Here is a 55,290-nt window from a genome sequence, read left to right on the forward strand (position 1 = left end):
CCAGCATCTCGCCCGCCAGCGTCATTGTGACCTCGTGCAGGCGCGGCTCGCGCACGCCGCTTCCCGTGAGATAGGCCACGGTTTCCACGACTTCGAGGGCATTACCGACCTCGCGGCCCAGCACCCTGTCCATGTCGGTGATCAGCGCCACGGTCGGCAGCCCGGCACGGTTGGCGACATCGACCAGGCTTCGGGCAAGATCGCGCGCCATCTCCTCGGTGTCGCAGAAGGCGCCGGAGCCGCACTTCACGTCCATCACCAGCCCGTCCAGCCCCTCGGCGACCTTCTTGCTGAGGATCGAGCTCACCAGCAGCGGGATCGATTCGACGCTGCCGGTGACGTCGCGGGTCGCATAGAGACGCCGGTCGGCCGGCGCCAGATCGTCGGTCTGGCCGATCACCGCGCAGCCGACCTCGCGCACGACCCGACGGAACGTGGTGATGTCGGGCTGCACGTTGTAGCCGGAGATGGCGGAAAGCTTGTCGAGCGTGCCGCCGGTATGGCCGAGACCGCGACCCGAAATCATGGGAACGAAGCCGCCGCAGGCGGCCACGATGGGCGCCAGCATCAGGCTCACCTTGTCGCCGACGCCGCCGCTCGAATGCTTGTCCAGCACCGGGCCGGGCAGGTCGAGGTCGCGCCAGTCGAGCATGATGCCCGAGCGCGCGAGGCCGAGCGTCAGCGCGACACGCTCCGGCACGGTCATGCCACGGAAGAACACGGTCATGGCAAAGGCCGCGACCTGGCCCTCACTCAAACCGCCGTCGTGGATGCCGCGCACGACGAAGGCGATCTCCTCTGGCGTTAGTTCGTGCCCGTCGCGCTTCCGGCGGATGATCTCCTGCGGCAGCATGTCAGGCGCAGCGTTCGAGGAAGGTGCGCAGAACGCGCCGCACCTTGTCGCCTGCCGCGGCCGCCACCGAGAGGGTCTGCTCATGGGCCAGCGTGCCCGGCACGAGGCCCGCGGCGTAGTTCGTCACCAGCGACAGGGCTGCGACCTTGAGGCCGGCATAGCGCGCCAGGATGGTCTCGGGAGCCGTCGACATGCCCACGGCATCGGCGCCCAGCACACGCGCGGCGCGGATCTCGGCCGGCGTCTCGAAGCTCGGCCCGCTGAAGAAGATGTAGACGCCCTCATGGCACATCACGTTCGCGGCCTTGGCCGCTTCCAGCAGCTTGGACCGCAATGTCGGATCGTAGGCATCGACCATGTCGACGAAACGGCGATCGCCCGTTGTCACGCCGAACAGCGGATTGATGCCGGCGAAATTTATGTGATCGCTGATCGCCATCACCGAGCCCGGCGGCATGTCAAGGCGCAGGCTGCCGGCCGCATTGGTCTGCACCAGGGTCTCGCAGCCCAGGCCGGCCATTGCCTCGATGGCGCCCTTCATCTCGTCGGCCCGGCCGCGCTCGTAGTAATGCGCTCGGCCCTGCAGCACCGCGACAGGCGTCTTGCCGACATGACCCAGCACCAGACGACCCGCATGGCCGCCGACGGTCGGCTGCGGGAAGCCTGGCAGATCGGCGTAGGGAATCGTGGCGATCGCCGTGACTTCCTCGACGAAGCCACCGAGGCCCGAGCCCAGGATCAACGCGACCTTCGGCCGGTACCCCGGCGCTGCGCGCCCGAGAACGTCGCTCACGGTCAGGCGAAATGCTGGGGGCCGAAGGACATCGGCAGGAGCTGCCCCAGGGTCACCGTGCGATGCAGCCCATCGGGACCGCAGAGATGGACCTGGACGTCGTCTCCGGCAAACTCGCGCAGCTTCTGCCGGCAGCCGCCGCAGGGCGTGATGACTTCCGGGCCGGGCCCGACCACGACGCATTCGAGGATGCGCTTGTGACCCGCCGCGACCAGGGCGGCGATGGCACCTGCTTCGGCACAGAGCCCCTGCGGATAGGCCGCGTTCTCGACGTTGCAGCCGCCATGGATCGAGCCGTCCTCGGCGCGCAGCGCGGCACCGACATGGAATTTCGAATAGGGCGCATGGGCGCGCAGCATCATGCGCTGCGCCATATGGAGAAGGTCGTTCATCTCAATGCTCCTTCTCGTAAGGCACGCCGGCCGCCTTCGGCGCGACGGTGCGGCCGATGAAGCCGGCCAGCAGGAATAGTGTCAGAAGATAGGGCAAAGCCTGGATCAGTTGCACCGGGACTTCGCCGATACCGGGCAGCTTCACGCCCTGCAGGCGGATGGCGATCGCATCGAGCAGGCCGAAGGCGAGGCAGGCCGCGAAGGCCGGCACCGGCCGCCAGCGCCCGAAGATGATGGCCGCCAGGGCGATGAAGCCCTGCCCTGCGGTCATGTCGCGGCTGAAGCCGGCATTCTGCGCGATCGACAGGTAGGCACCCGCCAGGCCGGCGAACAGGCCGCAGATCAGCACCGCGCGGTAACGCAGCCACGACACGGAAATGCCGGCGGCATCGACCGCCAGCGGCACCTCGCCCACGGCGCGCAGCCGGAGGCCGAAGCGCGTGCGCTCGATCACCCACCAGGCGAAGGGCACGGAGAGAAGCGCGACATAGACCAGGATGTTGTCGCCAGCGACCGGGAAGAAGATCGGGTTGAGACGCTCCATCCCGGCCAGCGGTGGCGTCTGGCCCCCGCGCCCGAACCACGCTGTGCCCAGCACCACGGTGAGGCCCATCGCCAGGATGTTGATCGCGATGCCGCTCACGACCTGGTTGCCGCGATGGGTGATGCAGGCGAAGCCGTGCAGCAGCGCAAACATCTCGGCGGCCAGGATCGCGGCGCCGACGCCGGCCCAGGCGGAGCCGGTGAGCGATGCCGTGGCCGCCGCGAAGAACGCCGCCATCAGCATCTTGCCTTCGAGCCCGACATCGATGATGCCGCTCTTCTCGGAGAACAGCCCGCCCATGGCGCAGAGCACCAGCGGCGTCGCCACCCTCAGGGTGGCGGCGAGCGTCGCGACGACGAGGGTGAGCGTCTCCTCCATCTCAGCCTTTTCGCGCGAACAGCGCCTGCAGCCACGGCCGCGGCAGGTGGACGAGCGCGCCCGAGAACAGGATCACCAGCCCCTGGATCACCACCACCATCTCGCGGGTGATCGTGGGAATCTCGAAATTCAGTTCGGCTCCGCCCTGCTGCAGCGCGCCGAACAGCAGCGCCGCCAGAACGATGCCCAGCGGATGGCCCCGTCCCATCAGCGCCACGGCGATGCCGGTGAAGCCGTAGCCGGCGGCGAAATCGAGCACGAGCCGGTGATGCACGCCCAGCAGTTCGTTGACCGCGACGCCGCCGGCCAGCGCGCCGGACAGGCACATGGCCAGCATGGTCGTGCGCTTCAGGTTGGTGCCTGCGTAAAGGGCCGCTTCCGGATTCTGCCCCATGGTACGCAGCCCGTAGCCCCATGGCGTATGCCACAGGAAGATCCAGATGCCGGCGCACGCCAGAAGCGCCAGCAGCAGCGACAGGTTGAGCGCCGACGGCGCGACCGCGATGCCGATCCACTGCAGCGCGGCCTGCATCGACGGCACCGAAGCGGAGGCGGCGAAGCCGCGGCTCTGCGGCGTCATCGAGCCCGGCGCGATCAGCACGTTCACCATCAGGTAGACCATCAGGGCCGAGGCCACGAAGTTGAACATGATGGTGGTGATGACGATGTGGCTGCCGCGCCAGGCCTGCATCCAGGCGGGAATGGCGGCCCACGCCGCACCGAAGGCCGCCGAGGCCAGGATGGCAAGCGGGACCATGAGCGGCCCCGGCAGATAGCGGTCGAGCGCCAGCACGGCGAGGCCGCAGCCCAGCCCGCCGATATAGGCCTGCCCTTCACCGCCGATGTTGAACAGGCCGGCATGGAAGGCGACCGCGACGGCGAGGCCGGTGAAGATGAAATTGGTGGCGTAGTAGAGCGTGTAGCCGATCGACTCGGAGGAGCCCACGGCGCCCAGGACCAGCAGCTTCAGCGCATGGAAGGGATCGACACCGATGATCGCCACGATCAACCCGACGAGGAAAAACGCCATCGCGATGTTGGCGAGCGGCAGCAGGCCGACCTCGACCCAGCCCGGCAGCGGACGGCGCGATGCACTCATGCCGCTCGCGCACCCGCCATCATCAGGCCCAGGGCACGCTCGTCCGCCTCGCCGGCCGCCACCTCGCCCACGATGCGGCCGCCGAACATCACCAGGATGCGGTCGGCCAGCGACAGGATCTCCTCCAGCTCGACCGATACGACCAGCACGGCGCAGCCGGCATCGCGGCTCCTGATCAGCTCGCGACGGATGAATTCGATGGCGCCGATATCGACGCCGCGCGTCGGCTGCCCCACCAGCAGCACCTTGGGATTGCGCGCCATCTCGCGCGCCAGGATCAGCTTCTGCTGGTTGCCGCCCGAGAAGTTCGCCGAGCGCAGGCCCGGCGTGCGCGGCCGCACGTCGAAGCGCTCCATGAGATCGGCGCAGTACTTGCCGACCGCGGGCCCGTCCATGAGGTAGTTGTGGCAGAACGGCTCGCGATCCTGATAGCCGAGGATCGAAGTCTCCGACGCGAGGAAGTCCGGCACCAGCCCCTGCCGCAGCCGGTCTTCCGGCACATGGGCGACACCCAGAGCGCGCATTTCGGCCGGATCGGCCGGGTGGGCGGCGTCAACCTTGCGCCGGCACACTTCCATCTCGCCGCCGGTTGGCGGCCGGATACCCGAAAGGACCTGCAGCAATTCGGTCTGGCCGTTGCCGGAAACGCCGGCGATGCCCACGATCTCCCCCGCCCTCACCTCGAGCGAGATGTCGTCGAGCAGGCGGATGCCGCGGCCATCGACCAGCGACAGGTGTCGCGCCGCCAGCATCGTCTCGCCCTGCCGTGACGGTCCCTTGTCGAGATCGAAGCGCACCTTGCGGCCGACCATCAATGCGGCGAGTTCATCCGCCCGCGTCTCCGCCGTCCGCCGCTCCGCCACCACCTCGCCGCGGCGCATGACGATCACCTTGTCCGTGACGGCCAGGATCTCACGCAGCTTGTGCGTGATCAGCACGACCGTGACACCGCGGTCGCGCAACAGGCGGAGGATCTGCAGCAGCCGATCGGTCTCCTGCGGCGTGAGCACGGCACTGGGCTCGTCCAGGATGAGGATGCGTGCGCCGCGGAGAAGCACCTTGAGGATCTCGACGCGCTGCTGTTCGCCCACCGACAGGTCGCCAACGCGCGCATCGGGATCGACGGCCAGGCCATATTCACCGGCGAGCCGGCCCAGCTCGGCCCGCGCCGCCGCGAGTCCGCCAGCCAGCAGCGCCCCGCCTTCGGCGCCCAGGATCAGGTTTTCCAGAACGGTGAAGCTGTCGATCAGCATAAAATGCTGGTGGACCATGCCGATGCCGTGGTCGATGGCGTCGCGCGGACTCGCCATCTCGACCGGCTTTCCATCGATCAGGATCTCGCCCGCATCGGCGCGATGGAGTCCGTAGAGGATGCTCATCAGGGTCGACTTGCCGGCGCCGTTCTCACCGACGATGCCGGTGATGCTGCCGCGTTCCACCCGCAGCGAGGCGCCGCGCACCGCGTGCACGCTGCCGAACGACTTTTCGATTCCCCGAAGCTCGATGGCAGCGTCGGCCGTCAGCTCTTGCACGAATTGTTGCTCATATAGTCGTGGACGACGATCTGGCCCGAGATGATGCCAGCCTTCGCGGCCTCGACCGCGGCCTTCATCTGCGGCGTGATGAGCTTCTCGTTGTCCTTGTCGAGCGCCCAGTCGACGCCGCCTTCCTTGAGGCCCAGCACCTGCACGCCGCCCTTCCACTCCTTGTTCCTCGCGGCCTTGAAGCTGTCGTAGGCCGCGAGATCGACGCGCTTCAGCATCGAGGTCAGCATGTTGCCGGGATGCAGATGATTCTGGTTGGAGTCGACGCCGATACCGAGCTTGCCGCGGTCCTTGGCCGCCTGGAGGATACCCAGCCCGGTGCTGCCCGCGGCGGCATAGACGACGTCGACCCCACGGTCGAACTGGCCCTTGGCCAGCTCGGCGCCGCGGCCCGGATCGTTCCAGGCAGCCGGGGTCGTCCCGGTCATGTTGGTGATCAGCTCCGCATTGGGACTGGCGTACTTGATGCCCTGCTCGAAGCCGCACTGGAAGCGGCGCACCAGCGGAATGTCCATGCCGCCCACGAACCCGATCTTGCCGGTCTTCGAGGCCATCGCCGCCAGCACGCCAACAAGGAAGGAGCCTTCCTGTTCCTTGAACACGACCGACTGGACATTGGGCAGGTCCACCACGCTGTCGATCACGGTGAAGTGGATGTTGGGGAATTCCCGGGCGACCTTGTCGAGAGCGACCGCCTGCGCGAAGCCGACCGCGATGATCGGATCCTGGCCGCGCTGGGCGAAGCGCCGCAGCGCCTGCTCGAACTGGGTCTCGTTGCTGGGCTCGAACTCCGCGACGGCGATGTTCGTCTCCTTCTTGAACCGCTCGGCGCCCTGCCAGACTCCCTCGTTGAACGATTTGTCGAACTTGCCGCCGGTGCTGAAGACCACGGCGGGCTTGATGGCGACGGTCTGTGCGTGCGCGATGGCAGCGAGGCCCAGGGCCGCCAGCACGGAGATCAGGGAGCCAACCCAGCGTTTCATTACCATTCCCATGTTGTTGATGAGAGTTTGGACCGGGCCGCGCCCCCGGTCTAGGCGCAGAGGCGGCCACCGGAGACGGGCACGGGACTTGCTATAATAGCGGCAAACGGGAGGGAAAATGGCCGAATACGATCTCGTCATCCGCAACACGACGATTGCCACGGCTTCCGATGTGGTGAAGGGCGATATCGGGATCGTCGGCGGACGCGTGGTGGCACTGGGCGAACGGCTCGACCGGGGCCGCCGCGAAATCGACGCCAGCGGCCTGATCGCCGTGCCCGGCGGCATCGACGCCCATGTCCACTTCGACCAGGACACGGCCGACGGCTCGGTCTTCTGCGACGATTTCGAGAGCGGCAGCCGCGCCGCCGCGGCCGGCGGAACCACGACCATCATTCCCTTCGCCTACCAGAACAAGGGCCAGCCCCTGCGCGACGCGGTGAACAAGTATCATGCGCGTGCCGAAGGCAAGTCGCTGATCGACTATGCGTTCCATGTGATTCTGTCGGACGCCAGCGAGAAGATCATGGGCCAGGATTTCACCGCCCTGGTCGCCGACGGCTACACCTCGTTCAAGGTCTACATGACCTACGATGACGTGAAGCTGACCGATCGCGAGATGCTCGATGCGCTGGCCGCCGCCCGCCGCGAGCAGGCGATGCTCATGATCCATGCGGAAAACTCCGACTGCATCACCTGGCTGACCGAGCGGCTGGAGTTGAAGGGCATGACGGCCGCCAAGTTCCATGCGACGTCGCGACCCTTCGTCGTCGAGCGCGAGGCCACCCATCGCGCCATCTCGCTGGCCGAACTGCTCGACGTGCCGATGCTGCTGGTCCACGTCTCGGCGAAGGAGGCGATGCACGAGATCCAGCGCGCCCAGGCGCGCGGTCTGCGCGTTTATGGCGAGACCTGCCCGCAATACCTTTTCCTCAGCGAAGAGGATTTCGAGAAGCCCGGCGAGGAGGGCGCAAAGTGCGTCTGCTCGCCGCCGCCGCGCGGCACCGACAACCAGGAGCATATCTGGACAGGCCTGTCGGCCAACACCTTCCAGGTCCTCTCCTCCGACCATGCCGCCTTCAGGTTCGACGACGTGCGCGGCAAGAAGCTGCCCGGTGCCGCCCAGAGCTTCCGCAAGATCCCCAACGGCGTGCCGGGCGTCGAGACGCGACTGCCGCTGCTGTTCTCCGAAGGCGTCAACAAGGGCCGCATCACCCTGCAGCAGTTCGTGGCGCTCTCCTCGACCAACGCCGCGAAGATCTACGGCTTGCATCCGCGCAAGGGCACGATCGCCGTCGGCTCGGATGCCGATATTGTGCTGTGGGATCCCGAACGCCGCGTGAGCCTCACCAACTCGATCCTCCACCACAATTGCGACTACACGCCCTACGAGGGGCGCGAGCTCACCGGCTATCCGGTGATGACCCTGTCGCGCGGCGAGGTGGTGATGGAGGAAGGCCGCATGAGCGGCTCGGCCGGCCGCGGACTCTTCCAGAAGTGCGACCGCCCCGAAGCCGCCCGCCCGCGCGGCCGGCCCCTGATCGACCCGTCGATCTTCAATTAGAGAAGGATGACTTTAAGTTCGACCCAAACCCACTTCGTCGTCTCGACCGGAGCGCGCAGCGCGGAGCGGAGAGACCTCTTCTCCACCAAAAGCCGTCAAATCGGGGAGAGAAGGTCTCTCCACTCCGCCTCGCTACGCTCGGCTTCGGTCGAGACGACGGGGTGCTTTTGAGCTGGTGGTTCTTTTACGGACGCGACTCCAGATCATCCACTTGAGGACTCCGCTGTATAGCCTTCGAGGAACTCGACCACTTCGGCCATCGGCAGGACATCGGCGTATTTGGCCATCATGTCGTAGAGGTTGGCGAAGTGCGGGCTCTCGTGCTTGTCGGCGACGCACTCCTCGGGAACGATGGTACGGAAGCCGCGCGAAAGACCGTCGACCACGGTGGCGCGCACACAGCCCGACGTCGAACCGCCGGTGACGATCAGCGTATCGACCTGGTGAAAGGTGAGCAGCGAGCCCAGGTTCGTCTCGAAGAAGGCCGAAGCCATGCGCTTGTTCATGACGATGTCATGGTCGCGCTCGACGTCGCAGCGGTCGTCGAGCTGCGCCCGCCGGTCGCCGGCCTTGATGCTTCGCAGCCTCTCGGACATGTCGGCGCGCGTTCCCCACACGCCGCAATCCTCGCCCGAGTCGAGATAGGCGACGAAGGTCCAGATCACCGGGCAGCGGTGGGAGCGTAGCAACCGCGCCAGCCTGTTCACATGCTCGATCTGCCGGGGATCGGTCTCGTAGGCCGTCGCGAACTCGGACGGCCGCGTGTAGGCGTTCTGGAGATCGATGTTCACCAGGGCTGGCTTGCGCCCGAAGCCGAAACGCGGCCGCCGCGGATCGGCTTTGAGCGCCTCGTAGAGCTGACGTGCCGTCTTGGGCGAGGTTTCCATGCGAGGTGCTTGAGGCCGGAGTTTGTCACTCCAGCCTATCGGGAGCGCGGCGTCGCGGCGACTCCCGGAACATGGTTGAGGACCGAATGGACGAGGCCGCCATCGACCAACAGGGATTGCCCGGTGATGTAGCTGGCTTGCGGTCCCAGCAGGAAGGCGATGGCATCGGCGATATCGCCCGGCTTGGCGACCCGGCCGAGCGGCACCATTTTGGCGCGGCCGCGCGCCAGGATGGGCTTGCTGTAGATCGCGTCCGTCATCGAGGTATGGACGAAGCCCGGGCAGACAGCATTGGCGCGGATGCCGTCGGGCGCCCATTCCTGGGCCATCATCTCGGTCAGCATGATCAGCGCGGCCTTGGTCGGGCTGTAGGCGCCGGTCGGAAGCTGCGGCACGACGCCCGCCATCGACGCCAGCATCACGATGGCGCCCTTTGAGCGTTTGAGATGCGGATGGGCGGCCTTGGCCAGCAGCCAGTTGGCGCGCAGGTTGATGTCGAACACGCGGTTCCAGGTCGCGAGGTCGAGGTCGACCAGCTTCGCGGGCGCGGTAATGCCGGCATTGCCCACCAGGGCATCGATGCCGCCCATCGCCTTGACCGCCGCCGCGATCACCCTGGCAGGCGCCGTGGGCTTGGCCATGTCGGCCCTGAGCGTGCGCACCTTGCAGCCCGAGGTGCGCAGGTTGGTAGCCAGCGTCTCGAGCTCGTCGAGATAGGCCACGTCGCACAGCGTCATCGCCTCCGCGCCCTCGGCCGCCAGTTTCAAGGCGGTCGCGCGACCGATACCACGGCTCGCGCCGGTAATGACGACCCGCATTGTTTCCTCCCCTTTATGGCCCGTCTTATGGGGAGGATGGTGGCACGGTTCCCGGCTTGGGGTCGATGGGGAGGAGTCGATCGAAACCGACCATTTTCTCGTAAAGCGCGGCGGCCTGAAGGAGCGCCGCCTCGCCGCGCGGCTTGCCGACGAGCTGCAGGCCCACCGGCCGGCCGAAACTGTCGAAGCCGCAGGGAACGGCAATCGCCGGGCTGCCGGTCACGGTGATGGCGGAGTTGAGCGTCGAGCCCGACATGTAGTTTTCGAGCTTCTTGCCGGCGATGGTGGCCGGCGCCCGCAGGTTGACGTCAAAGGCGGCGGTCGGCGCGCCCGGCGTCACCAGCAGGTCGTAGGTCTGGAAGAAGGCGAACATGCGCCGATAGAGCGCCGCGCGCTCCCGCTCGGCCCAGGCGAGCTGGCTGGTGGTCTGCTTCAGGCCGAGTTCGGTGTTCCAGATGATGTCGGGCTTGAACTTGTCACGATGCTGCTGGATCTGCAGTTCGCGGTCGACGAGGAATTGCTGGCTGCGAAACGCCATGAAGACTTCGTCGACCGGCCCGAAGTCGGGCGAGACCTCTTCGACGATGCAGCCCAGCTCCTCGAAGCGTTGCGCCATCTTCGTACAGATCTCGCGGATCTCGCGGTCGACCTCAAATCGGCCGCCGAAATCAATCGTGAAGGCCACACGCTTCGGCAGAACGGGATTGGCCACCGCCGCGCTGAACGACACGGCCGGGGCGTCGAAGGTCATGGCGTCCTGCGGACAGAAACCTGCCATCGTGTCGAGGAACAGCGCCAGGTCGGCGACGTTGCGCGCCATCGGGCCCTGCACCGACTGCGGCGAATAGAGATTGTTCGAGGTACCGCGCGTCACCCTGCCGGCCGACGGGCGGAGACCGACGGTCGAGCAGTAGGTGCCGGGCCGCCGCAGCGAGCCGCCATGGTCGGAGCCGTGCGCCAGCCAGACCTCGCCGGTCGCCACCGAGACCGAGCCGCCGCCCGTGGAGCCGCCGCAGGTGAGCGAGGTGTTCCAGGGGTTGCGCGTGCGGCCGAAGACCTCGTTGAAGGTGCTGCCGCCGGCGCCGAATTCCGGCGTATTCGACTTGCCGACCACGATGCCGCCCTTGCGCTCGATACGCTCGACCAGCGGATTGGATTTCTCTGGGACATGGTCGGCGAAGATCGGCGAACCATAGGTGGTGCGCACGCCCGCCACGTCGGTCAGGTCCTTGATCGACACCGGAAGACCGGCCAGCCAGCCCGCTTCGCCCTCGGCTTCGTTGGCCTTGCCTTCCATGATCCGCTTGGCGTGGTCGCGCGCGCGGTCGAGGCACAGCGTCGGCATGGCGTTCACGGCGGGCTCGACCTGGGCCATGCGCGCCGCCGAAGCGTCCACCAGGTCGAGGGGCGAAATCTCCTTCTTCTTGAGGCGCGAAACGGCCTCGACTGCGGTAAGACGCCAAAGTTCGTTGCTCATGCAGTGCCTCCAGCAACCAGTCTGCCAGCCTTAGCCCGCGCCTGTCTGCCTTCCCTGTCGCGCAAAGCTGGTTTGGCTGCCCTGACGGCTCCGCATGCGCATCGGCCCAATATTCGCCAACGAGGAAACGCACGATGACAACCAACCCCACAGAAGCCGCCGGACCGCTCAAGGGCCTGCGCATCGTCGACATTTCGACGGTCGTGGCCGGCCCGTTCGCGGCGGGCCTGCTGGGCGATTACGGTGCCGAGATCGTCAAGGTCGAGATGCCGGGCGTGGGCGATTCGCTGCGTGCACTGGCGCCGCACAAGGACGGCGTGCCGCTGTGGTGGAAGGTCACCAACCGCAACAAGAAAGGCGTCACCCTCGACCTGCGCATTCCCGAGGGCCGCGAGCTGTTCGCGAAGCTGGTCACCGACGCCGACGTGCTGGTCGAGAACTTCCGCCCCGGCACGCTCGACGGTTGGGGCATCACGCGCGCCTGGCTGCAAGGCCTCAATCCGCGCCTCACCATCCTGCGGGTCACCGGCTTCGGCCAGGACGGGCCCTATGCCGGGCGGCCGGGTTTCGCGCGCATTTTCGAGGCCATGAGCGGCTTCACGCAGATCTGCGGCGAGGAGGACGGGCGGCCGCTGCATCTCGGCTATCCGATCTCCGACGCCGTCGCCGGCCTGTTCGGGGCGCTGGGCATCCTGGCCGCCCTGCACGATCTCGCACGCCATCCCGAGCGCCGCGGCCAGGAGATCGATTGTTCGGCGACCGAAGCGATGATGCGCACGCTGGAGTTCCTGGCCATCGAGTACGACCAGCTCGGCGCCGTACGCACGCGGTCGGGCAATCGCAGCCAGTATGCCGCGCCGGGCAACGTCTATCGCACCGCCGACGACAAGTGGGCATCGATCGCGGCCTCGACGCAGAGCATCTTCGTGCGGCTCTGCGCGGCGCTCGACCTCAAGCACCTGCTGGAGGATTCGCGATTCGCCCTCAATCCGGCGCGGGTGAAGCATTACCGCGAGCTCGACGAGATCGTCGGCGCGGCCATCGGCAGGCTGACCCTGGCCGAGCTGCGCGAGACCTTCACCCGGCACGAGGTCGGCTTCTCGCCGATCTACGACATCGCCGACGTCTTCGCCGATCCGCAGTTCCAGGCCCGCCAGGCGATCGTCAGCGTACCCGACGCGGAGCTGGGTGCAGTGCGCATGCAGGGCGTGGTGCCGCGCTTCTCCGAAACGCCGGGCGCCGTCCGCCATGCCGGTCCGGCGATCGGTCAGCACAACGAAGAAGTCTATGGCGGCCTGGGCCTGTCCGGAGCGGAGATCGCGGCGCTGAGGGCGCGCAGGGTCATCTAGCGGGCCGCCGAAAAGCCCGATTTTCGCGAATAAACGAGATAAACGAAATAAACGAATCAGACGAAAGGAAAAACCGGCTCCAATTGCAGGTATCATGGTACCGCAGCCGGGCCATGTTTCCCGCCAGAGCGGGCAAAAACCCTCTTCGAACAGCCTGCCAGGGAGGATCAAGATGCTACGACGTACGTTTGGTGCGCTTTCGCTCGCCACGTTGGCCGCGCCGTCGGCCCAAGCGCAGGGCGACAAGGTCGCGAAGCTGGTGGTCGGCTTTCCGGCCGGCCAGGCGACCGACATCGTCGCCCGGCTGCTCGCCGAGGCACTGAAGCCCGAGCTGGGCGAGACCGTCATCGTCGACAACAGACCGGGTCAGGGCGGCAGCATCGCGCTTGGCCTGGTCGCCCGCGCGACGCCGGACGGCAGCACCTTCGTCCTGTCGCCGCTCGCCGCCCTGGCCATCAATCCGCACCTCTACAAGAACGTGACCTACCAGAGCCTGACCAGCTTCGAGCCGGTGGCGCGCGTGTGCGACCTGCCGCTCGTGCTGGTGGTGCATCCGTCCCTGCCGGTGAAGACGCTGCCCGAACTGATCGCCTACGTTAAGGCCAACCCGGACAAGCTCAGCCATCCCTCGTCGGGCAACGGCACCTTGAGCCACGTCGCGATGGAGGAGCTGAAGGCCAAGGCCGGCATGCGCATCCTTCACGTGCCCTATCAGGGCAGCCCGCCGGCGATGAACGACCTCGTCGCCGGCACGGTGCAGCTCGCGATGGATACCGTCACCGTCACCAAGCCGCATGTCGATGCCGGGCGCTTGCGGCTGATCGCCGTCAGCACGCTCGATCGCCTCTCCTTCTTCCCCGACAGCCCGACCATCGCCGAGCAGGGCTTCCCCGGCCTCGAAGCCAGTGCGTGGCTGGCGGTCCTCCTGCCGGCGCAGACGCCCGTCGACAAGGTCAAGCGCCTGTCGGACGCCGTCGTGAAGGTGGTCGGCCTGCCGGACATCCAGAAGAAGTTCCTGGCCGTGGGCGCCATCCCGCACGCAATGGACGCTGCCCAGTTCACCGCGTTCCTGAAGAGCGAGGATCAGCGCTGGAGCAAGGTGATTGCCCAGTCGGGCATCAAGGCAGACTGACCATCTGCCGCCGGCGCTGGGCCATGTAGAGGATACCCAGCAGCATCAGGTTGAGCAGGTTGAAGGCGAGCGCCGACTGGAAGGCCGACGCGTAGGAGAGCGTCGCGTCGAAGATGAAGCCGCCCAGCCAGCCGCCCGCCGCCATGCCCGCCATCGCGAACAGCATCACCACGCCCAGTCGCCAGCCGGCGATGGTCGGTCCGTAGAGGAAGCGCAGGTTCAGCGCATACCCCTGAACGATGGCGATGAAGGGAATGCCGTGCAGCAGCGACAGCGCGTAGATGCCGTTGATGTCGCGCGCATGGAGGAAGCCGACCAGCGAGCCGATCTGGATCACCGAGCAGAGCAGGCTGACGGGCAGCGGCCCGATGCGCTGGGCGAGGCGCGCCATGACGAAAGTGGCGACGATGGCCGAGATCAGCACCAGCGACACCGCCTCGGTGCCGCGCGCCGCCGGATAACCGAGGTCGCCGCAGAACGCGACCATATGCACGAAGGGGATCGCCATGGCGGCGCAGCAGCAGAAGCCGGCGGCCGACAGCAGCAGCATGATCGTCGAGGAGGGTAGCGGCAGGTGGACCTTCTCCTCGCGCCGCCGCCCGCCCGGCCCGCGCAAAGTCGGTGCCGCACGAACATAGAGCGCGCCCAGCAGCAGAAGCACACCGGACACCAGCCCATAGACCAGCAGCGTGTCGCGCCAGCCGATCTCCGGCAGCAGCAGGCGATAGACCTGCGGCCACACCGAGCCGGCCACCGCCGGCCCGATGGAGATCAACGCGACCGCCATGTTGCGCCGCTTCTCGAACCAGCCCTGCACGTTGTTCATCGCCGGCGTGAAGGTGCCGGCATTGCCGAAGAAGCCCAGCAGCATCGCGTAGCCGGCATAGAGTGCGAACTCGCCGCCGCGCGACGCGACCCATCCGCCCAGCGCGATCGAAAGGGCCGCAATCAGCAGGGGCACCCGGGGGCTGGTGCGATCGGCCAGCCAGCCCATGAAGACGCCGCCCACGCCCATGCCAAAGAAACCCACCATGTAGGCAAAGGACGGCACGGCGCGCTGATCGCCGAAGTCGGCCGCCATCTCCTTGAGGCCGACCATGGGCAGGTAGATGCCGCCGCCGCCCAGCGCGACACAGGCCATCGAGACCAGCGCCAGCCGCCAGGCGTAGGCGCTGTCGATGCCCCTTCCCGGGCGGGCTTCGCTCACTCGCGCGCCAGCGCCGCCGTGGCTGCCGTTTCGGCGTCGAGCACCTGATCGTCGTCCATCAGCACGGTGACCTTACGCAGCTTGCCGGTGAAGGCGAACGGCGCCTCGTAGTGCGACACCGGGCTCGACCGGTCGCGACCGATGTCGAGGCCCGACCAGGAGATGAAGCTCACGAAGCCGTTCTGGGTGTCGAAGCTGCCCGCCGGCTCGCCGTCGATCAGGATGGTGGCCAGGTTGCGGCCCTGGTTGCGGCGCATGCGCACCGCCAGCTTGCGGTTGCCGGCCGGCACGGGCCGGTCGGAGACGATCAGATGATGCTCGCCGCCGATGTTCATGTCGTAGGTGAGCTTCCCGTCCTTCATGTAGAGCGAATAGCCGGTCGTCATATCGCCATGGGCGATCAGCACGCCCTCGGTCATCGGCCCGTCGACATGGACGTCAGCCTCGATCGTGTAGGTGCGGTTGCGCACGTCAGGCGCCACGTCGGTCGGGACATGGCCCATACCGGCGTGGAAGACGAAGCGGTTGCGCGGACCGTGGAAGCGCTTGGCATTGTCGGCGAAGCGCGGCGCGAATCGGTCGTCGAGAGGGAGCACCTTGCTCGCCTCCGCCTGCCGCCACCACTCCTCGATCATCGCCTTCAGCCGCTCGGGCTCCTTCTCGGCGAGATCGTTGGTCTCGTTGAAATCCCGGTCGAGGTGGTAGAGCTCCCACTTGTCGTTGGCGAAGTCGGCGCCCGGCGGATGGTAGGAGACAGCCTTCCAGCCGTCCTGCACCAGGCCGCGATGGCCGAACATCTCGAAATACTGCGGCTTGGCCTTGGACCTGGCCTTCGCGTTCTTCAGGCTCTTGGCGAAGCTCGTGCCTTCGAGCGGCATCTGCTTCACACCGTTGATCACCTTGGGCGGCTTGATGCCGACCACGTCCAGCAGGGTCGGCACGAGGTCGCTGGCGTGACAGAACTGGTGGCGCAGCTCGCCGCGCGCGGCGATGCCCTTGTCCCAGGCCATCACCAGCGGGTCGCGGATGCCGCCGCCATGCGTGTTCTGCTTGTAGCGGCGCAGCGGCGTGTTGGCCGCCATCGCCCAGCCCCACGGGAAGTTCGAATGCGTGTCGGGCCCGCCGATATCCTCGATGCGCGCGATCTTCTCCTCGAGCGATTCGCGGCGGAGATTGTAGGGCCCCATGGCGTTGATCATGCCGAACGGGCCGCCCTCCTGACTGGCACCATTGTCGGACATGACAATGACCAGGGTGTCTTCGAGCTGGCCGGCGCTTTCGAGGAAGGCCATCAGGCGGCCGATATGCTGGTCGGCATGGTCGAGCATAGCGGCATAGGCAGCCTGCAGCCGCGTGAACATGCGCCGCTCCGGCTCGGCCACGTCCGCCCAGGCACGCACCGAGTCGTTGCGCGGCGGCAGCTGCGTGCCCTTGGGCACGATGCCCATCTCGATCTGGCGGGCGAGACGACGCTCGCGCTCGGCGTCCCAGCCTTCGGCAAACACCGAGTCGTACTTGGAGACGAGGTTGAACGGCGCCTGGTGGGGCGCATGGCAGGCGCCGAAAGCCACCCAGGTGAGCCAGGGAATCTCGGCATTGTCGGCCACGTGGTCCGCGAGATAGCGGATCGCCTGGTCGACGAGATCCGACGTCAGGTGATAGCCGGTGGCGAAGGTGCCCGGCGGATCGACCGGCGTGTTGTCGCGCACCAGCTCGGGGGCATACTGGTCGGTCTCGGCATCCATGAAGCCGTAATAGCGGTCGAAGCCGCGGCCGAGCGGCCAGCCGTCGAACGGGCCGGTGGCGCCCGATTCCGTGAGCGGCGTCACGTGCCACTTGCCCAGCATGTAGTTGCGATAGCCGTGCGGGCGCAGCATCTCGGCGATGGTGCCCGCCTCGCGGCTGATCTTGCCGCGATAGCCCGGGTAGCCCGAATCGAAGTTGGCGAGACAGCCGACGCCGACCGAATGGTGGTTGCGGCCGGTCAGCAACGCGGCGCGTGTCGTCGAGCACATCGCGGTCGTGTGGAAGCCGGTGTAGCGCAGGCCACGCTTGGCGATGGCGTCGATGGCGGGCGTGTGAATCGGCGAGCCATAGCAGCCGAAGTCGGAAAAGCCGACATCGTCGAACAGGATGACCAGGATGTTGGGCGCGCCTTTCGGCCGCTTGGGCGCCTCCGGCCAGTGGGGCTGTGACTCCTGAACCGTCTTGCCGATCTTTCCGCCATGTCCCGTCATGCGCTTCCTCTTTCGTTGTCGCGGTTTTCCGACACTTGGGCAGCGCGATCAACCTTGTCGCAGTTCATGCCACTTGTTAGGGAAAGTCATGGCTCACTTCACCTCCGATGGGCTCGACCTCGCCTACGACGAATTCGGTCCCGCCGATGGCCGCAAGGCGATCGTGCTGGTGCACGGCTTCTCCGCGAATCGCACCGAGAACTGGAAGCGCATGGGCTGGTACGACGCCATCGCCGCCAAGGGGCTACGCGGTTTCGCGCTCGACAATCGCGGCCATGGCGAAAGCGCCAAGCCGCACGATCCCGCCCGATATGACCGCGAGGCGATGGCGCGCGATGTATTTGCATTGATGGACCGTGCCGGCGTCGAGCGCGCCCACGTGCTGGGCTTCTCCATGGGCGCGCACATCGCGCTGACGGCAGCGCTGGTGGATCCCGGCCGCATCGATCATCTCGTGGTCGCGGGCGTCGGCGGCAAACTGTTCGATCCGCCGCGCGCGGAAGGCGCCATGGCGGAGGCCATGGAAGCTGCCACCCCCGACGAGATCGCGGACCCGATGCTCAGGAGCTTCCGGCACTTCGCCGACGAGCAGAAGGAAGACCGGCTGGCCTTGGCCGCCTGCTCGCGCGGGCCACGCCTGCCGCTGACGCGCGATTCCCTGATGGCGATCCGGCGTCCGGCCCTCGTCGTGGCCGGCGCCCGCGACCAGCTCGCGGGACCACCGCAGGGTCTGGCCGATTGCATTCCCGGCGCCAAGGCGGTGACCCTGCCGGGCTGCGATCACTTCTCCTGCATCGGTCATCCGATGTTCAAGGCGAGCGTCTTCGACTTCTTCGACGGCTGGCTCGAGTAGAAGGCGTGGCACGCGTTTCCTTCAAGTCGATCCAGGCGCGCGCCGCCAAGCGCAAGGGCGGCGAAAAGGTGCTGGCGTCGCTGATGCCGAAGAAGCGCGACAACAAGGCTTTGGCGAAGCTGACGGACGACCGCGTGCTGGCCGAGATGGCGCGCCGCGTCTTCTGCGCGGGCTTCGTGTGGAGCGTGATCGACAAGAAGTGGCCGGGCTTCGAGGAAGCCTTCCTCGGTTTCAATCCCAAGCGGCTCCTGTTCCAGCCCGCCGAGTTCTGGGAGAAGCTGACACAGGACACGCGCATCGTGCGCAACCCGACCAGCATCCGGTCGGTGCGCGACAATGCGAAGTTCGTCACCGACATCGCGGCGGAGCATGGCAGCTTCGGCAAGTTCCTGGCCGCCTGGCCGGCGGACGACCAGATCGGCCTGCTCGACGTCCTTGCCAAACGCGGCTCCCGGCTCGGCGGCTTCTCCGGCCAGTACCTGCTGCGTTTCCTCGGCCGTGATTCCTTCATCCTGACCGGCGACCTGATGATGTGCCTGCGCGATGCCGGCGTGCCGATCAGCGAGAAGGGCACGTCCAAGAAGGACCAGAAGCTGGCCCAGGCACAGATCAATGAATGGGCCCGGGAAAGCGGCCTGCCCCTCACCCACATCTCGCGCATCTGCTCGATGTCGATCGGCGAGAATCACGATGCCGCGCGTCTCGCGGAAGCCATGCGGACCTGACCATGACGAACATCCTGCTGATCAATCCCAACACGACGAAGTCGATCACCGATCTGGTCCTCAGGACGGCGAAGGGTTTTGCCTCCAAGGGCACGCGCCTGCGGGCGCTGACCGGTTCCTTCGGCCCCCGCTACATCGCCTCGCGCGCGGCCTACGCCATCGCAAGCCATGCCGCGCTCGACGCCTATGCCAACGATCGCGGCCCGAAGGATGTCGTGGTTCTCGCCTGCTTCGGCGACCCCGGTCTCGCGGCTCTGAAGGAAGTCAGCCCGGTCCCGGTCGTCGGCATGGCTGATGCGTCGATCCTGCAGGCCTGCGCCATGGGCAACCGCTTCTCCATCGTCACCGGCGGCGAGCGCTGGAAGTCGATGCTGGAGGAGTTCGTGGCAGGCCACGGCCTCACCTCCCGTCTGGCCTCTGTGCGCACCGTCGCGCCGACGGGCGCCGACATCGCGCGTAACCCCACCGCCGCAATGGAATTGCTGGCAAAAGGCTGCAGCGCCTGCGTCGAAGAGGACGGCGCCGACGTCGTGATCCTGGGCGGTGCGGGCCTGGCCGGTCTAGCCGCGAAGCTGAAGCCGATGGTCGACGCCCCTCTTCTCGACGGGGTGGCGTGCGCCATCTCGATGGCCGAGGGGCTGGCGCTTCAAAAGCCCGCCAAGGCCACCCATGGTGCACTTGCGAAGCCGGGCGCCGTCGACAGCATCAAACTCTCCAAAGGTCTTTCGAAGCTGCTGCAATCACCCTAGGGTCCGTCCCTATGCGGTTGGTCAGCTTTCGCCATGCGGGCGCGAACAAATTTGGCGCGGCCGTCGACGGCGGCATCGTCGATCTGTCGGCGCGCACGAAGGGGCGCTGCGCCGGCCTGCGTGACGTCATCGCGGCGAAGTCTCTCGACGAACTCCGCACCATGGCAAGGGAAGCATCGGCCGATCTCAGCTTCGAAGACGTGGAACTGCTGCCGGTCATTCCCGATCCCGGCAAGATCCTTTGCGTCGGCCTCAACTATGCGAGCCATGTCGGTGAGGTCGGACGCCAGATGCCGACCGTGCCCAGCGTTTTCTCGCGGCTTCACAACACTCTGGTGCATCATGGCGGCGACATCGTGCGGCCGCGCGCCTCGACCCAGTTCGACTATGAGGGCGAACTCGCCATCGTGATCGGCGAACGCTGCCGGCACGTCCCGCGCGCCCGCGCCCTCTCCGTGATCGCGGGCTACACCTGTTTCATCGACGGCAGCGTGCGCGACTTCCAGAAACACTCCGTCTTCGCCGGCAAGAATTTCCCGGCCACCGGGCCGCTCGGTCCGTGGATGGTCACGGCGGATACGATCGCCGATCCGCAGCGGCTGGAACTGACGACGCGGCTGAACGGCACCGTGGTGCAGCACGACACGACCGATCACATGATCTTCGATGTCGCGACCATCATCGAATATCTCTCGACGGTGACCTGGCTGGAGCCGGGAGACATTATCGCGACCGGCACGCCCGACGGCGTCGGTGCCGGCCGCAAGCCGCCGCTCTGGATGAAGGCGGGCGACAGGCTGGAAGTCGAGATCTCACGCATAGGGACCTTGGGCGTCAATGTCATCGACGAGTAATTCTTTCGACCTGCCGGCCAGCGACGCCGGTAGCGATGCGAAGAAGACCCGCGAATTCAAGGTGATCGCGCTGATCGCCGTGGCGCATTTCGTGAGCCACGTACACATCATGCTGCTGCCGCCGCTGTTCGGCGAGGTGCGCGAGGCTTTTGGCGTCAGCTACTTCCAGATCGGCTTCGCGCTCACGGCGTTCAACGTCATGTCGGCCCTGCTGCAGACGCCGGCCGGCTTCCTGGTCGACCGCATCGGCCCTCGTGCCATGCTGACCGGCGGCCTGATCCTGGGCGGCCTCGCCGTCGCGGCAGCCGCGATGCTGCCGGGCTACTGGTTCTTCGTCATCGCCTACGCCTTCCTCGGTCTCGCCAACACCGTCTATCACCCGGCCGACTATTCGATCCTGTCGGCCACGATCGACCACAAGCGCATCGGCAAGGCCTTCTCGATCCACACTTTCGCGGGCTATCTCGGATCGGGCGTCACGCCCGCCCTGGTGCTGGCCTGCGCGGCGATGTGGGGCTGGCACGGCGCCTTCCTCTTCGTGGCCTGCCTGTCGCTGGCAACGGCGCTGCTGCTGGTCGTGGCCGGCAGCGTCCTCCCGCGCGTCGTGCACAAGCCCGGACAGGCACCGACCAAGGCAGACCAGAAAGTGGGCCTCGATCTGCTGCTGAGCGCCCCGATCCTGCGCAATCTCCTGTTCTTCTTCTGCCTCGCCATGGCCAATGGCGGCATCCAGACTTTCACCGTCGTCGGCATGGGACAAATCCACGGCACGCCCTTCTCGGTCGCCAGCGTGGCCCTGTCGGGCTTCCTGCTGTTCAGCGCCGGCGGCGTGCTGCTGGGCGGCATCATCGCCGACCGCACACCGCATCACGAACGCGTCGCCGCCGTCGGCTTTGCCTGCACCTCGACCATGGCGATCCTGATGGCCTGGGTGGACATGCCGGGCGTCGTCCTGATCGGCGTCATGTCGCTGGGTGGCCTGCTGAACGGCATCATCCAGCCGTCGCGCGACATGATGGTGCGGGCCGTCACGCCTCCCGGCTCGTTCGGCAAGGTGTTCGGCTTCGTCAGCACCGGCTTCAATCTGGGCGGCATGGTCGCCCCGCTGCTCTATGGCTCCCTGATGGACCATGGCGAGCCGCGCGCCATCTTCATGATCGTCACCGGCTTCATCTTCCTGGCGCTGATCACCGCGATCACCCGCCGCAAACCCGAGAGCATCGCCTGATGGATTCCCTGACGCCCGCCACTCCCGCCAAGACCGATGCTCTTGCTCGCCGCTACGGCGCGGAGGCCGTACCGGCCGCCGGCCCGTGGAACGAAACCATCGCCACGATGCTCGATCACCGCTCGGTGCGCGGCTACAAGCCTGATCCCGTGCCGGCCGGCGCGCTGGAGAGCATGATCGCGGCCGCCCAGTCGGCCGCCACCAGTTCCAACATGCAGTGGTGGTCGGCCGTCGCCGTCACCGATCCCGCCAAGAAGAAGGTGCTGGCCGAGACGCCGGCGGCCAGAAGCATATCGAGCAGTGCCCGCTGTTCATCGCCTGGATCGCCGACATGTCGCGCAACCAGCGAATCTCGAACGCGACGAAGACCCCGTTCGAGACCATGCCCTGGCTGGAGACCTTCATGGTCGCCTCGATCGACGCAGCGCTGGCGGCCCAGAATGCCGTGGTCGCCGCGGAATCGATGGGCCTGCGCACGGTCTATATCGGCGCCATGCGCAACGACCCGATCCGCGTTGCCGAACTTCTGGGTCTGCCGCCCCAGGCCGTCGTCGTGTTCGGCCTCTGCGTCGGATACGCCACGGAAAAGGGCGAGGGCGAGGTGAAGCCGCGCCTGCCGCAGTCGGTGGTGCTCCACACCGAGCACTACGACGCCTCGAAGGAAGAGGCCCTGCGCGCCGCCTACGACGCCGAGATGAGCAAGTTCTCGGCCCGTCACGAGCTGCAGGCGGCGACCTGGACGCAGCGCGTGCTGAACCGCCTTGGCCCGATCAAGGCGATGAACGGCCGCGAGACCCTGCGCGCCGCGCTGGCAAAGATGGGATTCGAAGTCCGGTAGAGAATTGTCGTCCCAGGTCGAGCTTCACTCGACCTCGTGGCACGCCGCGTGCTGGAGTCCCGGGACGGTCAGGACGGAGGCAACATGCGGCGCACGGCTCATCGTTTTCTCGCGACATTGGCTTTCTGTGCGGCGGCGAGCACCGCCTCGGCACAGGGGCATCTCAGGATCGGAATCGGCGACGATCCCGACGTTCTCGACCCCACCCTGTCGCGCACCTACACCGGCCGCATCGTCTTCGCCTCGATCTGCGACAAGCTGTTCGACATCGACGAGAAGCTGGCGATCGTGCCGCAGCTGGCACTCGGCCACGAGACCTCGGCCGACGGCAGGACGGTCACGATCAAGCTTCGCCCCGGCGTGAAATTCCACGACGGCGAGCCGTTCGACGCGGCGGCGGCCAAGTACAGCCTCGAACGCCACCTCACGATGAAGGGCTCCTTCCGCAAGCCCGAGATCGGCATCGTCGAAAGCGTCGATGTGGTCGACCCTCTCACCATCAAGCTGAACCTGAAGCAGCCCTTTTCTCCGCTGCTGGCCCAGCTCACCGACCGGTCGGGCATGATGGTCTCGCCCAAGGCCGCCGAGGCGGCGGGCGACAAGTTCGGCCTGAAGCCGGTCTGCGCCGGCCCCTACAAGTTTGTCGAGCGAGTCCAGCAGGACCGCATCGTGGTCGAGAAGTTCGCCGACTACTGGAACAAGGACCAGGTGTTCATCGACAGGATCACCTACCTGCCCATCGTCGATACGACCGTGCGCCTGGCCAACCTGCGCTCCGGCGGCATCGACCTCACCGAGCGCATCCTGGCGACCGACATCCCGACCGTGCGCGCCGATCCCAAGCTCAAGCTCGCCAACTCGGTGTCGCTCGCCTGGTTCGGGCTGATGATCAACCAGGACAATGGACCGAAGTCGAACAATCCGCTGGGCAAGGACCCCAGGGTGCGCCGCGCCTTCGAACTGGCGCTCGACCGCGACGCCATCAACCAGGTCGTGTTCAACGGCGAGTTCGTGCCGGGCAACCAGTGGGTCAGCCCGCAGAGCCCGTACTACCAGAAGGATTTTCCGATCCCCAAGCGCGACGTCACCAAGGCGAAGGCGCTGATGAAGGAGGCCGGCATCACCGGCAAGCTGACCCTCGACTACATGGTGAACAACGCGCCGGAGTCGCGCGCCATCGCCGAGGTCGTGCAGTCGCTGGTGGCCGAGGCGGGCTTCGACCTGAAGCTGCGCGTCGTCGAGGTGGCGACCGCGCTGAAGGCCGGCGAGGACGGCGACTTCCAGGTCTATGCGCTGACCTGGAGCGGCCGCAGCGATCCCGACGGCAATGCGGTGGTCTTCCAGACCTGCGGTGCGCCGCAGAACATGGGGAAGTACTGTGACAAGGAACTGGACGGCTGGCACCAGGAAGCGCGGGCCGCGACCGCCCCGGAGGCGCGCAAGGCGATCTACCGCAAGATCACCGAGCGCTTCCTCGACAAAGGCTGGATCTTCTACCTGTACCACCCGCAGAACCTGGCGACCCATACGGTCCGGCTCGAAGGGTTCCGGCCGGTGCCGGACGGGCTGCTGCGGGTGGTCGGCCTCAAGCTGAAATAGCGACGGCTCAGTCGAACTTGCCGCTCTTCAGCCGGTCCACCATCGGGTTCTGTGCCGCCGCCGAGACCCGCCGCAGCGTGTTCGTGTCGCGGTGGTCGAAGGCGGGCGTCTTGCCGCGCACCGCCAGGTCGGTGCGTGTCACGTAGGTCCAGCTGCCATCATCGTTGAAGGTGATGTCGATACGGTAATAGTCGGTGCGGAACGCCTGCTCGAGGAAGGTGGTCGAGCAGATGCCGAAGCGGGTGTCGCCGCGCCTGGCTTCCACGGAAATGGTCTTGTCACCCGGCTTCGCCGTCCCGCCCGCCAGCACGACCTGGCCACGCGGAATGGCGATCGATTGCATGATCAGGCCGGTCGCCGGCTCCCACAGCCAGTAGCCCACCTGGTCGTGGAAGGTGATGGCTTCCTCGTCGGTGTTGATATGGATGTGGTAGCGCAGCCCGTAGAGGAGCTGCGGCCCGTTGGGCTGCGGGTCGATCGGCTCCATCCGGATATGTTCCCGGAAGTTGCGCTGCTCGGGGCCCGCCGCCTTCGGCGCGATGTCGATCCCCTTGTCGGACTCCCATTCGCCGGCCAGGCGGGCCAGCGGCCCCAGGTTGGCCAGCGTATCCGGCGAAAAATCCTCGGGCTCGGTAAAGACGTCTTCAGGAAGGGTCGACATGGGGTCCTCGGGCTGCACTCGCGCGGAATGTGCAAGCCCGCCCCGGCATTAACAAGCGCGCGGCTTGTCACGCATCGCGCCAGTCGAAGGCGAGTGGCGCCTCGCGGAAGGCGAAGCGATCGAGGTGGCTGGCGACGGCGCCCTTGAGGGCTTCGAGCTGCCCCGCGGCGCTGGCCTCCAGCCGGCATTCCAGCGCATCGGCCTGCGCCGTCAGATGGAGCGTCGCATCGCCCGGCCAATCGGCGCCGCGGGCATTGCGTGGAAAGACGACCCTGCCCGTCTCCGGCGTGAACTCGACCTCGAGATTGTGGCTCCAGTGCTTGCAGAGCTGCTGGAGGTAGCGGCTGCCGTTGGCGGTCGGCACGCGCGCGGTGCTGGCAATGCTCATAGGCGTTCGATCTTCTGCGCGGCTTCGTCGATGATGGCGACCACGTCGTAGACCGTCTGCTTCTGCACGCCATCGCGGGCCAGGCGATTGATCAGCGCCTCGCGCAGATTGCCCATCGCCCGGCGCACGGGTGCGGAGTCGGTGCGCTCCTGCAGTCCGGCGAGCTCCGCCAGCCGCGCGAACAGCGCGTCGACTTCGGCCTTGCGTTCGACCAGATGGGTGGTGCCGTCTGGCGTGACCGCGAAGGCCTTGCGCGCCTTTTCCGACTTGGTCTCGGCGATATGGCCCATCTCGTCGAGCAGGGTCAGCGTCGGATAGACCATGCCGGGACTCGGGACGTAGCGGCCGCCTGTCAGCTCCTCGATGGCGCGGATGAGTTCGTAGCCATGCCGCGGTTCGTCGGCGATCAGCTTGAGCAGGACAAGCCGCAGCTCGCCCGAGTCGAAGACCCGCCGGCGGCCACGCCCGCCACGGCCTTCGTCCGAATCGCCGTGCCAGCCGTGGCCCGGCCGACCATGGCTTCGCCGGCCGAAATGATGCCGGTGGGCCTCTTCGTTGCGAGGATGGTGATGATGAAAAGCTCTCATGGACCGATCTTTGATATGATTGAACATATCCAAGATATATCTTGAGAGTTCTGAAATTCAAGACTCGACGGAGTCTTTTCCGTTACGATTTCAATCCTTGTTTAAAATCAGCAGCTTAGCGTCGACCGGCGCGATTCACCGGTCCGCCCCTGTTCACGTCCCCGTCCACGGGATGTCCAGGGGCCACTCCGACCCCAGGTGCGCCCGCGCCCACGCCGGGCGCGACACCAACCCCGGGAGCACCGACCCCAGCACCCGGCGCGACACCGACGCCGGGCGCGCCCGCTCCAGCGCCCGGAAGCACGCCCACTCCCGGCGCCCCGGCGCCGCGCGGTGCCCAGACGCAGCCGTGCGGCACGCCTTCAGCACGGCAGTAGACCTGAGCCTGGACAGAGCCCGCGGCCAGCACGAGTCCCAGAGACGTGCAAATGATCGTGCGAATCATGAATTCCTCCTGGGATGGGCGCGCCGTACGCGAGCGACATGACTACCACGTAACACGCAGGCCTGCGCGAAGTGTCTGAGCCGTCGAAGACGAGCCGATCGCTGCCTGCCAGCCTGCAAAGAAGGCCACTCCATCCTCGAGTGCGAAATCGGCGGCGAGACCGATCAACACCGAATCGCGCGAGATCGGTGCGCTGACCGTCGCAAAGGGCACGCCGGGAGCCGCGGCGAAGGCCGCCTGCGTCGTCGCCGACACGTCTGCGAATTCGTGCGCCCAACCGAGCAGGCCGCGCAACGCGAGAGAGCGCTGATCGGCCATCGCGAGCGTACGGCTCACCGGGAGCGTCAGGGTTCCGCGCATGCTGGTGAGCGACTGTCCGTCGATCTGCTGGGCAAGGCCGTTGATGTTCTGCTCGACCGTGGCCGGAGAGGAAAAGCCGGCGGCGGCGAACCCCGCGGTGGGCTCCACCGTCCAGTCTTCCAAGGCCATTCGAATCCCGGCCGCGATCTCCCCCCCCACGCCGGTCGTGACGAGACTGTCCCTCGACACGCTGTTCCAGGCCCCCAGCGGACGAGTCGTCGTCTGATCGAAACGCAGATAGGACGCCAGACCGCGGACGAACACCGCCCCCGTGGCGTACTCGCCATAGACCATCGCCTGCAGCGCCGATCCGAGAGCGGTCCCGCCGTTGCCGGCGAAGCTGTTCGCGCTGCCGCCGCCCAGGGCGACGCCGCCGAGAAACCCGGGCGCCAGCTCGACGTCGAGACCGGCCATCACGCCGGCGAGCGAAGACTGGAAGCCGGGGGCGGCCGCCGCGGCAACCTGCGTCCACTGCCCGAAACCCGAGAGCCAGGCGGTCGTGCCGAGCGGTCCTGCCACCGTGTTGGGCGCGGCGTTGGGCAGTCCGCCGCAGGAATCGCCACAGGCCATGGCAACGTTGTGCCCACCGCCCCGTCCGGCACGCCGGGTGCCGAGACGCTGGCTGACCTGATCGGCAAATCCATAGAAGCCCTGGCGCGCCGACAGCATCACGTCGCCATAGAGACTGGGTGAAAGCTGATCGAGTGCCTGTGGAATCGACGCCGCGGGCAGGCTGTAGAGCGGCGCGAAGAGCGACTGCGCCAGGCCATTCATGCGCACGCCCGCGGCAGGGCGCAGGACGTCGAGCGCCTGCCCGACCGATGCCTGGTTGGGCGTCTGGGACAGGCCGGCGGCGCCGAGATTGCCGTAGGACGCAGGCGTCACCACCAGCGATAAGGAAGTCGGGGCATAGAGGGCGTCGAACCGCGTTCCCGGTGCCAGGCCTGCAGGCTGGGCGAGCCCGGCGAAACTCCCCTGCACACCGCCTTGTGCGGCAACGACCATGAATTGCTGACCGACGGCCGGCGTGAAGTCGTTGGTCGCGGCACCGGTGATGCCGCGCAGGACAGGCTGCAGCGTGCCGCCGGCGGTGAAGCCGTTGCCGACACCCGTCACCACCACGCGACTGAAGTTGCCGGCCCCATTTCCGGTCCCGGTGCCGTCTATGTCGAGGGAGAGAGTGCTGCCCGCCGCCATGGTCACGGGCGCGGCGAAGGCGAGGGTTCCCGGACTATTGCCCGGCGCCAGCGTACCGCCACTCAGCACCGTGGTGGCGCCCCTGATCGTTCCCGTGCCCCGCAGTGTGCCCTGGACCGAGACCGGCGAGACGATCGAACCGTCGACCGACAGCGTAGCTCCTGCCTCGATCGTCGTGAGACCGGAGTAGGTGCTGTTTCCGGCGAACGAGACGTTTCCGCCGAGCCCGCTGTTGGCGATGGTGAGATTGCCCGGCGCGCCGGGCGCGGCGTCGGAGAGCACGCCGCTCAGCACGGCCGAATTGCCGCGCAGGTCGAGACGGTTGGTGGCCGATCCGTCGACGAGGAAATTCTGATTGTAGACGCCGCTGGTTTCGTCGACTTGGAGCGTGCCTCCGGTGAAGGCCGGGATGACGGTCGAGCCGACGTTGCTCAGGAAATAGGTCTGGCCCGCGGCAATGGTGGAAACCGGCATGATGCTGGCCGTTGTCGGCACGCCGACCGGACCGGACAGGGTGTACGCGCGAAGAGCCATGGCCCCAGTCGTCGCATCGCCGGTGATCTGGCCCGCAAGACTGTCGTAGGTCGCCCCGAACAGCAGGTTGAAGAAAAGATTTCCCTCCGGGGTCATCGAGCCCAGGACGGTAAAATTGCCCACCGTGCTGTCGAGCGGCGCCGCTCCAACACCCCAGTAGTATCCGTTGCTGTAGCCGGTGATCTTGAAGGTACCGGGCGTCGCGGTGCCGAAGACAGTCGGGCTCGACACCTGCCAGGTTGTACCGGCGGTCCAGCGCCACTCCGGCGAGGTGATGTCAGCGCGCACATACTGCGTCGGCGAGGGCGGCGTGAACACGGCCGGATTGTAGGGCGCCATGTAGGCCCAGTGCGTGACCAGCTGCGAGGTGCCGGTGATCATCTGCATTTCCATCAGCGGCACGCCGCCGACCTCGCGCATCTGTCCGATGCCCACGATGGTCGCGCTGTCCGGAGACGTGAATTCAATCCGGATCTGCCCCGCTTCGGTGACGACTCCGTGCATGGCCGAGTAGGTCGGCGCGGTGACCGTGGGCCCGATGGCGAACGTCGCCTCGCTCGCCCCGCGGAACGAGCCATTCGTGACGGTTCCCAGAGACCACAGGGTCTGGTCTCCGATCGGGAAGGGGTTGGCGGTCGTATTGCTGTTGCTGCTCGCGTAGGCGACCAGGTTGGGAATCGCCACGTACCAGTTCGTGTTGGAGAGGAGCGCGTCCCAACGCGTATCCTGTGCGGATACCGGCGCAATCGACGATGCGATCCCCGCTAGGACAAGTGCCGACAGCCTCGCTCCTCTTGCCTTTCCCCTCGCACGCCTGCGGCGCCTCCGGCAACGTGGCGCGTTCACTGTGGCTTCTCCCCGGATCATGTCGATCCGAGGTTGACCTCACAGGCTGCGCATTTGCAACATCGAAGGCACGACTGTCGTGTATCAACCATTGCGCCGCGACACGCGCGTCAGGGGGTGCGGCTACTCCTCCGGCTTTGCCCACGCCGCCACGATCGCGCCCGCCTTCATCCGAACCGTCGCCGCATCGTCGCCCGGCCTGTAGAGCGACGAGCCGAGGCCGAAGCCGGCCGCACCGGCGGCACGCCAGGCCGCCATGTTGTCAGCGCCGATGCCGCCGACCGGGATCAAGGGCGTGCCCTTCGGCAGCACCGCCAGCAGCGCCCGGACCACCGACGGAGAGGCCAGCTCGGCCGGGAAGAGCTTCAATCCATGCGCGCCCGCCTTCAGGGCCGCAAAGGCTTCCGTGGGCGTCATGATGCCGGACAGGCTCGCGAGGCCGAGCCGCACCGTCTCCTCGACGACGTCGCGGTCGAAATTCGGCGCGACGACGAGCTCGCCTCCGGCCGACGCGACGTCCCTCACCTCGACCGCTGTCAATACAGTGCCCGCGCCGATGACGGCATCGGGAAAGCGCTTGCGAAGCAGGGCGATACTGTCGAGCGGCCGCGGCGAGTTGAGCGGCACTTCGATCAAGCGGAAGCCCGCTTCGACCAGCACGTCGCCGATCGTAGGTGCCTCTTCGGGCTTGAGCCCCCGCAGGATGGCAACGAGCGGCAGCTCACGCATCGCGGCCCTGAACCTTTCGATGGTGGTCATCCCTGCAAAGCCCTCAAGCCCGCCCATGTCGCCTCGGCGCCGAAGCTGCGCACCCTGACGCCCTTCTCTCCGAGAGCCAGAGCATAGCGTGCGGTGAGTGCCGGTGCGCCGATGGCGATGACCTCGCGGCCGACCGTCAGCTCCTGCGTCCGAAGTTCCTCGCCGATCAGCAGGCCGGAGAGATAGCTGGCCGATTGGGCCGGCGACAGACGATCGAACAAGGCCAGCGCCCGCACGCCGAAGGCGTCGTGCAGCAGGCCATTGCCTTCCCCGGCGCGAATCACGCCGCGCCGGAACATCGCCTCGTCGAGCGGCGAATTGGCCTGGAGGGTCCGCGCGAGGATCGAATGCTGGCTGAGCAGGCCATAGAACTCGCCGGTCATGCAGGTCCGGAAGCCGGCCACCCGGCCTTCCCGCACTGTGGCCCATTTGCTGTGCGTGCCGGGCAGCACGAACAATCCGTCCGTAAGGCCCGCCAACCGCATCGCCCCGAAGATCTGGACCTCCTCGCCGCGCATCACGTCGGGCACCTCGCCCTGCTCGATGCTGAGGCCGGGCACCAGGGCGATGCGCGCCGGCTCGATCCAGTGCAGGTGCCGCTTCAGCTCCTGCGGTCCGGCCGGACAGGCGACATAGGGCGCTTCGACCCAGCCCTGCCGGCTGCCGGCCATACCGGAGATCAGGCAGACACTGCCGGCCGGCTCCATCCAGTCCGAGAACAGCGAGGCGAACACGCCGGCGAAATCGCCGGCGGGCACGCTCAGGATCCCGAGCGGCGCGCTCTTCTCCTCCAGCACGCGGCCCGCCTCGTCGAGACGCGCGCCACGCAGCGAGCTCGTGCCCCAGTCGACGGCGATCAGGTCGGGCACGTCTTGGTCACGATCAGTCCCGGCAGGACCACTCGAGCATGCGTTTCATGAATTCCTCGCCTGCTTCGACCTGCGAGGCGAGGATGAATTCGTTGGGCTGGTGTGCCTGGGCGATGTCGCCGGGGCCGCACACGACCGTCGGCACGCCCAGCACCTTGCGGAAGATGCCGGCCTCGGTCGCATAGACCACGGCACCGACGGTGTTGGAGCCGGACCAGCTGCCCGCCAGTGCCTTGGCGTCGTCGTTGCCCTCGGGCGAGAAGGCGGGAGTCGAGGCGCGCAGCTCGGTCTCGATGCCGGCCGCCGGGTGCTTGGCTTTCATCTTCGGCAGCAGCTCTTCCTTCAGCCACTTCTTGGCACGCTCCCCCAGCTCCTCGATCGGGCGGGTCGGCAGCTCGCGATAGCCCCACAGCACCTCGCACTCGCGCGCCAGGATGTTGCCCGCGGTGCCGCCGATGATGGTGCCGACGTTGAAGGTCGCGGCGGCCGGCATGAATTCGCTGTCCTTCGGCGCGGCCGCCTCGAGTTCCTCCTGCACCGTGTTGAGATAGTGAATGAACTCGCCGGCGAAATGGATCGCGCTGACGCCGAGATGTGTCATCGAGGAATGCGCCTCGAAGCCGGTGAACTTGGTGACGTAGCTCTGGCTGCCCTTGTGGGCATGCACCACGGTCATCATGGTCGGCTCGCCAATGATGATGACCCGCGGCTTCGGCACCTCTGTCGCCATGCGGGCGGCCAGCGAATGCGCGCCGAAGCAGCCGATTTCCTCATCGTACGAAAGCGCGAAGTGGATCGGCTTCTTGAGGGGGGCCTTCAGGAACTCCGGCAGCATGGCGAGGCCGATGGCGTAGAAGGCCTTCATGTCGCAGGTGCCGCGGCCGTAATACTTGCCGTCCTTCAGCGTCAGCGTCCACGGATCGGTGACCCAGGGCTGGCCGTCGACCGGCACGACGTCGGTATGGCCCGACAGGACGACGCCCCCTGGAACATTGGGACCGATGGTGGCGAAGAGATTGGCCTTCGAGCCGTCCTCGTTGGGCACCAGCTTCGACGAGACGCCGTGGCCCTTGAGATAGGCCTGCACGTACTCGATCAGGGCGAGGTTGGAATTGCGCGAGGTAGTATCGAATGCCACGAGCCTTCGCAGCATTTCGATGGAATTGACGGTCTCTCCGGCCATGATGTCCCTTGCTCACTCTATTACGACCTCACCCTGAGGAGCCGCGCGAGTGCGGCGTCTCGAAGGGTGGGCAACAGCCGCGGTGTATCCCATCCTTCGAGACGCACGCCTGCGGCGTGCTCCTCAGGATGAGGTTCGACTCAAATCGACGTGCGGCCGATCATGCTCAGAAATTCGCGCCGTGTCTCGCCATTGTCGCGGAAGGCGCCCAGCATTCGGCTGGTGACCATGGTCACGTCGGACTTGTGGACGCCGCGCGTCGTCATGCATTGGTGCGCCGCCTCGATGACCACGGCGACGCCGCGCGGCTGGAGAACTTCCTGCAGCGTGTTGGCGATCTGCGCCGTCAGCTTCTCCTGGATCTGCAGGCGATGGGCATAGGCGTCGACCACGCGGGCGAGCTTGCTGATGCCGACGACGCGCTTGTCCGGCAGGTAGCCGACATGGACCTTGCCGATGATGGGCACCATGTGATGCTCGCAGTGCGATTCCAGCCGGATGTCGCGCAGTGCCACGACCTCGTCGTAGCCCTCGACCTCCTCGAAGGTCCGCTGCAGCATGTCGCGCGGGTCCTGATCGTAGCCCGCAAAGAACTCCTCGTAAGAGCGCACCACGCGGTCGGGGGTACCGGCCAGGCCTTCGCGGCCGGGATCGTCGCCAGCCCAGCGGATCAGCGTGCGGACGGCGGCCTCCGCCTCCTCGCGCGAGGGCCGGGACAGGCCGGTGGCGAGCGAAACGACCTCGCGCGGCTTCGCCATCTTGTTCATCGTCTTACTCCCCTGAAGATTCGCGCGGCCTAGTTGAGGCTGCGCTGCTCCGTCGGCGTGTCGAGCGAAAAGGTCGGAATCTCGATATCGAACTTTACGCCCGCCTCGTCCACCATCTGATACGTGCCGCCCATGATCCCGGATGGCGTGGAAAGTGGCGTGCCGGAAGTGTACTCGAACACCTCGCCGGGGTGCAGCAACGGCGTCTTGCCGACGACACCCGGACCTTTCACCTCCTGAAGGCGGCCGAGCCCGTCGGTGATCTTCCAGTGCCGGCTGCGCAACTGCACCGCGACATCACCCCCGTTCTCGATGCGCACGGTATAGGCCCACACGAATTGTGACTTTTCGGGCTCCGACTGATCCGGCAGATATTGTGGCAGGACCGTCACCTGGATGGCGCGGGTTGTGGCTTTGTACATGCTCGGGCGAATTCCTTCCGGCCCCTGACATGGGAGTTTCCAGCCAAAAGGTCAAACCCGTCTACAGCCACTTCGGATCGGCGGTGAAGTCGATCGTGAGCCAGCGATTCGGCCCCTCGCCGCCGATCGCATCGGCAATCTCGCGCCGGATCGCATCGGCCTTTCCCACACTGTCGATCGGGGATTGCGGCGGGACCGCGATGTGAATTTCGATGAACTGGGCACGTCCTACCTTGGCGACGTAGCTTGTGTAGGTCTTGAAGCCGTGCCGCGCGACCATCTCGTCCATGACCTGACGGACACGCGCATCGAGGCCGGGCGGCGTGATCAGGAGGATCTCCTCCAACGCCTTGCGCACCGTGCGGATCGGCACGAAGACGAGGACCAGCGTCAGGAAAGCCAGCACCGCCGGATCGGCATACGGCGCAAGGTACTGGTAAGCCGTTCCCTTCAGCGTGGACGCGATCGCAAAGGCCACCAGCAGGGCCGAAGTGATCGCTCCGCTCATCAGCCAGCTCTGTGTATCGAGCCGTATGAAATCGGAGTCGATCCGGCGATTGCGGTGGCGCTCGTAGAAGAACATGCCGAAGCACGCGAGGCAGACCAGGACGGCATAGGCCATGGCCCAGTCGAAATCGAGCTGGCGGCCGCCGGCCAGCAGGCTGTCGACGGCATTCAGGAAAGCATAGAAGCAGAGCAGCATCAGCGTGCCGCCGTTGAAGGCCAGCACCATGGGCTCGATATGCCAGTAGCCGAACTGGAAGCGCCGGTTCTCGGCGACGCGGGTGACGAGCCGCGACACGAACAGCGCCAGTCCCGACATCGCCGCATCGATGGCCGAGAAGACGCCGTCGAACAGGATCGACATCGAGCCCGACAGCAGCCCGAACAGGACGCCGAAGGCCGACACCACGACGGTGACGGCGATGGAGAGTTTCAGGAGTCTCTGTTCGGCGGCGGCATTCTGCATGCCGCCAGACTAGGCTAAATCGGGAAGATCAGGCAGGTGGTCGTGCCGTGGGCCAGCAGCTTGCCGGCGGCGTCGGTGAGGCGGCCCTCCGACGTGGCGATGCGCGAGCCGACATTGATGACCTTGCCCTCGGCCCGCACCGGCCCGGTCTTGTCGGTCATCGCGCGCACGTAGTTCACCTTGATCTCGACGGTGGTGTAGCCGCTGCCGGCCTTGAGCATCGTGTGGATGCAGCAACCCATCACCGAGTCGAGCAGGGTGGCGGCGATGCCGCCATGGACCGTACCCAGCGGGTTGTAATGGTCGAAGACCGGCGTGTAGCCGAACAGGACGCGCCCGGCTTCGACTTCCAGCAGTTTGAAGCCCAGGGTCCGGGAGATCGGCGGCGCCGGATAGCGTCCCTCCAGCAGGCCTTTGAAGAGATCCAGCCCATCCAGGGTACGCGCCTGCTCGATCGGCACCACGCCAAATCCTGCTTCTGCAGCCATGCCCATCTCCATCACGATCTTATGTGCATATACACATTTGGACTTTGCCGGCGCAAGGAGCGGCGATAATCTCGCTCCCATGACAGCCGATTCTCCTGCGGTCCGCCTGTCGCCCGCCGAGTGCACCTGCTTTCGCGTGCGCAGCGCGGCGCGGCGCGTCACCCAGATCTACAGCCGGCACCTGGCACCGACCGGCCTGCGCATCTCGCAATTCTCGCTGCTGGGCTATGTGATCTCGCGCGGCCCCGTCAGCATCACGGAACTGTCGGACCTGCTGGCGACGGACCGCACGACGCTCACCCGAAACCTGCGGCCGCTGCTGACGTCGGGCGTGATCGAACGCGCCGATGCAGGCGACAAGCGCCGGCACGAGCTGGTCGCGACACCGGCCGGCCGGGCCCTGTTCAAGCGCGCGCTGCCGCTGTGGGCCGAGGCCGAGCAGGAAGTGCGGACGGCAATGGGCACGAAGCTGACCGCCGACCTGCACGGCGCCCTCGACCGCTCGATGGAGAAACTGGCGCCGCTCTGACAGGCCGTCGAAAGAGCCGGATTCCGCCAAATGAACGAAACAAAAGAAATAAACGAATCAATCGAAACGAGAGTCGCGCCCCTCCAACAGGTATCATGATACCGCGGGCGTTGCCCGCCGGTACCTGCAAAAACCCTTGCCAACGCCCGCTAAACGTGGGCGGCGAAGAAACCCAGTTCGAGTTCCATGGCGCGGCGGTAGTTGGCCCGCACCGCTTCGTTATCCTCGGCATGCAGGTCGAGCAGGGCTTCGAGCTGGACGGCCAGCGCCTCGAAGCCCGGATCGGCATAGGTCTTCACCCACTCCGAATAGAGCTTGGCCACGCTGTTGGCGGCCAGCGAACGGCCGAGATAGGCATAGAGCCGCATGCACGGCGTCATCGCCGCGATCGTCTCGCCGAGATCGCCGCGCCGCGCCGTCTCGAGGAGAAAGTCGACATAGGCGCGAGTCGCCTCGATGGGGGCGACCCCGTCGAGGTCGACCCGCCAGCGCTCGGCGTAGCCCTTGTGCAGCTTCAGCTCCTGCAGGACGCCGGCGATCAGGCCGGCGAACCCGTACAGATCCTCGCGCGAGCGCGAATTGGCGAGGCAGAAAGCATAGGCGCGCGCGAAGGCTTCGAGGAAATAGGCGTCCTGCGCGACATAGCCCTTGAAGCATTCGATCGGCAGCGAGCCGTCCCGCAGCCCGCGCACGAAACCGTGCGACAGGATGCGCGAGGCCAGGTCGGAATTCGCCGCCCACAGATCGGCCGAAAGCGCCATCTCCGGTCTCCGGCCGCCTGCGTCAGCCGCCCAGCGCCTGGGTCAAGTCGGCGATGATGTCCTCGGCATCCTCTAGGCCCACGGAGAGGCGGACCGTGCCGTCGGTGATGCCGAGCTTCGCGCGCTCCTCGGCGCCGATGCGCATGTGCGTCGTCGTCGCCGGATGGGTGACGAGGCTCTTGGCATCGCCGAGATTGTTGGAGATGTCGACGATCTGCAGGCGGTTCAGCGCCGCGAACGCGCCCTGCTTGCCGGCCTTGAGGTCGAACGTCACCACGCCGCCGAAATCGGACATCTGCTTCGCCGCCAGCGCATGCTGCGGATGGTCGGGGCGTCCGGGATAGAGCACGCGGCCGATCGCCGGATGCGCGGCCAGCGCGTCGGCGACACGACGGGCATTGGCGCAATGGCGCTCGACACGCAGGCCGAGCGTCTCCAAGCCTTTCACCAGCACCCAGGCGTTGAACGGGCTGAGCGACGGGCCGGTATTGCGGATGATCGGCTGCAGCTTGTCGACGATGAACTCCTTCGAGCCCAGCACCGCTCCGCCCAGGGTACGGCCCTGGCCGTCGATGTACTTGGTGGCGGAGTGGACCACGACGTCGGCGCCGAATTCGAGCGGCCGCTGCAGGATCGGCGTCGCGAAAGCGTTGTCGAGCACGACCTTGGCGCCGGCCTTGTGGGCGAAGTCGCACACCGCCTTCACGTCGACGATGTCGAGCATCGGATTGGACGGCGATTCGAACAGCACGGCCTGCGTCGGCCTGGAGAGCGCCTTCTCCCACTGCGCGAGATCGCCGCCGTCGACGAGCTCGCTCTGGATGCCGTACTTCGGCAGCAGGTCGGTGACGATGTAGTGACAGGAGCCGAAGAGCTGGCGCGCCGCGACGATGCGATCACCCGACTTGAGCAGCGCGAGCAGCGCGAAGAACACGGCCGACATGCCGGTCGAGGTCGAGCGACAGGCCTCGGCGCCTTCCAGCGCGGCCAGCCGGTTCTCGAACATGGAGACGGTCGGATTGCCGAAGCGCGAATACTGGTAGTGGTTGCTCTCGCCCTTGAAGGTGGCCTCGGCCTCTTCGGCGCTCGAATAGGCGTACCCCGACGTCAGGAACAGCGCTTCCGACGTCTCGTCGAAGTTGCTGCGCACCTGGCCGCCACGCACCGCGCGGGTCTGGGGGCGCCACTTCGAAACATCGGCCTGCGCCTTCTTCACGGGAATCGAACCGTCCATCTCACTCTCCTGTCTCGCCGCGCGCCCTTCCAGCTGCGCAAACGAAAAGCCCCCGACCTGGAAGGACGGGGGCTTTGCGAGCACCTCCGACCTTTTAGCGATGTTTAACGTGGTCGCAAGCCGGTCGGCTCAAATCTCCACGGACCGCCTCTATAAAGGCGGCAACAGCCGGGCGCAAGCCCGTCCATAGGACCTGCGCCCGGACTTTCGCGTGCCCGCTCCTAGTGCTTCTGCTTGGCCAGCGCCTGCTCGCGGAGCTTGCTCATGGTGATCCGCGAGGTGATCGCCTCGGCGTCCGTCTTCACATGGATGATCGAGGGCTTGCCGGCGGCGAGGGCGCGCTCGAACGCCGCCTCGAAGTCGGCGGTGCGCTCGACCGTCTCACCATGGCCGCCGAAGGCGCGGGCATAGGCCGCGAAGTCGGGGTTCTTCAGCTCGGTGCCGTGCACGCGCGTCGGATACTCACGCTCCTGATGCATGCGGATCGTGCCGTACATGCCATTGTCGACCACGATGAACACGACATTCGCTCCATGCTGGACGGCGGTCGCGAACTCCTGCCCGTTCATCAGGAAGCAGCCGTCGCCGCTGAACGACACGACGGTGCGGCCGGGCGCGGCGATCTTCGCCGCCACCGCCGACGGCACGCCGTAGCCCATCGAGCCGTTGGTCGGCGCGAGCTGGGTACGGAAGCCGCGATACTGGAAGAAGCGATGAACGAAACCGGCGTAGTTGCCCGCGCCGTTGGTGACGATGACGTCGTCGGGCAGGCGCTTGTTCAACCAGCCCACGATCTCCGCGAAATTGGCCGAGCCGGGCTGCGGCGTCGGCTCGATGTTCTTCAGGTAGTCGGCGCGCGCTTCGGCGACACCCGCCTTCCAGGCAGAGGCATCGACCGGCTTCATCGCCTTCGCGGCCGCCGCGAACTGCGCCATGCCCGCGTTGATCGGGAGCGTCGCCTGATAGACGCGGCCGAGCTCCTCGGCGCCGGCATGCACGTGCACCATTTTCTGCGCCGGCACCGGCAGGTCGAACATGGTGTAGCCGCCGGTGGTGGCCTCGCCGAGGCGCGGACCGATCGCGATGATGAGGTCGCTCTCCTTGATGCGCTTGCCAAGCGGCGGGTTCACGCCAAGACCGAGATCGCCCACGAAATTGTCGTGGCGATTGTCGATCAGGTCCTGGTTGCGGAAGGCGGTGGTCACCGGCAGGTGGTTGGCCTCGACGAAGGCGCGGATGTCGGCGCAGGCCTTCGCGTCCCAGCCGCCGCCGCCCAGGATCACAAGCGGCTGCTTCGCCGCGGCGAGGAGCTCGCGGAACGACGCCATGTCCTCGGGCGCCGGCGCTCCGCGCGCCACCTTGTAGGGACCGGCATCGGCGACCTCGACCTCGTCGACCAGCATGTCTTCGGGCAGGGCGATGACGACCGGACCGGGCCGGCCGTTCACAGCGCGATGGAAGGCCTGGCTCACGATCTCGGGAATGCGGCGGGCATCCTCGATCTGGGTCACCCATTTGGCCATCTGGCCGTACATGCGGCGATAATCGATTTCCTGGAACGCCTCGCGCTCGGCCTGTTCGCGCGCGACCTGCCCGACCAGCAGGATCATGGGCGTCGAATCCTGGAAGCCGGTATGCATTCCGACGCTGGCATTGGTGGCGCCCGGACCGCGCGTCACGAAACAGACGCCGGGCTTGCCGGTCAGCTTGCCGTAGGCCTCGGCCATATAGGACGCGCCGCCTTCCTGGCGGCAGATCACGTAGCGGATCGAATTGCGCTGGGCGTAGAGGGCGTCGAGGGCGGCCAGATAGCTTTCGCCGGGCACGCCGAAGATCGTGTCGGTGCCGTGGATTCGCAATTGGTCGATCAGAACCTGCGCGCCGCTGCGGCGCGGGTAAACGGTAGCCATGTTGGACGTCTTTCCCTTACTTCGTGGGTGAGAAGGTAGTGGGCACCAATATCTTGTTGTTCATGGTCTTCATATATTCTCGGCTCTTCTGCAAATACGCCTGCCAGGCGGGATCGGCAGCCATCGCAGCGCGACGCTTCGTGCGATCCGCGAGGTCCGCGTAGCCCCAGATGTGAACGATCTCGTTCACGTTTCCGACCTCGGTCGTGTAATAGCCGACGAGATTGCCGAGATGCTTCAACTGGACGGGCAGGCCTTCCTTTTCGTAGAGCGCGAGGAAGTCGCGCAGGCGTCCCGGCTGCAGTTCGTAGGTTCGATGGTCGACGATCATTTCGCAATCCCTCCCGATTCAGTGGCGATTGTGTGCCGCGATTCGTTATGCCTCAACCGTGCGACGAGGTGGACTCAAGCGTTGATTCAGCGCATAAGTGCTGCATTGCGACACTAGCCGACGAGTATCATCATGAGTCTCGGCACACAGTCGCGGAGCGCGATACCGGTCAACGTCTTCCCGTGAGCTACTTGGTCATCTGTCAAAGGTCATCGAAACGCTTGGACGCATCCGTCCAGCAAGCGCGCGCCGGACTCCGCTCGATCCTTCCTCTAGCCCAGAGCCTTGAATGAGTCGCAAATTGTTTGTGGGCAACCTGCCCTATTCGGTCACGTCTGAGCGTCTGTCTGAAGCCTTCTCTCAGTTCGGCACCGTTACATCTTCGAAAGTGATCGTGGATCGCGAGACCGGCCGCAGCCGCGGCTTCGCGTTCCTCGAGATGGAAACCGATGACCAAGGCGCCTCGGCCATGCAGGCCATGAACGGCGCGTTGCTGGATGGCCGCTCGATCGCGGTCCGTGAAGCCGTCGAACGTCAGCCCGGTGGTGGTGGCGGTGGCGGCGGTGGATACGGCGGCGGCGGTGGCGGCGGCCGTGGTGATGGCGGCGGCTTCCGTCCGCGCGGCCCGCGTCCGCCCTATGGCGGTGGTGGTGGCGGCGGCTACGGCGGTGGTGGCGGCGGCTACGGTGGTGGTGGCGGCCGTGACGGCGGCGGTGGCGGTTATCGCGGCGGCGGTGGCGGCGGCTACGGTGGCGGCGGCCGTGAAGGCGGCGGTGGTGGTTACGGCGGCGGCGGCGGTGGCGGTGGCTACCGCGGCGCCGGCGACGGCGGCCCGATGCGGGATCGCCGTGCTGACTTCACCAGCGCCCCCCCTGCTCCTCCGGCCGAAGGCGGCGATTTCGGCAAGCCGGCCCGTCGCTTCGGCCCCGGCCCGGACCGTCCGCGTCGCGACCGCGACTACGAACCGCGCAAGCGCGGCTTCGACGACGATCAGTAGGCCGTTCTGGCAATAGGCCGTCCTGACGGTCGACTTGAACGCCGGAGGATTTCCTCCGGCGTTTTCGTTTGCGTATGCCGCGACGGTGCTATGCTTCGCGCCTTCGACGGAGGTGGGCATGAAGCGACGGTCGGCGCTCCTGGGCTCAATGGCGGCGCTGGCGACGGCACCGGCGGCTCGCGCCCAGACACAAGTCGACCTGCAGCTCGTGCTGGCCGTCGACGTCTCGCGATCGATCGACGAGGTCGAGGCCGAACTCCAGCGGCGCGGCTATATCGAGGCGCTGACCAACGACCGGGTGGTCGACGCCGTCCTCTCTGGCGAGAACAGGCGTATCGCGATCTGCTACACGGAGTGGGCAGGCGCGCACTTCCAGACCGTCGTGATCGACTGGACGGTCATCGACAGCCCCGGGGCGGCCCGACGCTTTGCAGAAAAACTCGCCGAGGCGCCGCGAACCTCGCAGAGCTGGACCGCCGTCGGAGCGGCCCTCGCCCATGCCGGCCAGCGCTTCGAGAACTCGCCCTTTGCCGCCAAGCGGCGCGTCATCGACGTCTCGGGTGACGGCCGCACGAACGATGGCCCGCCCGCCGAGATCATGCGCGACAAGCTCGTGTCCCAGGGCATCGTGGTGAACGGCCTGCCGGTGATGATGAACCGCAGCAATTTCGGCCGCCCGCCCGACCTCACCCTGGACAAGTACTACGAGGAGAGCGTTATCGGGGGGCCGGGCTCGTTCCTGATCGTGGCCGACAATTTCGACCATTTCGGCCGCGCCGTGCGCACCAAGCTGGTGCGCGAGATTTCCGGCACGACGGCTAGCCCTCGTTCATCACCTGCCTGAGCCTCGCGAAGGGGCTGCTGTCGCGGATGAGCTGGACCGGCATACCGAGATGGCCGAACCGGTAGCGAAACCGATTGTCTTCTGGCAGGCGCCAGCGTTGCGCGAGCGCCAAGCCATCGCGATAGGGCACCCAGCGATCGGTTTCGCCCAGTGCCGAGACGATGCGCGAGGGCGGCAAGGCCGGCGTGTCCGCGGGATCGATCATGCGTGAAAGCCGCGCCAGGTTCTCGCGTGTCCAGCCCGCCTCGATCAGTGCGCGGTCGAGCCCCAGCATGCCGGCAAGCGCTCCTCCGAAGGTGACGTCCTCGACGCGGCCCGAATGGCTGATCAGCAGGGCCGCGTCGGGCCGCGCCTCGGGCGGCCAGAGATGGCAATGGCTGGCGGCCAGTTGCGCCACGAACGACGACATCGATATGCCGGCGAGCGCCACCTTGCCGGCGAACCGCGCGCGCGCCCACGCGACCAGGAGCGCCGACTCGATCGCCTGTCCGGCAATGAGATCCATGGAACTCGTCGGACTAGCCGCAAAAAATGGCTCGCCGCCATAGAAGCCCGGCATCGCCCGCAGGCCGTGATATGGCGAGACCGGCTCGATGACCCTCCATCCCATTGCCGCGAGTAGCGGCCCCGGACCGCGATCCATCGACATCAATTCGGACTCGACGCAGAGGCCGTTTCCGAAGACCAAAGTGTCGAATGTCCCACCAACAGGTTCGACGACACGGGCATAGAGAGTTTCGCTGCCCGGGCGTCGTTGCAGTCGCGCCGATGGAGTGGCGGCCCGCAGCCAGTATTCGCGAAGGCCGTCCTTCAGGTAGCTGCGCGATGCCTCGATGCCTTCCAGGGCGAGCGGCGCCACATAGAGGGCGGAAGGATTGCCGAACACCCGGCCGAGCTCGCGCTCGACCTGTTCGGGCGGGTCGATTCGCCAGCGGGCCAGCGGTGGCCGGCTGGGAAACAGCAGCGGATAGAAGAGCGCACGGCTCGCCAGGTGGGCGGTCGCAGCGGTACGTCTTTCGCGGTCTAGCCGTTCAGGATCACCTTCGGCCGCCGGCTCGAAGATGGCGACTTCCCATTCCGTCCGCGTCTCCTCCGCGCGGGCTCGCGCCCGTCCATGACGGGTCAGCAGACGCTGCAGGCGGACCTCCGACCAGAAGCCCGGCAGGGCCATGCCGATCTCTTCGCGAAATCGAGCGACATCCAGCCCGGCGAGATTGGCCGCCGCCCATAATCGCGAGAGCGGCAAATACCATCGCCTCAGGCCGTACAGCCCGACCGGATCGACCCACGGCCGCGCCAGCAAGGCTCCAACCGGCGAATCGAACAGAACATTCATCGGGACGGCTCCTGACGTCGGCGATTTCGCTTGGCCACATATGCGCTTGGCAGCATCATCGCCCGCGGCGGAGCCTTTCTTCAACGGAGCCCTTTCAATGCTTGCCAACGACCCGGTCACCCAGGCACGGATCGACCTGACCACCGCCCTGCGCGCCGCCGCGCGGCACGGCCTGAACGAGGGCGTCTGCAACCACTTCAGCATGGCGGTGCCCGGCCGCGAGGATCTCTTCCTGGTCAACCCGCAGGGCCTGCACTGGTCGGAGATCACGCCGTCCGACATCGTCATGGCCGACGGCGACGGCACCATCATCGAGGGCAAGTATCCGGTCGAGCCGACCGCCTTCTACATCCATGCCCGCATCCATGCCGGCAACCCGCGCGCCAAGGTCGTGCTGCACACCCACATGCCCTATGCGACGGCCCTGACCTCGATCCGCGACGGTCGCATCGAGATGTGCACCCAGAACGCCTTCCGCTACTGGGGCCGCATCGCCTACGACGAGGCCTATGGTGGCGTCGCCCTGTCCAACGACGAGGGCGAACGCATGTGCCGGGCGATGGGCGACAAGGACATCCTGTTCCTGCGGAACCACGGCGTCATCGTCTCGGGTCCGACCGTTGCCCAAGCCTACGACGACCTTTATTACCTCGAACGTGCGGCGATGGTGCAGGTGCTGGCCATGCAGACCGGCCGGGAACTGCACAATATCGACGAGGCGATGGCCGAACACACGGCCAGGCAGATCGCAGGCGAGGCGCAGCAGGCCTTCCTGCATTTCGAATCGCTGAAGCGCATGCTCGACCGGGACGAGGCCGGCTGGAGCAGGCTGACGGCGGTCGAGGGACGTTGAGGGGAAAGACGAATGCGTATCGCCGCCATCTTTGTCGCGTTGTCGGCGCTCTGCGCCGCGGCCCCTGCCTCCGCCCAGGGATACGGGCTGGGCGGCAGCTCCGGGCCGAAGATCGGCGACCTGGAGATCAAGGCCTACCAGAAGATCCCGAAGGCCAAGATCGCGGTCCAACTCACCTCGGATACCCATCTTGCCCGCGAGCTGCGCCGCCAGGTGATGGTCCGCCTCACCCAGCGCGGCAACCAGGTCGGCTTCAGCGGCGGCAACATCATGCGCATGGATGTGAGCTATTTCGACCTGTCCGGCGGCGGCCTGGACCGAGACATACCGTTGATCCAGAGCCAGGATTACGAGACCGGCGCCAATCCGCGCCTCGCGCTGCCCGCCAATCCGATCGGGCGGCGCGACACGATCCCGCCTGCGCCCTCCGGCTCGACGTTGCGCGTCTCGCTCACGCTCTACGAATCGAACAGCGGCAAGGTGCTGTGGACGGCGACGGGTTCCTGCAGCGTGCGATCGAGTGCGGCGATGCAGGCCGGCCTGTCGATCGTGAACCACATCTTCGATGGCGCCGACGCCAACCGCGTCGCCGACGCCGGCTGTCCGATCTGACCTTTCGAAAACACAGAACAGAGGAAACGCAATGCCGCGTCTGGCGCCGCTCGACCTGAACAAACTCGACTCCGAACAGAAGAAGGTTGCCGACGCGATCCTCTCGGGTCCCCGTGGCGGCCTGCGCGGCCCCTTCGAGCCGTGGCTGCGCAGCCCGGTGCTGGCCGACCGCGCCCAGAAGCTCGGCGAATACTGCCGCTTCAACAATTCGCTGCCGCGCGACCTCTCGGAACTCGCGATCTGCCTGGTGGGCCGGCATTTCAAGGCGCAGTTCGAGTTCTACGCCCATGCACGCCTCGCCAAGGAAGCCGGCCTCGCTGAAGACATCATCGAGGCGGTCCGCCTGCGCGCCACACCGCCCTTCAAGCGCGACGTCGAGAAGATCATCTACGATTTCGTTACGGAGTATCTCGAGACCAACAGGGTCGCGCCGACCAACTACAAGCGCGCCCTCGACGCGTTCGGCGAGAAAGGCGTCGTCGATCTCGTCGGCGTCTGCGGCTACTACATGCTGGTGTCGATGACGCTCAACGTCTTCGAAGTGCCGCTGCCGCCGGGCGAGCCCGACCCGCTGCCGTAGCCGGCGATGGATTTCGCGACCCTCGCGCTCTTCTTCGTGACGGCCCTGGCGATCGCGATCTCGCCAGGCCCTGGCATCCTCTATGTCGCGGCGCGCACGCTGGCCGGTGGCCGCGCCGAGGGCCTGGCCTCCAGCTTCGGTACCGGGCTGGGCGGACTGGTCCATGTCGCTGCCGGAGCCGTCGGCGTATCGGCCCTTGTTATGGCGAGCGCCGAGGCTTTCACGATCCTGAAGCTTGCCGGCGCGCTCTATCTCGTGTGGATCGGGACCAAGACGATCCGCGAGGCACGACTGCCTTTCCAGACCAAGGTCTTGACGACGGGTGCGGCCCGGGCGTTCCGCGAGGGTATCCTCGTCGAAGCCCTCAATCCCAAGACCGCCGCCTTCTTCCTCGCTTTCCTGCCGCAGTTCGTCGATCCGTCAGCGGGTCCCGTGTGGCTGCAGTTCCTGGTACTGGGCCTGATCTCGGTGGGGCTGAATACCGCCGTCGATGTCGTGGTGGCGCTGCTGGCCTCGCGCGCCCGGTCGATCGCGATGGGCCGACCCACGATGCTGCGCCGCCTTCGCACCGTCGCGGGCGGTCTCATCGCAGCCCTCGGCCTCGCACTCCTTGTCGCGCGGCGGCCGGCGACTCTCGGGTAGCGAAGATCCCTCGCAAAGGCTCGGGATGACGCGCACGGCGCGTCACTCCTCGAAGATTGCGACGGCGCGCGTCCAGCCGGCGGAGGCGCCGCGGATCTTGTGCGGAAAACAGGCGATGGTGAAGCCGTCGCCTGGCAGCGATTCGAGATTGTGCAGCTTCTCGAGGTGGCAGTAGCCGATGTCGCGGCCGGCCTTGTGGCCCTCCCAGATGATCGACGGATCGTGGTCCTTCGCCCATTTCTGGGCGGTGAAGTAGAACGGCGCGTCCCAGCTCCACGCATCGGTGCCGGTCAGGCGCACGCCCTTCTCCAGCAGGTAGATCGTGGCGTCGTAGCCCATACCGCAGCCGGCATTGACGTAATCGTCGTTGCCGTAGCGCGAGCCCGCGCGCGTGTTCACCACGACGATCTCCAAGGGCTTCAGCTCATGGCCGATCCGCTTTAGTTCCGCCTCTACCTCGGCCGCGGTGATGACATGGCCGTCGGGCTTGTCGCGGAAGTCGAGCTTCACGCCGGGCTGGAAGCACCATTCGAGCGGCACTTCGTCGATGGTGATGGCGCGCTCGCCCTTGTTCATCGTCGGATGGAAATGATACGGCGCGTCAAGATGCGTGCCGTTGTGCGTCGAGAGACTGACGTTTTCGACCGCCCAGCCGGCGCCGTCCGGCAGGTCTTCCTTCTTCAAGCCGGGAAAGAAGCTGGCGATCTGGCCGGCTGTGTCGGCATGCCTGTGATACTGGATCTTCGGCCCGAACGGCGGCGGATCGGAGATCACGTCGTTCTCGAGGTAGATCGAAAGGTCGACGAAGCGACGGGGCATGTTGTGTCCTCTTCTCAGGGACCGGTCAGCGCATCCAGGATCGAGCGGGTCAGCAGCTTGCCGATGCACTTCTGGCCGAAATCGTTGAGATGCAGACCGTCGAGTTGCACGAACTGGGCGTAGGGCATGCCGTCATCGTACCAGCCGCGCATGATGTCGTAGCGGCGGAACAGGCCCGCGGAATAGTCCCTGGCCGCCCCGGCCATGACCTTCTCATAGGCTTCCTTGTCGGCCACGGCGACGACGGCCGGCACGTATTGCAGGTTCATCAGGATGAAGTCGGCCCCGAGCGATGTGCCGAGCTTCAACCCGCCGCGCAGCGTCTTGTCGAACTTGTCGAGCGGCATGTGGCGGATGGCGGCGTTGGTGCCGGTCTGCCAGATCACCAGGGAGGGCGGGTTGTCCTCCATCTCGGAGCGCATGCGGGCCGCCATCTCCTCCACGTCCTGGCCGCCGATGCCGCGGTTGATCACCTCGATATCGATGCCGGGCAGGGCCTTCTCGAGACCGATGCGCAGCTGCGTGGGATAGGCGAAGGCCGGATTGGAGACGCCGTAGCCCGCGGTCGTCGACGATCCCAGCGCAATGATGCGCAGGAGCTTGCGCTCGGCGATCGCCTTGCGTGAGATCGGGAGCGTCGTTCCCAGCGCAAGCACCTCCGGCTTCGCGCGGCACAGGGTCATCGACTTGGCGTGGGCGGCTCCACCCATCGCCAGGGCGAGCGCGGCGACCAGCAGGGCGATCGTCCGCTTCACCGGGGGACTTCCGTCACCACCGGCACCCGAGCGGCCGCGCGCGCATTCCCGCGCTTGAACCAGGCCGCGATGTAGGCGGCCACACACATGATGGCGATGCCCAGGATGCTCACGACAATCTGCGACAAGATCGAATCTTCATAGTGACTGACGATGACCTGGCCGCTGAGCGCCAGGAAGGTCCCGATGCAGAATATAAGCAATGAAGCTTCACCGCATCTGCGAAGTGGCTCCCAGATCGGCCATTTCAGGGCGGGGGCATCGATCGGCACGGCGATCCGGACCAGCCACGCGATCGCCAGGAAATGCAGGAATCGCAGGATGTCGATGTTGGTCTTGTCGATCGGATAGATGATCCGCGCCACCCAGACCGGGACCAGCCTTTCCAGCGGATTGTACTGCCAGGACAGGGCGATGAACGCGGCGAACAGGAGAAAGGCGACGGCCAGGGTGGTCAGCGGCGTGCGAAACCGGTCCAGCCAGGACAGTCCGGAGCCGAACACGGCGCAGGCCGCCCCAACGTGGAAGACGACCTGCCAGGCCATGGGATTGAAGTACCAGACCTTTTCGTCGGGGTAGGCTGGCAGTTTCCAGTCGAAGCGGCAGGTCGCGGCATAGAGGACGAGAGAGGCCGCGATCACGGCCCAAGGCCAGCGCACCACCACCGGCAGGACCAGCGGAAAGACAGCCAGCAGCACGATGTAGAGCGGCAGCACGTCCAGATTGACCGGCCGGAACTTGAGCAGTGCCGCCTCGAGGATGGCGCGATAGGGGTTCTGGCCGAGGCCCAGCAGCTCCATCTCCTCGATCAGGGCCGGCGTGTCGCGCGCGATCGAGACCCAGGCAATCTGCGCGGAGAAGGCCACGAACAGCAGGATGTGAGCGACGTAGAGCTGCCAGACGCGGCGATAGATGCGCGCGGCGGTGCGGGGCCATCCTTCCTGGTCCAGCATCCGGCCATAGGCGATTACGGCCGTGTATCCCGAAATGAAGACGAAAATCTCGGTCGCGTCGCTGAAGCCGTAGTTACGAACCGTCAGCCAGCTCACGATGTTGGTCGGAATGTGGTCGAGGAAGATGAACCACAAAGCGAGCCCGCGGAACAGGTCGAGACGGATGTCGCGAACGGAGGCGGCGGCCATGCCTATTGGTACCGCACCCGAATCGTCTGCGCTACGCTGAGCGATGGAGGAAGGAAATGACCAAGACCCCCCTGCTGCTCGTCCCCGGCGTGCTGTGCTCGCCCCGCTTGTTCTCGGCCCAAGTCGCCGCCCTCGCGGACCAGGCCGACATCGTCGTGCCCGACTGGCGCAAGGCGCCGCTGTCCATCTGGGACAGCTGGGAGACCGCCGCGCGCTGGGTCGTCGACCAGATGCCGGCGGAAAAGTTCGCGCTGGCCGGCCTCTCGCTGGGCGGCATGCTCGCTGTCGAGATCATGCAATTCGCCGCCGATCGCGTGACGAAGCTCGCGCTGCTCGACACCGGCATGAGGAGCCAGAGCGAGGCCGAACGAGCGATCCGGCGCGCCCGCATCCGGCTCGCCGCAGAGGGGCATTTCGAGCTGGTGCTCGGCATGCAGATGACACGCTTCATCCCGGCCTATCGCCTGCCCGACAAGCCGCTGGTCGACGAGGTGATGACGATGTGCGGCGAGATCGGCGTCGAGATCTACAAGCGGCAGGAGGAGCTGGCCGCCATCCGCACCGACCGGCGCCCCGACCTGCCTCGCATCAGGTGCCCGACCATCGTCGTCTGCGGTCGAGACGATGCGGCGACGCCCCTGTTCCTGTCGGAAGAAATCGCGAAGGCGATCCCGGCGGCCGCGCTGGTGGTCGTCGACCAATGCGGCCATCTCGTCACAATGGAGAAGCCCGAGGAGACCAACCTGATCCTGAAGACCTGGTTGGACAGGTGAGCCCTCGTCATCCTGAGCCGAAGGCGAAGGATCTCACGCTAGCCAAGGAGTCGTCTCGTCGGTCCGCAAGGTCCTTCGCTGTGCTCAGGACGACAGAAGACTTTAGCCGATCACTTTCTTCTCGCGCAGCGCCGCGATCTCCGCGGCGCCGAGGCCCGCCAGTTCGGTCAGCACCTGATCGGTATGCTCGCCCAGCGCCGGCGGCGGCCGCGTGTCGTCGACCGGCGTGTCGGAGAAGTGGAAGTTGGAGCCGATCAGCGGCACGTCGCCAACCTTGCTGTGCTTGTATGTCTTCAGCATGCCGCGTCGCTTCACCTCGGGCTCGTCCAGCGCCTCCTTCATGGTGCGGATCGGGCCGGCCGGCAGGTGGCGCAGCTTCTGCGCCCAGTTCTCCTTGGTGTCGGTCGTCAGCACCTCTTCCATGAGGCGCGTGAGCTCGGGCTTGTTGGCCACGCGATTGGCGACCGTGTCGAAGCGCGGATCGGTCACCCACTCAGGGTGCCCAAGCGCCTTGGCCGTGTCGGCAAACAGCTTCTGGTTCGCGACCGCCATGTAGATCTTGCCGTTTGCCGTCTCGAACGAGCTGTTGGGCGCCGACGCGAAGTGGCCGTTGCCGGCGCGCCGCGGCTGCTCGCCGCCGATCAGGTAGTAGGAACCCATGTTGCCCAGCGACACGAGCGCCGTGTCGTAGAGGGCGAGATCGATCTGCTGGCCCTTCCCGGTGTCGCGGCGCGCATAGAGCGCGGCGTTGACTGCGGCCACCGAATGGATCGCCGTCATGGTGTCGACGATGGCGATGGCATGCCGCAGCCCCTCGCCGTTGGCCTCGCCGTTGACACTCATCATGCCCGACTCGGCCTGCAGCACGGGATCGTAGCCCGGCCGGTCCGACAGCGGACCGGTCTGTCCGTAGGCCGAGATCGAGAGATAGATCAGCTTCGGATACTTCGCGGCGACGCTGGCATAGTCGAAGCCGTATTTCTTCAGGACGCCCGGCCGGAAGTTCTCGACCAGCACGTCGGCACCAGCGAGCAGCTTGTGCACGATCGCCTGGCCTTCGGGCTTGGTGAAGTCCAGCGCGACGCTCTTCTTGCCCCTGTTGTAGGTCATGAAGAAGTGGCTCTCGCCGCCAGGGCCGCCGGCGCGCGGGCCGGCGCCTTTGCGCGTGTCGTCGCCGCCGTCGGGATTCTCGATCTTGATCACTTCGGCGCCCATGTCCGAGAGCATCTGGGTGCACATGGGTCCCGCGATCACACGGGAGAAATCGATGACGCGAATGCCGTCGAGCGGCGGCCGACCTGATTTTGACATGGCTGCAAGGTAGGGCTGCAAGCGGCGCGCTGTCCATCCGATGCATATGCGCTAGAGTCCACTCCCATGGACACATTCCGCACATCGCTGTCTCGCCGCAGCCTCTTCACCCTCCCTCTCCTTGCCGCCCTGCCCGCCGCTGCGCAGACCGAAACTTTCCCAACGAAGGCCATCCGCATCATCGTGCCCTTCGCACCGGGTGGCTCGGGTGACATCACGGCGCGCCTGGTCGGCAAGTACATCGAGGAGAAGACCGGCCAGCCCTTCGTGGTCGAGAACAAGCCGGGCGCGAATGGAATTGTCGGCGCGATGTCCGTGAAGGTCGCACCACCGGACGGCTATACGCTGATGCTGGCCACGACCTCGACCAATGCCGCCAACGTCCACATGTACAAGAACCCGGGCTACGACCCGGAGAAGGACTTCTCGGTCGTCGGCATCATCGGCTCCTCCGGCACCTTCCTCGTGGTGCCGGCCGACAGTCCCTACAAGACGCTGGCTGACCTGCTGGCCGATGCCAAGGCACGGCCCGGCAAGCTCAACTTCGGCTACTTCAACGCGAGCTCGCAGGTGCCGGCCGAGGTGCTGGGCAAGAGGGCCGGCGTCGACTGGCAGGGGGTCGGCTACAAGGCGATCGGCAATGCCTGGAACGACCTGTATGGCGGCGCCATCAACTTCATGTTCGTCGACCTCACCGCCGGGCGCGGCCAGGTCGTCGACAAGAAGGCGCGGGCGCTGGCCATCTCGCTGGCCAGCCGCAGCCCGCTCTATCCCGACATACCGGTCCTCGCCGAGACCTTCCCCGGTTTCGTCTCCTCGGGCTTCCTGGCCATCGCCGTGCCGAAGGCGACGCCGCTGCCCATCCAGCAGCGACTGAACACGCTGATCAACGAAGCCATTACCGCGCCCGAGAACAACAAGCGCCTGACCGAGGAGTTCGCCCTCACCGCCAAGCCGCTCACGCTCGAGCAGTGCGCGGCGCAGGATCGCGAGGAGCGCGCCAAGTGGGCCGAGTACGTGAAGATCGCGAAGATCGAGCCCCAGTAACGATCACTCCTGGCGGTCCGTCGGATCGCGCCAGCGCGACAGGGGGAGTTCACTGAACCCCTCGCCGGTCGGTGTGGCCTGCCCGGCCGTCTGGCTTTCACCGAGGGAAGACGCGGCGACGGCTTCCGCCCGCGCCTTCAGGAAGACTTCCGCCGCCTTCTCGCCCTCGGCGATCAGGCGGCCGATGTTCTCGGAGCCGCGATCGATCTTGCCCTCGTAGTCGAGCAGGTCCTGAAGCTCGGCCGGCATTTCGATACAGGGAATGTGGTAGGGCTTGGCGCCATCGGTATGGAACGACTTCGGGATGCGGACGGGCGCCTTGATGTCGAAGCGGCTGAGAAATTCCGGACGGAAGGCATCGGCCAGGATCAGGTCGTTCATGAACTCGAGATGCCCGAGCTGCTGGAACAGCGAGATGTTGCCCTCGAGCTGATTGCGACGGTCGACGATCTCCCCCGGCTTCAGGGGCACCCGCCGGCTGGCCGTGGGATTGATCTTGATCAGCCAGACCTCGTCGGGAATGTTGGCTTCGCCGACCGAGCGCGGGCGGATCAGTTCCTCGACGGGCGGGTTGTCCGAGAAGAGCCCGTCCCAGTAGGCATCCTGTCCGATCTGCACCGCCGGAAAGATGTTCGGCACCGCGCAGGAAGCCAGGATGTGCTCGACCCGGATGGGCTCGTGCGCGGACACGAACTTGGCGAGCGCACCGCTGGTCACGTTGGCGGCGCCGAGCATCAGGACTGGCCGCTGCGGCTTCGCCCCCCACGAGGCGATCTCCGCGAAGTCGATGTGCTTCTCGAGCAACCCGCGGAAATCGGAGAAGCCCGTGCGCTGCCCGGTCGTCATGAACTCCATCATCGACTGCATGAGCAGCGACGACGGGCTGAGCTGCAGGGTCGGCATCATTCCGGCATTCACCAGGCGCACGGATTCGACGATGAAGCTGTTGATCGCGTGCTCAACCGGACCCTGGGCGGTGTTCTCCTCCCAGAAATCCATCATGCGCTTCCAGACCGGCCGCTCGCCCTTCATGAAGGAGTACCAGAGCAGCGTGGCGCAGACGGCGCCGCCCGAGGTGCCGCTGATGGCGACGAACTCGAACTCGTCCTTCAGCCGCCCCTGGCCCTGGGCCTGGCAGAGTGCCTTCAAGGCGCCGGCGGTAAAGGCGGTCTGGCTGCCGCCGCCCTGACAGGCGAGGGCAATCTTGGTCTTGGGCATCGAGCGTTCCTTTGGAGGGCCGATACAATCTAGCGTGACGCGGGCGAGTTCGCCCATGCGACCGGTCGGACCGGTCCCGGCGATACATAGCCGAAATTCGACAGGCGAAGCGGCTTGCAAATTGCATGGTGACGCTCGCCAAATGACGGCAGCTGATTTCGGGAGGAAGACAAGTGCCGGTATCCGATCCGATCGCATTGGAGCTCTTCAAGAACGCCATCTTCTCGATCGCCGACGAGATGGCGCTCACGGTCTTCCGGACGACCTATTCCGGCGTGCTCAAGGACAACATGGACTATTCGACGGGCTTCGCCGACGCCAACGGCAAGCTCGCGGCCCAGGGCCTCACCCTGCCCGGCCATCTCGGCTCGGTGCCGACCGCCATGGAATCGATCATGCGTCATTTCAAGGACGACATGGCCGAAGGCGACGTCTTCATCATGAATGACCCGTTCGACGGTGGCATGCACCTGCCCGACATCTTCGTGATCAAGCCGCTGTTCCACGAGGGCGAGCGACTGGCCTTCGCCTGCACCGTCTGCCACCACATCGACGTCGGCGGCAGGGTCGCGGGCTCGAACGCCTCGGACTCGACGGAGATCTACGCCGAGGGCCTGCGCATCGCGCCGATGAAGCTCTACGACAAGGGCGTCCTCAACAAGACGATCATGACGTTCATCGAAAAGAACGTCCGCCTGCCCGTCCAGCTGTTCGGCGACCTGCGCGCCCAGCTCGCGGCCTGCCATATCGGCGAGAAGCAGTTCGCCGAGCTGGTCTCGCGCCATGGCGCGGAGGAGACGAAGTTCTATCTGAACGAGGTCATCGACTATGCCGAACGCCTGACGCGGGCGGCGATCCAGGAACTGCCGGACGGAGAATGGAGTTTCGAGGATTGGATCGACGATGACGGTGTCGACTACGGCAAGCCGATCCGCCTGTTCGTCACCATCACCAAGAAGGGCGGCCACATGGTCGTCGACTGGACGGGCACCAACCCGCAGGTGAAAGGCGCGATCAACAATACGCTCTCCTTCACCAAGGCCGCTTCCTATACCGGCGTGCGGTCGGTGCTGCCGCCGGGTATCCCCAACAACGAAGGCGTCTTTCGTGCCATCGAAGTCATCTGCCCGCCGGGCACGGTGGGCAACGGCGTGCTGCCGGCAGCCTGTGCGGCGCGCGGCCTGACCGGCTTCCGCATGACCGACTGCATGTTCGGCGCGCTGGCCATGATGCTGCCCGACCGCGTGAAGGCGGCGGGCGATGGCGGCAACACCGGCATCTCGATCGGCGGCTACGATGCGGCCCGCAAGCCCTTCGTCTATGTCGACTTCACCTGCGGCGCCTGGGGCGCCCGCCCCTTCGCCGACGGGCTCGACGGCAACTCGCACATGTTCGCCAACATGGCCTCGCATTCGATCGAAGTGACCGAAGCCGAGCAGCCGATCAAGTTGCTGGCCTACGAGTTCGTGGCCGACAAGGCCGGCGCCGGCAAGTATCGCGGCGGCGTGCCATTCCGGCGCGACTACAAGTTCCTCGAGGCCGAGGGCATGCTGCAGGTCCGCTCCGACCGCCGCGACCATCGCCCCTTCGGCCTCTATGGCGGCAGTCCCGGCGGACCGTCGGAGAACTATCTGAACCCGGATGGCGAGAACCGGCTGCTGCCCTCGAAGCTCACCATGACGGTGAAGGGTGGCGACATCTTCCGCCATGTGCTGGCCGGCGCCGGCGGCTGGGGCGATCCGCTGGAACGCGATCCCGCCGCGGTGCTGCGCGACGTGCGCAACGAACTGCTGTCGCCCGCGAAAGCGCTTGCCGACTATGGTGTCGCGATCGACACGAAGGGCTGGACGGTCGACACGGCCGCAACCGAGGCGCGCCGCGCCGAGATCGCCAAGGCGCGCGGCTGGACCGAGACGCCCAAGGTCCAATGGCACGATCCGGCCCCGCTTGCCCGGGCGGCGGAGTAACCGACATGACCGTTTCCTATCGCGTCGGTGTCGACATCGGCGGCACCTTCACCGACATCGTGCTGCTGGGATCCGACGGCACCATCCACACCAAGAAGATCTCCTCGAGCGTCGGCAACTACGCCCAGGCGATCGTCGACGGTCTAAGCGAGGTCTTCCGCGAGACCGGCCTGGACGGCGGCGCCATCGAGGAGATCCGCCACGGCACCACGGTCGCGTCCAACGCGATCCTCGAGCACAAGGGCGCCAGGGTCGGGCTGATCACCACCAAGGGCTTCCGCGACGTGCTGGAGATCCGCACCCTGCGCATGCCCAAGCTCTACGACCTCGGCTGGACCAAGCCCGAGCCGCTGGTCGAGCGCTACCTGCGCCGCGTGGTCGATGAACGGGTCGACCATACCGGCAAGATCGACCGCGCCCTAGATCCAGCCGACGCCGAACGCGCCGTCGACGCGCTGCTGGCCGAGAAGGTCGAGGCGATCGCCATCTGCCTGCTGAACTCCTTCGCCAATCCCACGCACGAGTTGATGCTGCGCGACCTCGTCGCCCGGAAGGCCCCGCACCTGCCGCTCAGCGTTTCCTGCGAGGTGCTGCCCGAGATCAAGGAATACGAGCGGACCTCGACCACCGTCATCAACGCCTATGTGATGCCGATTGTGGCGACCTACCTGCACGCGTTGCGCCGCGGGCTCGACAATGCCGGCATCCCGGCGCGCCTGCTCTTGATGCAATCCAACGGCGGCCTCACCACCGACACCGCGGCCGCCGAGCGTCCGATGAACATCATCGAATCGGGCCCCGCCGGCGGCGTAGTCGGCGCCCAGGCGCTGGCGCGCGCCAAGAGCCTCGAGAAGATCATCACCTTCGACATGGGCGGCACCACCGCCAAGGCCTCGATGGTCGAGGACGGCGAGGTCGCACGCGCGCAGGAATATGCGGTGGGCGCCGGCATCATGATCGGCTCGCGCCTGCTCACCGGCGCGGGCTACACGCTGAAGGTGCCGGCGATCGACCTCGCCGAGGTGGGCGCGGGCGGCGGCAGCCATGTCT

General features: G+C 66.5%; 53 protein-coding genes, 1 pseudogene and 1 riboswitch (2 of these 55 cut by a window edge). Of the genes and pseudogenes, 21 read left to right on the top strand and 33 right to left on the bottom strand.

The genetic code is table 11. The features are described 5' to 3' along the window. The 7 genes in view from deoA to Q0Q48_RS14000 are tightly spaced (at most 2 nt apart) and all read right to left on the bottom strand, a layout consistent with a single transcriptional unit that may run on beyond the window. A protein-coding gene (gene deoA, locus Q0Q48_RS13970; protein ID WP_295138569.1) for a thymidine phosphorylase crosses the window boundary here: on the bottom strand, positions 1 to 853 show its 5' portion. Its footprint begins 470 nt before the window's first position; the window shows 853 of its 1,323 coding nt (coding positions 1–853); its start codon is at positions 851 to 853; its stop codon lies off the left edge, out of view. Position 854: 1 nt separating this feature from the next. Then, positions 855 to 1,646 (bottom strand): purine-nucleoside phosphorylase, encoded by a 792-nt coding sequence (locus Q0Q48_RS13975; protein WP_295138571.1) that lies wholly within the window; start codon positions 1,644 to 1,646, stop codon positions 855 to 857. A 2-nt stretch (positions 1,647 to 1,648) separates the two neighbouring features. Further along, positions 1,649 to 2,038, bottom strand: coding sequence for a cytidine deaminase (locus Q0Q48_RS13980; RefSeq protein WP_295138573.1), 390 nt, complete (start codon positions 2,036 to 2,038; stop codon positions 1,649 to 1,651). 1 nt (position 2,039) lies between these two features. Continuing rightward, entirely contained in the window at positions 2,040 to 2,960 is a 921-nt protein-coding gene (locus tag Q0Q48_RS13985) for an ABC transporter permease (RefSeq protein WP_295138575.1), read from the bottom strand. 1 nt (position 2,961) lies between these two features. Beyond that, positions 2,962 to 4,059: an ABC transporter permease gene (locus Q0Q48_RS13990; RefSeq protein WP_295138577.1), complete on the bottom strand. Its 1,098-nt coding sequence runs from the start codon at positions 4,057 to 4,059 to the stop codon at positions 2,962 to 2,964. Then, complete coding sequence (locus Q0Q48_RS13995) at positions 4,056 to 5,582, bottom strand: ABC transporter ATP-binding protein (protein ID WP_295138835.1); 1,527 nt, start codon at positions 5,580 to 5,582, stop codon at positions 4,056 to 4,058. The genes Q0Q48_RS13990 and Q0Q48_RS13995 overlap by 4 nt, the downstream gene beginning before the upstream one ends. Continuing rightward, positions 5,579 to 6,586, bottom strand: coding sequence for a BMP family ABC transporter substrate-binding protein (locus Q0Q48_RS14000; RefSeq protein WP_295138579.1), 1,008 nt, complete (start codon positions 6,584 to 6,586; stop codon positions 5,579 to 5,581). The genes Q0Q48_RS13995 and Q0Q48_RS14000 overlap by 4 nt, the downstream gene beginning before the upstream one ends. Positions 6,587 to 6,704: 118 nt before the next feature. Between Q0Q48_RS14000 and hydA the strand changes: the two genes are divergently transcribed. Further along, positions 6,705 to 8,150: a dihydropyrimidinase gene (gene hydA / locus Q0Q48_RS14005; RefSeq protein WP_295138581.1), complete on the top strand. Its 1,446-nt coding sequence runs from the start codon at positions 6,705 to 6,707 to the stop codon at positions 8,148 to 8,150. A gap of 203 nt (positions 8,151 to 8,353) precedes the next feature. Here hydA and Q0Q48_RS14010 read toward each other — a convergent pair whose 3' ends face one another. The 3 genes from Q0Q48_RS14010 to Q0Q48_RS14020 are packed head-to-tail and all read right to left on the bottom strand — an operon-like array spanning position 8,354 to position 11,332. Next, a complete protein-coding gene (locus tag Q0Q48_RS14010) occupies positions 8,354 to 9,037 on the bottom strand; it encodes an isochorismatase family protein (protein WP_295138583.1) in 684 nt (227 codons plus the stop codon). A 35-nt stretch (positions 9,038 to 9,072) separates the two neighbouring features. Next, positions 9,073 to 9,855 carry an SDR family NAD(P)-dependent oxidoreductase gene (locus Q0Q48_RS14015; protein WP_295138585.1) on the bottom strand — a complete coding sequence of 261 codons (783 nt, stop codon included), beginning with the start codon at positions 9,853 to 9,855 and terminating at the stop codon, positions 9,073 to 9,075. A gap of 25 nt (positions 9,856 to 9,880) precedes the next feature. Next, on the bottom strand, positions 9,881 to 11,332 hold the full coding sequence (locus tag Q0Q48_RS14020; protein ID WP_295138586.1) for an amidase family protein: 1,452 nt from the start codon (positions 11,330 to 11,332) through the stop codon (positions 9,881 to 9,883). Between the two features lie 134 nt (positions 11,333 to 11,466). On the opposite strand from Q0Q48_RS14020, the gene Q0Q48_RS14025 reads away from it, so the two are divergent. Both Q0Q48_RS14025 and Q0Q48_RS14030 read left to right on the top strand, forming a co-directional pair. Further along, positions 11,467 to 12,681, top strand: coding sequence for a CoA transferase (locus Q0Q48_RS14025; RefSeq protein ID WP_295138588.1), 1,215 nt, complete (start codon positions 11,467 to 11,469; stop codon positions 12,679 to 12,681). Positions 12,682 to 12,853: 172 nt separating this feature from the next. Further along, positions 12,854 to 13,813: a tripartite tricarboxylate transporter substrate binding protein gene (locus Q0Q48_RS14030; protein ID WP_295138590.1), complete on the top strand. Its 960-nt coding sequence runs from the start codon at positions 12,854 to 12,856 to the stop codon at positions 13,811 to 13,813. Here the strand turns inward: Q0Q48_RS14030 and Q0Q48_RS14035 are convergent. Continuing rightward, entirely contained in the window at positions 13,800 to 15,020 is a 1,221-nt protein-coding gene (locus tag Q0Q48_RS14035) for an MFS transporter (protein WP_295138592.1), read from the bottom strand. The genes Q0Q48_RS14030 and Q0Q48_RS14035 overlap by 14 nt on opposite strands. Next, the gene (locus tag Q0Q48_RS14040; protein ID WP_295138594.1) at positions 15,017 to 17,257 is read right to left on the bottom strand and encodes an arylsulfatase; all 2,241 of its coding nucleotides are present in this window, start codon (positions 17,255 to 17,257) and stop codon (positions 15,017 to 15,019) included. Before Q0Q48_RS14040 ends, Q0Q48_RS14035 begins: the two co-directional genes overlap by 4 nt. Positions 17,258 to 17,345: 88 nt before the next feature. On the opposite strand from Q0Q48_RS14040, the gene Q0Q48_RS14045 reads away from it, so the two are divergent. The 7 genes and pseudogenes from Q0Q48_RS14045 to Q0Q48_RS14075 all read left to right on the top strand — a co-directional run bounded on the left by Q0Q48_RS14045 (position 17,346) and on the right by Q0Q48_RS14075 (position 24,103). Next, positions 17,346 to 18,110: an alpha/beta fold hydrolase gene (locus Q0Q48_RS14045; protein ID WP_295138596.1), complete on the top strand. Its 765-nt coding sequence runs from the start codon at positions 17,346 to 17,348 to the stop codon at positions 18,108 to 18,110. Between the two features lie 5 nt (positions 18,111 to 18,115). After that, positions 18,116 to 18,835, top strand: coding sequence for a DNA-3-methyladenine glycosylase I (locus Q0Q48_RS14050; RefSeq protein WP_295138598.1), 720 nt, complete (start codon positions 18,116 to 18,118; stop codon positions 18,833 to 18,835). 2 nt (positions 18,836 to 18,837) lie between these two features. Then, on the top strand, positions 18,838 to 19,584 hold the full coding sequence (locus Q0Q48_RS14055; RefSeq protein ID WP_295138607.1) for an aspartate/glutamate racemase family protein: 747 nt from the start codon (positions 18,838 to 18,840) through the stop codon (positions 19,582 to 19,584). A gap of 11 nt (positions 19,585 to 19,595) precedes the next feature. Next, the gene (locus tag Q0Q48_RS14060) at positions 19,596 to 20,438 is read left to right on the top strand and encodes a fumarylacetoacetate hydrolase family protein (RefSeq protein WP_295138609.1); all 843 of its coding nucleotides are present in this window, start codon (positions 19,596 to 19,598) and stop codon (positions 20,436 to 20,438) included. Continuing rightward, the gene (locus tag Q0Q48_RS14065; protein WP_295138611.1) at positions 20,422 to 21,666 is read left to right on the top strand and encodes an MFS transporter; all 1,245 of its coding nucleotides are present in this window, start codon (positions 20,422 to 20,424) and stop codon (positions 21,664 to 21,666) included. Before Q0Q48_RS14060 ends, Q0Q48_RS14065 begins: the two co-directional genes overlap by 17 nt. A gap of 173 nt (positions 21,667 to 21,839) precedes the next feature. Then, positions 21,840 to 22,504 (top strand): annotated as a pseudogene (locus Q0Q48_RS14070) (nitroreductase family protein). Positions 22,505 to 22,588: 84 nt separating this feature from the next. Further along, entirely contained in the window at positions 22,589 to 24,103 is a 1,515-nt protein-coding gene (locus tag Q0Q48_RS14075; protein WP_295138615.1) for an ABC transporter substrate-binding protein, read from the top strand. A 7-nt stretch (positions 24,104 to 24,110) separates the two neighbouring features. Here Q0Q48_RS14075 and Q0Q48_RS14080 read toward each other — a convergent pair whose 3' ends face one another. From Q0Q48_RS14080 to Q0Q48_RS14130, 11 genes are all read right to left on the bottom strand, one after another. Next, positions 24,111 to 24,764 carry a heme-binding beta-barrel domain-containing protein gene (locus Q0Q48_RS14080; RefSeq protein ID WP_295138617.1) on the bottom strand — a complete coding sequence of 218 codons (654 nt, stop codon included), beginning with the start codon at positions 24,762 to 24,764 and terminating at the stop codon, positions 24,111 to 24,113. A gap of 67 nt (positions 24,765 to 24,831) precedes the next feature. Next, complete coding sequence (locus Q0Q48_RS14085) at positions 24,832 to 25,152, bottom strand: DUF2218 domain-containing protein (RefSeq protein WP_295138619.1); 321 nt, start codon at positions 25,150 to 25,152, stop codon at positions 24,832 to 24,834. Next, positions 25,149 to 25,739, bottom strand: coding sequence for a PadR family transcriptional regulator (locus Q0Q48_RS14090; RefSeq protein ID WP_295138621.1), 591 nt, complete (start codon positions 25,737 to 25,739; stop codon positions 25,149 to 25,151). Before Q0Q48_RS14090 ends, Q0Q48_RS14085 begins: the two co-directional genes overlap by 4 nt. A 487-nt stretch (positions 25,740 to 26,226) precedes the next feature. Then, the gene (locus Q0Q48_RS14095) at positions 26,227 to 28,959 is read right to left on the bottom strand and encodes an autotransporter outer membrane beta-barrel domain-containing protein (RefSeq protein ID WP_295138623.1); all 2,733 of its coding nucleotides are present in this window, start codon (positions 28,957 to 28,959) and stop codon (positions 26,227 to 26,229) included. A gap of 285 nt (positions 28,960 to 29,244) precedes the next feature. Next, a complete protein-coding gene (locus Q0Q48_RS14100) occupies positions 29,245 to 29,880 on the bottom strand; it encodes a 2-dehydro-3-deoxy-6-phosphogalactonate aldolase (RefSeq protein ID WP_295138626.1) in 636 nt (211 codons plus the stop codon). Next, on the bottom strand, positions 29,877 to 30,749 hold the full coding sequence (locus Q0Q48_RS14105) for a 2-dehydro-3-deoxygalactonokinase (protein WP_295138630.1): 873 nt from the start codon (positions 30,747 to 30,749) through the stop codon (positions 29,877 to 29,879). The genes Q0Q48_RS14100 and Q0Q48_RS14105 overlap by 4 nt, the downstream gene beginning before the upstream one ends. A gap of 13 nt (positions 30,750 to 30,762) precedes the next feature. After that, a complete protein-coding gene (argE, locus tag Q0Q48_RS14110; RefSeq protein ID WP_295138633.1) occupies positions 30,763 to 31,932 on the bottom strand; it encodes an acetylornithine deacetylase in 1,170 nt (389 codons plus the stop codon). Between the two features lie 140 nt (positions 31,933 to 32,072). Then, a complete protein-coding gene (gene folE / locus Q0Q48_RS14115) occupies positions 32,073 to 32,699 on the bottom strand; it encodes a GTP cyclohydrolase I FolE (RefSeq protein ID WP_295138634.1) in 627 nt (208 codons plus the stop codon). Positions 32,700 to 32,728: 29 nt separating this feature from the next. Then, positions 32,729 to 33,121: a Co2+/Mg2+ efflux protein ApaG gene (gene apaG, locus Q0Q48_RS14120; protein WP_295138636.1), complete on the bottom strand. Its 393-nt coding sequence runs from the start codon at positions 33,119 to 33,121 to the stop codon at positions 32,729 to 32,731. A 61-nt stretch (positions 33,122 to 33,182) separates the two neighbouring features. Beyond that, positions 33,183 to 34,091 carry a cation diffusion facilitator family transporter gene (locus Q0Q48_RS14125; protein ID WP_295138639.1) on the bottom strand — a complete coding sequence of 303 codons (909 nt, stop codon included), beginning with the start codon at positions 34,089 to 34,091 and terminating at the stop codon, positions 33,183 to 33,185. 14 nt (positions 34,092 to 34,105) lie between these two features. Beyond that, positions 34,106 to 34,579, bottom strand: coding sequence for a PaaI family thioesterase (locus Q0Q48_RS14130; RefSeq protein WP_295138642.1), 474 nt, complete (start codon positions 34,577 to 34,579; stop codon positions 34,106 to 34,108). 79 nt (positions 34,580 to 34,658) lie between these two features. Here Q0Q48_RS14130 and Q0Q48_RS14135 point away from each other — a divergent pair, with 79 nt between their 5' ends. Next, positions 34,659 to 35,108 (top strand): MarR family winged helix-turn-helix transcriptional regulator, encoded by a 450-nt coding sequence (locus Q0Q48_RS14135; protein WP_295138646.1) that lies wholly within the window; start codon positions 34,659 to 34,661, stop codon positions 35,106 to 35,108. Positions 35,109 to 35,257: 149 nt separating this feature from the next. Here the strand turns inward: Q0Q48_RS14135 and Q0Q48_RS14140 are convergent, their stop codons facing one another. The 4 genes from Q0Q48_RS14140 to Q0Q48_RS14155 form a co-directional block, all read right to left on the bottom strand. Continuing rightward, entirely contained in the window at positions 35,258 to 35,869 is a 612-nt protein-coding gene (locus Q0Q48_RS14140) for a TenA family protein (protein ID WP_295138649.1), read from the bottom strand. A gap of 22 nt (positions 35,870 to 35,891) precedes the next feature. Beyond that, positions 35,892 to 37,103 carry an O-succinylhomoserine sulfhydrylase gene (locus Q0Q48_RS14145; RefSeq protein ID WP_295138652.1) on the bottom strand — a complete coding sequence of 404 codons (1,212 nt, stop codon included), beginning with the start codon at positions 37,101 to 37,103 and terminating at the stop codon, positions 35,892 to 35,894. 74 nt (positions 37,104 to 37,177) lie between these two features. After that, a riboswitch (SAM riboswitch) is annotated at positions 37,178 to 37,254 on the bottom strand. A 70-nt stretch (positions 37,255 to 37,324) separates the two neighbouring features. After that, a complete protein-coding gene (locus Q0Q48_RS14150; protein ID WP_295138654.1) occupies positions 37,325 to 39,013 on the bottom strand; it encodes a thiamine pyrophosphate-binding protein in 1,689 nt (562 codons plus the stop codon). A gap of 16 nt (positions 39,014 to 39,029) precedes the next feature. Further along, a complete protein-coding gene (locus Q0Q48_RS14155; protein ID WP_295138658.1) occupies positions 39,030 to 39,344 on the bottom strand; it encodes an NIPSNAP family protein in 315 nt (104 codons plus the stop codon). A gap of 289 nt (positions 39,345 to 39,633) precedes the next feature. Between Q0Q48_RS14155 and Q0Q48_RS14160 the strand changes: the two genes are divergently transcribed. Together Q0Q48_RS14160 and Q0Q48_RS14165 are read left to right on the top strand one after the other, a co-directional pair. Further along, on the top strand, positions 39,634 to 40,341 hold the full coding sequence (locus Q0Q48_RS14160; protein WP_295138661.1) for an RNA-binding protein: 708 nt from the start codon (positions 39,634 to 39,636) through the stop codon (positions 40,339 to 40,341). 118 nt (positions 40,342 to 40,459) lie between these two features. Beyond that, positions 40,460 to 41,185 (top strand): DUF1194 domain-containing protein, encoded by a 726-nt coding sequence (locus Q0Q48_RS14165; RefSeq protein WP_295138663.1) that lies wholly within the window; start codon positions 40,460 to 40,462, stop codon positions 41,183 to 41,185. Here Q0Q48_RS14165 and Q0Q48_RS14170 read toward each other — a convergent pair. Continuing rightward, positions 41,160 to 42,521 (bottom strand): hypothetical protein, encoded by a 1,362-nt coding sequence (locus Q0Q48_RS14170; RefSeq protein ID WP_295138665.1) that lies wholly within the window; start codon positions 42,519 to 42,521, stop codon positions 41,160 to 41,162. The genes Q0Q48_RS14165 and Q0Q48_RS14170 overlap by 26 nt on opposite strands. A gap of 97 nt (positions 42,522 to 42,618) precedes the next feature. Here Q0Q48_RS14170 and Q0Q48_RS14175 point away from each other — a divergent pair, with 97 nt between their 5' ends. Genes Q0Q48_RS14175 through Q0Q48_RS14190 form a run of 4 tightly spaced genes read left to right on the top strand, consistent with a single transcriptional unit; the run spans position 42,619 to position 45,208 of the window. Then, the gene (locus tag Q0Q48_RS14175; RefSeq protein ID WP_295138668.1) at positions 42,619 to 43,374 is read left to right on the top strand and encodes an aldolase; all 756 of its coding nucleotides are present in this window, start codon (positions 42,619 to 42,621) and stop codon (positions 43,372 to 43,374) included. Between the two features lie 12 nt (positions 43,375 to 43,386). Next, positions 43,387 to 43,986 carry a hypothetical protein gene (locus tag Q0Q48_RS14180; protein ID WP_295138671.1) on the top strand — a complete coding sequence of 200 codons (600 nt, stop codon included), beginning with the start codon at positions 43,387 to 43,389 and terminating at the stop codon, positions 43,984 to 43,986. Positions 43,987 to 44,017: 31 nt separating this feature from the next. Then, positions 44,018 to 44,566: a carboxymuconolactone decarboxylase family protein gene (locus Q0Q48_RS14185; protein ID WP_295138674.1), complete on the top strand. Its 549-nt coding sequence runs from the start codon at positions 44,018 to 44,020 to the stop codon at positions 44,564 to 44,566. Positions 44,567 to 44,572: 6 nt separating this feature from the next. Continuing rightward, positions 44,573 to 45,208, top strand: coding sequence for a LysE family translocator (locus Q0Q48_RS14190; RefSeq protein WP_295138677.1), 636 nt, complete (start codon positions 44,573 to 44,575; stop codon positions 45,206 to 45,208). 42 nt (positions 45,209 to 45,250) lie between these two features. On the opposite strand, the gene Q0Q48_RS14195 is transcribed toward Q0Q48_RS14190, so the two are convergent. From Q0Q48_RS14195 to Q0Q48_RS14205, 3 genes are read right to left on the bottom strand one after another with little or no spacing between them, the layout of a single operon-like run. Continuing rightward, positions 45,251 to 46,027, bottom strand: a complete 777-nt coding sequence (locus Q0Q48_RS14195) for a cyclase family protein (protein ID WP_295138680.1) — start codon at positions 46,025 to 46,027, stop codon at positions 45,251 to 45,253. A 14-nt stretch (positions 46,028 to 46,041) separates the two neighbouring features. Beyond that, entirely contained in the window at positions 46,042 to 46,782 is a 741-nt protein-coding gene (locus tag Q0Q48_RS14200) for an SGNH/GDSL hydrolase family protein (protein ID WP_295138683.1), read from the bottom strand. Further along, positions 46,779 to 47,924: an OpgC domain-containing protein gene (locus Q0Q48_RS14205; RefSeq protein WP_295138686.1), complete on the bottom strand. Its 1,146-nt coding sequence runs from the start codon at positions 47,922 to 47,924 to the stop codon at positions 46,779 to 46,781. The genes Q0Q48_RS14200 and Q0Q48_RS14205 overlap by 4 nt, the downstream gene beginning before the upstream one ends. A 56-nt stretch (positions 47,925 to 47,980) precedes the next feature. Between Q0Q48_RS14205 and Q0Q48_RS14210 the strand changes: the two genes are divergently transcribed. After that, entirely contained in the window at positions 47,981 to 48,697 is a 717-nt protein-coding gene (locus Q0Q48_RS14210; RefSeq protein WP_295138688.1) for an alpha/beta hydrolase, read from the top strand. Between the two features lie 102 nt (positions 48,698 to 48,799). On the opposite strand, the gene Q0Q48_RS14215 is transcribed toward Q0Q48_RS14210, so the two are convergent. Continuing rightward, a complete protein-coding gene (locus Q0Q48_RS14215) occupies positions 48,800 to 50,008 on the bottom strand; it encodes a CoA transferase (protein WP_295138691.1) in 1,209 nt (402 codons plus the stop codon). A gap of 66 nt (positions 50,009 to 50,074) precedes the next feature. On the opposite strand from Q0Q48_RS14215, the gene Q0Q48_RS14220 reads away from it, so the two are divergent. Beyond that, the gene (locus Q0Q48_RS14220; RefSeq protein WP_295138694.1) at positions 50,075 to 51,055 is read left to right on the top strand and encodes a tripartite tricarboxylate transporter substrate binding protein; all 981 of its coding nucleotides are present in this window, start codon (positions 50,075 to 50,077) and stop codon (positions 51,053 to 51,055) included. A 3-nt stretch (positions 51,056 to 51,058) separates the two neighbouring features. Here Q0Q48_RS14220 and Q0Q48_RS14225 read toward each other — a convergent pair whose 3' ends face one another. Further along, positions 51,059 to 52,273 (bottom strand): patatin-like phospholipase family protein, encoded by a 1,215-nt coding sequence (locus tag Q0Q48_RS14225; RefSeq protein ID WP_295138696.1) that lies wholly within the window; start codon positions 52,271 to 52,273, stop codon positions 51,059 to 51,061. A 173-nt stretch (positions 52,274 to 52,446) separates the two neighbouring features. Here Q0Q48_RS14225 and Q0Q48_RS14230 point away from each other — a divergent pair, with 173 nt between their 5' ends. Both Q0Q48_RS14230 and Q0Q48_RS14235 read left to right on the top strand, forming a co-directional pair. Next, positions 52,447 to 54,240 carry a hydantoinase B/oxoprolinase family protein gene (locus Q0Q48_RS14230; RefSeq protein ID WP_295138699.1) on the top strand — a complete coding sequence of 598 codons (1,794 nt, stop codon included), beginning with the start codon at positions 52,447 to 52,449 and terminating at the stop codon, positions 54,238 to 54,240. Positions 54,241 to 54,245: 5 nt separating this feature from the next. Continuing rightward, a protein-coding gene (locus tag Q0Q48_RS14235) for a hydantoinase/oxoprolinase family protein (protein ID WP_295138701.1) crosses the window boundary here: on the top strand, positions 54,246 to 55,290 show its 5' end (the start). The gene runs 1,055 nt beyond the window's last position; 1,045 of the gene's 2,100 nt are visible here — the first part of the coding sequence; it begins with the start codon at positions 54,246 to 54,248; its stop codon lies off the right edge, out of view.

The sequence above is a fragment of the uncultured Reyranella sp. genome (assembly GCF_945957355.1).
In the GTDB taxonomy this organism is placed as follows: Bacteria; Pseudomonadota; Alphaproteobacteria; order Reyranellales; family Reyranellaceae; genus Reyranella.

What these genes read in the sequence shown, in the direction of transcription:
- Q0Q48_RS13980 (WP_295138573.1), bottom strand. Translation starts at nt 2,038, where the DNA reads ATGAACGACCTTCTCCATATGGCGCAGCGCATGATGCTGCGCGCCCAT.
- Q0Q48_RS13985 (WP_295138575.1), bottom strand. Translation starts at nt 2,960, where the DNA reads ATGGAGGAGACGCTCACCCTCGTCGTCGCGACGCTCGCCGCCACCCTG.
- Q0Q48_RS13990 (WP_295138577.1), bottom strand. Translation starts at nt 4,059, where the DNA reads ATGAGTGCATCGCGCCGTCCGCTGCCGGGCTGGGTCGAGGTCGGCCTG.
- Q0Q48_RS14000 (WP_295138579.1), bottom strand. Translation starts at nt 6,586, where the DNA reads ATGAAACGCTGGGTTGGCTCCCTGATCTCCGTGCTGGCGGCCCTGGGC.
- hydA (WP_295138581.1), top strand. Translation starts at nt 6,705, where the DNA reads ATGGCCGAATACGATCTCGTCATCCGCAACACGACGATTGCCACGGCT.
- Q0Q48_RS14010 (WP_295138583.1), bottom strand. Translation starts at nt 9,037, where the DNA reads ATGGAAACCTCGCCCAAGACGGCACGTCAGCTCTACGAGGCGCTCAAA.
- Q0Q48_RS14015 (WP_295138585.1), bottom strand. Translation starts at nt 9,855, where the DNA reads ATGCGGGTCGTCATTACCGGCGCGAGCCGTGGTATCGGTCGCGCGACC.
- Q0Q48_RS14020 (WP_295138586.1), bottom strand. Translation starts at nt 11,332, where the DNA reads ATGAGCAACGAACTTTGGCGTCTTACCGCAGTCGAGGCCGTTTCGCGC.
- Q0Q48_RS14025 (WP_295138588.1), top strand. Translation starts at nt 11,467, where the DNA reads ATGACAACCAACCCCACAGAAGCCGCCGGACCGCTCAAGGGCCTGCGC.
- Q0Q48_RS14030 (WP_295138590.1), top strand. Translation starts at nt 12,854, where the DNA reads ATGCTACGACGTACGTTTGGTGCGCTTTCGCTCGCCACGTTGGCCGCG.
- Q0Q48_RS14040 (WP_295138594.1), bottom strand. Translation starts at nt 17,257, where the DNA reads ATGACGGGACATGGCGGAAAGATCGGCAAGACGGTTCAGGAGTCACAG.
- Q0Q48_RS14045 (WP_295138596.1), top strand. Translation starts at nt 17,346, where the DNA reads ATGGCTCACTTCACCTCCGATGGGCTCGACCTCGCCTACGACGAATTC.
- Q0Q48_RS14055 (WP_295138607.1), top strand. Translation starts at nt 18,838, where the DNA reads ATGACGAACATCCTGCTGATCAATCCCAACACGACGAAGTCGATCACC.
- Q0Q48_RS14060 (WP_295138609.1), top strand. Translation starts at nt 19,596, where the DNA reads ATGCGGTTGGTCAGCTTTCGCCATGCGGGCGCGAACAAATTTGGCGCG.
- Q0Q48_RS14065 (WP_295138611.1), top strand. Translation starts at nt 20,422, where the DNA reads ATGTCATCGACGAGTAATTCTTTCGACCTGCCGGCCAGCGACGCCGGT.
- Q0Q48_RS14075 (WP_295138615.1), top strand. Translation starts at nt 22,589, where the DNA reads ATGCGGCGCACGGCTCATCGTTTTCTCGCGACATTGGCTTTCTGTGCG.
- Q0Q48_RS14080 (WP_295138617.1), bottom strand. Translation starts at nt 24,764, where the DNA reads ATGTCGACCCTTCCTGAAGACGTCTTTACCGAGCCCGAGGATTTTTCG.
- Q0Q48_RS14085 (WP_295138619.1), bottom strand. Translation starts at nt 25,152, where the DNA reads ATGAGCATTGCCAGCACCGCGCGCGTGCCGACCGCCAACGGCAGCCGC.
- Q0Q48_RS14090 (WP_295138621.1), bottom strand. Translation starts at nt 25,739, where the DNA reads ATGAGAGCTTTTCATCATCACCATCCTCGCAACGAAGAGGCCCACCGG.
- Q0Q48_RS14100 (WP_295138626.1), bottom strand. Translation starts at nt 29,880, where the DNA reads ATGACCACCATCGAAAGGTTCAGGGCCGCGATGCGTGAGCTGCCGCTC.
- argE (WP_295138633.1), bottom strand. Translation starts at nt 31,932, where the DNA reads ATGGCCGGAGAGACCGTCAATTCCATCGAAATGCTGCGAAGGCTCGTG.
- folE (WP_295138634.1), bottom strand. Translation starts at nt 32,699, where the DNA reads ATGAACAAGATGGCGAAGCCGCGCGAGGTCGTTTCGCTCGCCACCGGC.
- apaG (WP_295138636.1), bottom strand. Translation starts at nt 33,121, where the DNA reads ATGTACAAAGCCACAACCCGCGCCATCCAGGTGACGGTCCTGCCACAA.
- Q0Q48_RS14125 (WP_295138639.1), bottom strand. Translation starts at nt 34,091, where the DNA reads ATGCAGAATGCCGCCGCCGAACAGAGACTCCTGAAACTCTCCATCGCC.
- Q0Q48_RS14130 (WP_295138642.1), bottom strand. Translation starts at nt 34,579, where the DNA reads ATGGCTGCAGAAGCAGGATTTGGCGTGGTGCCGATCGAGCAGGCGCGT.
- Q0Q48_RS14135 (WP_295138646.1), top strand. Translation starts at nt 34,659, where the DNA reads ATGACAGCCGATTCTCCTGCGGTCCGCCTGTCGCCCGCCGAGTGCACC.
- Q0Q48_RS14140 (WP_295138649.1), bottom strand. Translation starts at nt 35,869, where the DNA reads ATGGCGCTTTCGGCCGATCTGTGGGCGGCGAATTCCGACCTGGCCTCG.
- Q0Q48_RS14145 (WP_295138652.1), bottom strand. Translation starts at nt 37,103, where the DNA reads ATGGACGGTTCGATTCCCGTGAAGAAGGCGCAGGCCGATGTTTCGAAG.
- Q0Q48_RS14150 (WP_295138654.1), bottom strand. Translation starts at nt 39,013, where the DNA reads ATGGCTACCGTTTACCCGCGCCGCAGCGGCGCGCAGGTTCTGATCGAC.
- Q0Q48_RS14155 (WP_295138658.1), bottom strand. Translation starts at nt 39,344, where the DNA reads ATGATCGTCGACCATCGAACCTACGAACTGCAGCCGGGACGCCTGCGC.
- Q0Q48_RS14160 (WP_295138661.1), top strand. Translation starts at nt 39,634, where the DNA reads ATGAGTCGCAAATTGTTTGTGGGCAACCTGCCCTATTCGGTCACGTCT.
- Q0Q48_RS14165 (WP_295138663.1), top strand. Translation starts at nt 40,460, where the DNA reads ATGAAGCGACGGTCGGCGCTCCTGGGCTCAATGGCGGCGCTGGCGACG.
- Q0Q48_RS14170 (WP_295138665.1), bottom strand. Translation starts at nt 42,521, where the DNA reads ATGAATGTTCTGTTCGATTCGCCGGTTGGAGCCTTGCTGGCGCGGCCG.
- Q0Q48_RS14175 (WP_295138668.1), top strand. Translation starts at nt 42,619, where the DNA reads ATGCTTGCCAACGACCCGGTCACCCAGGCACGGATCGACCTGACCACC.
- Q0Q48_RS14180 (WP_295138671.1), top strand. Translation starts at nt 43,387, where the DNA reads ATGCGTATCGCCGCCATCTTTGTCGCGTTGTCGGCGCTCTGCGCCGCG.
- Q0Q48_RS14185 (WP_295138674.1), top strand. Translation starts at nt 44,018, where the DNA reads ATGCCGCGTCTGGCGCCGCTCGACCTGAACAAACTCGACTCCGAACAG.
- Q0Q48_RS14190 (WP_295138677.1), top strand. Translation starts at nt 44,573, where the DNA reads ATGGATTTCGCGACCCTCGCGCTCTTCTTCGTGACGGCCCTGGCGATC.
- Q0Q48_RS14195 (WP_295138680.1), bottom strand. Translation starts at nt 46,027, where the DNA reads ATGCCCCGTCGCTTCGTCGACCTTTCGATCTACCTCGAGAACGACGTG.
- Q0Q48_RS14205 (WP_295138686.1), bottom strand. Translation starts at nt 47,924, where the DNA reads ATGGCCGCCGCCTCCGTTCGCGACATCCGTCTCGACCTGTTCCGCGGG.
- Q0Q48_RS14210 (WP_295138688.1), top strand. Translation starts at nt 47,981, where the DNA reads ATGACCAAGACCCCCCTGCTGCTCGTCCCCGGCGTGCTGTGCTCGCCC.
- Q0Q48_RS14215 (WP_295138691.1), bottom strand. Translation starts at nt 50,008, where the DNA reads ATGTCAAAATCAGGTCGGCCGCCGCTCGACGGCATTCGCGTCATCGAT.
- Q0Q48_RS14220 (WP_295138694.1), top strand. Translation starts at nt 50,075, where the DNA reads ATGGACACATTCCGCACATCGCTGTCTCGCCGCAGCCTCTTCACCCTC.
- Q0Q48_RS14225 (WP_295138696.1), bottom strand. Translation starts at nt 52,273, where the DNA reads ATGCCCAAGACCAAGATTGCCCTCGCCTGTCAGGGCGGCGGCAGCCAG.